Below are 55377 nucleotides of genomic sequence, written 5' to 3'. Positions count from 1 at the left end.
CGCTGATGCCCAGGCCGATGACCTCGGTGATGGCCGGCAGGCCGCCCATCGTGGCCGGGATCTTGATCAGCGTGTTGGGACGGTCGACCAGCCAAGCCAGCTGCTTGGCCTCGGCGACCGTCGGCTTCGTGTGGTGGGCCAGGCGCGGGTCGACCTCGATGGACACCCGGCCGTCCTGGCCGCCGGTGGCGTCGAAGACCGGGCGCAGGATGTCGGCGGCGTCGCGGACGTCCGCCGTCGTGATCATGCGGATGGCCTCTTCGACGGTGACCTTGCGGGCGGCGAGGTCCGACAGCTGCTGGTCGTAGCCGTCGCCCTGAGAGATCGCCTTCTGGAAGATCGAAGGATTGGTGGTGACGCCCACGACGTGCTGCTGGTCGATCAGTTCGGCGAGGTTGCCGGACGTGATCCGCTTGCGCGACAGGTCGTCCAGCCAGATCGCGACGCCTTCTTCGGAGAGGCGCTTGAGTGCGTCTGTCATGGAATTACATCTCCTACGTGTCGTATGTGAGCGTCAGCGCTGGGCGGCGGCGATGGATTCCCGGGCCTTCGCGGCCACGTTCTCGGCAGTGAAGCCGTACTCCTGGAAGAGGACCTTGCCGTCGGCGGAAGCACCGAAGTGCTCCAGGGAAACGATGCGGCCGGCGTCCCCGACGTACTTGTGCCAGGTGAGACCGATACCGGCCTCGACCGAGACCCGGGCCTTGACGGACGGGGGCAGAACGCTGTCCCGGTACCCCTGGTCCTGCTCCTCGAACCACTCCACGGACGGCATGGACACCACACGCGTGGGCACACCGTCGGCTTCCAGTCGCTCGCGCGCCTCGACGGCGACGTGCACCTCGGAGCCGGTCGCGATGAGGAGCACCTCCGGCGTCCCCGTGGAGGCCTCGAACAGCACGTAGCCGCCCTTGGCGGCGTTCTCGTCGGGCTCGTACGTCGGCACGCCCTGGCGGGTGAGGACCAGCCCGTGCGGGGCGCCCTTGCCGAAGACCTTCGTCCAGCGCTTGAGGATCTCGCGCCAGGCGATCGCGGTCTCGTTGGCGTCGGCCGGGCGGACGACGTTCAGGCCCGGGATCGCGCGCAGCGACGCGAGGTGCTCGACCGGCTGGTGCGTCGGGCCGTCCTCGCCGAGGCCGACGGAGTCGTGCGTCCACACGTACGTCACCGGCACGTGCATGAGGGCGGACAGACGTACGGCGTTGCGCATGTAGTCGGAGAACACGAGGAACGTGCCGCCGTAGATGCGCGTGTTGCCGTGCAGGGCGATGCCGTTCATCTCCGCGGCCATGGAGTGCTCGCGGATACCGAAGTGCACGGTGCGGCCGTACGGGCTCGCCTCCGGCAGCGGGTTGTCCGCGGGGAGGAACGACGACGTCTTGTCGATCGTCGTGTTGTTGGAGCCCGCGAGGTCGGCGGAGCCGCCCCACAGCTCGGGGATGACCGAGCCGAGCGCCTGGAGCACCTTGCCGGACGCGGCACGGGTGGCGACACCCTTGCCGGGCTCGAAGACCGGGAGCTTCTCCTCCCAGCCGGTGGGCAGCTCGCCCGCGGCGACGCGCTCGAACTCGGCGGCGCGGTCGGGGTTGTTGTCCCGCCACTGCTGGAAGGACTTCTCCCACACGGCGCGGGCCGCCTGGCCGCGCTCGAGGGCGCCCCGGGTGTGGCCGATGACCTCGTCCGCGACCTCGAAGGACTTCTCCGGGTCGAAGCCGAGGACGCGCTTGGTGGCCGCGACCTCGTCGTCGCCGAGCGCCGAGCCGTGGGCGGCCTCGGTGTTCTGCGCGTTCGGGGCGGGCCAGGCGATGATCGAGCGCATCGCGATGAAGGACGGCTTGTCCGTCACCTGCTTCGCGGCCTCGATCGCGTCGTAGAGGGCGTGCGGGTCCAGGTCGCCGTCCGGCTTGGGGGCGACCCGTTGCACGTGCCAGCCGTACGCCTCGTACCGCTTGACCGTGTCCTCGGAGACGGCCGTCTCGGTGTCGCCCTCGATCGAGATGTGGTTGTCGTCCCACAGCAGGATCAGGTTGCCGAGCTTCTGGTGGCCGGCCAGCGAGGACGCCTCGGCGGAGATGCCCTCCTGGAGGCAGCCGTCACCGGCGATCGCGTAGACGAAGTGGTCGAACGGCGACTCGCCGACCGGGGCGTCCGGGTCGAACAGACCGCGCTCGTAGCGGGCGGCCATGGCCATGCCGACGGCGTTCGCGACGCCCTGACCCAGCGGGCCGGTCGTCGTCTCGACGCCCGTGGTGTGGCCGTACTCCGGGTGACCCGGGGTCTTCGAACCCCACGTACGGAACGACTTCAGGTCGTCCAGCTCCAGGCCGAAGCCGGCCAGGTACAGCTGGGTGTAGAGGGTCAGGGACGAGTGGCCCGCGGACAGCACGAAGCGGTCGCGGCCGACCCAGTCGGCGTCCGCCGGGTCGTGCCGCATCACCTTCTGGAAGAGGGTGTACGCGGCAGGCGCCAGGCTCATCGCCGTACCGGGATGGCCGTTGCCGACCTTCTGTACGGCGTCGGCGGCCAGGACGCGGGCGGTGTCCACCGCCCGCTGGTCCAACTCGGTCCACTCGAGGTCTGTGGTGGTCGGCTTGGTGCTCACCCTGGGTCAGGGCTCCTCTCCACATGTCACGCATGTCGAATGCCGGTGCACGCGGCGCCCACCGGCCGTTGTCGAGCCTACCCCCGTGAGAACGTGCATTTTTTCGAGTCGTTCCAGACTGCCGGGAGTCGTGGTCGTCCGCCTCCCGACCGGTGTGTTCCCTGTTCGGCAAGTGAATACGGAGGCGCTCGTACGAGTGCTCAACAGAGTGCCTTCCGGCTCTTCCGCGGGTGCTGTCCAACACGACCCCACCCCCGCGAATGCCGGGGTCTGGGCAACGTCTACAGTGGCGTGGTACGCGCGAGCCTTTACGGGGAGTTCACACCTGCGGGCTTGCTGGGAGTCTCTGTCAGGGGTGTGCGTGACGGCCGTTGAATCCCGTCCTGGGGGTACCTCCCAGGCCCTTAAGGCTCTGGGGGAGGGGATTATCGGGGCGAGCCAGAGCCGGCGACCGTTCGGCGCCCGGGTCAAGGCGTTCGTGGCGCTGACCAAGCCGCGGATCATCGAGCTGCTGCTGATCACCACCGTCCCGGTGATGTTCCTGGCGCAGCAGGGCGTTCCGGACCTCGGCCTGGTGGTCCTGACCTGCCTCGGCGGATACCTCTCCGCGGGCGGCGCCAACGCGCTGAACATGTACATCGACCGTGACATCGACGCGCTGATGGACCGCACCTCGCAGCGTCCGCTGGTCACCGGGATGGTGAGCCCGCGTGAATGCCTCGCCTTCGGCATCACCCTCGCGGTGGTCTCGACACTCCTGTTCGGTCTGACCGTCAACTGGCTGTCCGCCTGGCTCGCCCTCGGCGCGCTCCTCTTCTACGTCGTCGTCTACACGATGATCCTCAAGCGGCGTACCTCGCAGAACATCGTGTGGGGCGGCATCGCCGGCTGCATGCCGGTCCTGATCGGCTGGTCGGCCGTGACGGACTCGGTGTCCTGGGCGCCGGTCGTCCTCTTCCTCGTCATGTTCTTCTGGACCCCGCCGCACTACTGGCCGCTGTCCATGAAGGTCAAGGACGACTACGCGCGCGTGGGCGTGCCGATGCTGCCGGTCGTCGCCTCCAACAAGACCGTCGCCAGGCAGATCGTCCTGTACAGCTGGGTGATGGTCGCCGTCTCGCTGCTGCTGACCCCGCTGGGCTACACCGGGTGGTTCTACACCTCGGTCGCGCTGGTGGCGGGCGGCTGGTGGCTGTGGGAGGCGCACGCGCTGCAGAGCCGCGCGAAGGCCGAGGCCACGGGCGGGAAGCTGAAGGAGATGCGGCTGTTCCACTGGTCCATCACCTATGTCTCGCTGCTGTTCGTGGCGGTCGCGGTGGACCCCTTCCTGCGCTGAGCCCCGCCGCGTTCCGGCCCCTGCCGGGTTTCGGCCCCCGGCCCCTTCCTCCGCCGGGTCCCCTCAGGACGGCTCGGTACGCCTCATCACGGCTGAACGGCCGGGGTGCGTGGTCAAGGCCACGCACCCCGGCCGTCGCCGTTCGATCTACCCGTCGGTAGCATCCTGGCCATGGCAGACACCAAGCAGGTTGACGAGACCGCCGACGCCAAGCGGGCCGCGAAGGCCGAGCGCAGGGCGGCCCGGCTGGCCAAGCAGATCAGCGCCTTCGCCAAGGAGCACGGCGGGGCCGAGGGCCAGGTCGCGTACCTCGGCGAGCGCGGCGCCCGCATCGTCCTCGTCGGCGAGGACGGCGGCTGGGGCGATCTGGTGGCCCCCTCGGTCGCCATCGCCGAGAACGCGGTCGGGAAGGCCGGCATCACCGTCCACGAGGCCTTCGACGGCGAGTTCGCGGCGAAGGTGAAGACGGGGCCGTACGAGTGGACGCGGATGGCCGGGATCCAGGTCGGCGGACCGAAGAACGGCTGAGCAGCAACAACCTGACACCCCGGTCACCCGTTAGGACCCGTAGAAACGACGTGGTCCATCTCCCGGGGAGTCCGGATGATCGAAACGCCGTCCTTGGTGGACCAGTACTGCCACGGCGTCCTGAGAACGGAGCTGGGTCTCGGCACCTTCGAGGCCCAGCTGGCCCGTACCGAGGGCCCGCCGGCCCCGGGTACGACGCTCTTCGACACCCAGACGGGGTTCGCGGTACGCCGCTGGTGCCCCCCGCTGCTCGGTCTGGAACCGCATGCGCCGCCCGCCCGTTATCTCGCCCGGCGTCGTGAACTCGGCGTACTGGAAACGGGCCGCCGGCTGCTGCGCGGCAGTGGCATCACGATGTATCTGGTCGACACGGGTCTGCCCGGCGACCTCACCGGGCCGGACGAGCTCGCCTCGGCCGCCGCCGCCGAGGCGCGGGAGATCGTGCGCCTGGAACTCCTCGCCGAACAGGTCGCCGACACCTCCGGCACCGTCGAGTCCTTCCTCGCCAACCTCGCCGAGTCGGTCCACGGGGCCGCCGCGAACGCCGTGGCGTTCACCTCCGTCGCGGGGGTCAGGCACGGTCTCGCCCTCGCGCCCGAGCCGCCCGGGCCGGGCGAGGTGCGGGGCGCGGCGAGCCGCTGGCTGGCCACGCGCAGGGTCGGTGGCGAGCTGTTCGACCCGGTGCTGCTGCGGCACCTGCTGTGGATCGCCGTCGCCTCGGGGCTGCCCCTGCAACTGCACGCCGGACTCGGCGAGCCGGGAGCGCGCATCGACCGTACCGATCCGGTCCTGCTGACGGACTTCGTGCGGGCGACGGCCGGCCTCGGCACCGACCTCGTCCTGCTGCACGGCTACCCCTACCACCGCCATGCCGCCCACCTGGCGGGCGTCTTCCCGCACGTGTACGCCGACTCGGGCGCCGCGCTCGTACGGACCGGCGCCCGAGCGGCGACGATCCTCGCGGAGATCCTGGAGCTGGCCCCCTTCGGCAAGATCCTGTTCTCCAGCGGGGCCCGGGGCCTGCCCGAGCTGCACGTGGTCGGGGCACGGCTGTTCCGCGAGGCCCTCGCGCGGGTGCTCGGCGCCTGGGTCGCCGAGGGCGCGTGGTCGGCCGGGGACGCGCAACGGGTGGCGGGACTGATCGCCGCGGGCAACGCGCGCCGGGTGTACGGGCTGGGCTGAGGTGACGAGACTGGGCGCATGACCAGCCCCACGGAACACTTACTGGACCGTTTCCTCGCCGGACTCCCCGCTCTGGAGCCCGTCGCCGTCTGGGCCCACGGCTCGCTCGCCGGGGGCGACTACCAGGAGGGCCGCAGCGACCTGGACCTCATCGCGGTCCTGGCGGGGCCCCTCACACCGCGCGCCGTGTGGGCCCTGGCCCGGCTGCACGCCCGCCTGCGCGGTGAGCCGCTCGCCCCGCTGCTGCACTGCACCTATCTCACCCCCGGCACGGCGGCCGGTCCGGAGCGGCGGCACCTCACCTGGGCGCACAGTCGGCTGTTCCGGCGCACGGTCACCCCGGTGACCCGACGCGAACTGCTCGATTTCGGGCGGGTGCTGCACGGGAAGCCGCCCGGCGCCCTCCTCCCGCCCGTGCCGGACCGCGAGCTCGGCGACTTCGTCGTCCGCGACCAGCGGGACTTCTGGCGGCCGGCCGTCGACAAGGCCCACCTATGGCGCCAGGACGTCTGGGTCGATCTCGGGCTGCTGACCTTCGCCCGGGCGACGGTGACCGTGCGGGACGGCCGTCTGATCTCCAAGCGCCAGGCCCTCGACGAACTGCCCACGCTGGGGGCGCCGAAGGAGGTCGTGGCGGACATCGCGCGGCGCCGCTACGACGAGGGGGGCGGCCCGGCCGACGAACGCTGGCCGACCCGCCGTGCCGAGCTGACCCGGGACTACCTGGGACCCGCGATCGACGGGCTGGTCACCGCGTACGCGTGACCTGTGCGCCTGTACGACTCGCACGTGTGCTCGTACGGGTGTGCTCGTACGGGTGTGCTCGTACGGGTGTCACTCGTCCGCCTGTGACATCCGCGCGTGGGTCACGCGCGGGTGCCGACCGTGGCCTCCGCCGCGGGGCCCGGCAGGTCGATCGTCGTCTCGGGGCGCTCGCGCAGCGCCAGCAGCACGCGCAGCACCGCGATCCACACCAGGCAGGAGCCGAGCATGTGCAGGCCGACGAGGGCCTCGGGAAGGTCCGTGAAGTACTGGACGTAGCCGATGACGCCCTGCCCGAGGAGCACCAGGAACAGGTCGCGGGTACGGTCCAGCGGGTTCTTCGGCGCGTCCACCGCCTTGAGGATGAACCACAGGGCGAAGGTCAGCGTCACCACGATCCAGGCGAGCACGGCGTGCAGCTTGGCGACCGTCTCCCAGTCCAGCGGCATCCGCTCGACCTCGCTGGAGTCGCCGGCGTGCGGGCCCGCGCCGGTCACCACCGTGCCGACCGCGATCAGCAGCGTCGAGGCGGCGACCAGGAACCACACCAGCTGCTGCACGGGCTTGCCCACCAGCGGGCGGGGCTCCCCGTCACCCTCCTCGGCGCGCTGCCACATCACCGCGGCGACCGCGATCAGCGCCGAGGCGGCGAGGAAGTGCGCCGCGACCGTGTACGGGTTGAGGCCGACGAGCACCACGATCCCGCCGAGCACCGCGTTGCTCATGACCAGCCAGAACTGCGCCCAGCCCAGCCGGGTCAGGCTCCGCCGGTACGGCTTCTCGGAACGCGCGGCGATGATCGCCCAGCCGACGGCCGCGCACAGCACGTACGTCAGCATGCGGTTGCCGAACTCGATGGCGCCGTGGAAGCCCATCGCGCCGGTGGCGGTGAGCGAGTCGTCGGTGCACTTGGGCCAGGTCGGGCAGCCCAGACCGGAGCCCGTGAGCCGTACGGCACCACCGGTGACCACGATGACCACCGACATCACGAGCGCGGACAGGGCCGCCCGCCGGACCGTCCGGCGGGTGGGGGTCCAGCGCGCGGCGATGAAGGCGAGGGGGTTGCGCACGGCGGCTACGACGTCGGCGCGAGTCACGTTTGGCACGTGTCCCATCGTAGGCGGCCGCTTGTGCACGCATTCACGAGGGTCCCCCGTGTCCGAGCGTCCGGCTGCTCCCGGTCACTCCCAGCGGAAGAACCGGCCGGCCGCCGCGAGCCCCACCACCGCCCAGACCGCCAGGATCCCCAGGTCGCCCCAGGGCATGCCCGCGCCGTGCTGGAGCACGTCCCGCAGGCCGTCCGAGAGGGCCGAGACGGGCAGCAGGCCGAGGACGTCCTGGGCGCCGGACGGGAACCTGTCGAGCGGCACGATCACCCCGCCGCCCACCAGCAGCAGCAGGAAGACCAGGTTGGCCGCGGCCAGCGTCGCCTCCGCCTTCAGGGTGCCCGCCATCAGCAGGCCGAGGCCCGAGAAGGCGGCCGTGCCCAGGACCAGGAGCAGCAGGACGGCCCCCGGATTGCCGTGCGGGTTCCAGCCCAGGGCGAAGGCGATCGCGGTCAGGAGGAGCACCTGGAGGATCTCCGTGACCAGGACCGACAGCGTCTTCGCCGTCATCAGGCCCCAGCGCGGCAGAGGAGAGGAGGCGAGCCGCTTCAGCACCCCGTAGCGGCGTTCGAAGCCGGTGGCGATGGCCTGGCCGGTGAAGGCCGTCGACATGACGGCGAGCGCGAGGATGCCGGGAGTGAGGAAGTCCACGGCCTCGCCCGCGCCGGTGTCGACGATGTTCACGCTGCTGAACAGCACCAGCAGGAGGGTGGGGATCACGGCGGTGAGCAGCAGTTGCTCGCCGTTGCGCAGGAGCATCTTCGTCTCCAGCGCCGCCTGGGTCCCGATCATGCGGCGGAGCGGGGCCGCGCCGGGCCGGGGGGTGTAGGTACCCGTGGCGGTCATCAGCGCAACTCCTTGCCGGTCATTTCGAGAAAGACGTCCTCCAGGGTGTGCCGTTCGACCGAGATCCGGTCCGGCATCACCCCGTGCTGGGCGCACCACGAGGTGACCGTCGCCAGCAGCTGCGGGTCGACCTTGCCCATCACCCGGTAGGAGCCCGGAGTCAGCTCGGCGGCGGAGCTGTCGGCGGGCAGTGCCTTGAGCAGGGAGCCCACGTCGAGGCCGGGGCGGCCGGTGAACCGCAGGGTGTTCTCCGCGCCGCCGCGGCACAGCTCCTCGGGGGAGCCCTGGGCGATGACCCGGCCCGCGTCGATGATCGCGACGTCGTCGGCGAGCTGCTCGGCCTCGTCCATGTAGTGGGTGGTCAGGATGACCGAGACGCCGTCCGCTCGCAGGTCCCGTACGAGTTCCCAGGTGGCGCGGCGGGCCTGCGGGTCGAGGCCGGCCGTCGGCTCGTCCAGGAAGACCAGCTCGGGCCGGCCGACGACGGCCATGGCGAGCGCGAGGCGCTGCTGCTGGCCGCCGGAGAGGCGGCGGTACGTCGTCCGGCCGCAGGAGCCGAGGCCGAGACGCTCGACGAGGGCGTCGACGTCCAGGGGGTGGGCGTGCAGCCCGGCCATGTGGCGGAGCATCTCGTCGGCCCGCGCACCGGAGTAGACGCCCCCCGACTGGAGCATCACGCCGATCCGGGGGCGCAGGTCGGAGCCCTGTCTCAGCGGGTCGAGGCCGAGGACGCGCACCGTACCGGAGTCCGGCCTGCGGTACCCCTCGCAGGTCTCGACGGTGGTCGTCTTGCCGGCGCCGTTGGGTCCGAGGACGGCGGTGATGCCCGCCCGCGCCGTCAGATGGAGGCCGTCCACCGCGGTCTTCGTCCCGTACCGCTTCACCAGGGCCTCGACCCTGACGACAGGCTCACTTCGCATGGCTCAAGAGTCTAGGTTCGCGGGCCGGGGTTCAGCCGTGGGGGTCCCCGCCGGAGCGGAGCCGGGACTGGGGGAGAGAGCGGGAACGGGCCACGTGCGACGGCTTCCGGGGCCGGCGGAGTCAGATCTCGTCCTCGCGGGACCGGTGCAGCGGCAGCCATCGCTCGGCGTAGGCCACGGCGTCCGCGACCGGGAACAGCCGCACGTCGGCCGCGCCGACCCTGCCCCGTACGACGTCACGGTCGCGTTCGAAGTCGTGGCCCAGCTCGTCGAAGCGGTCGGAGTCGATGGACACCTCGGTCAGGGTCTCCCACGTCCCGCCGTGCCCCGGCCGGCCCACCTCGACGAGCGGCGCCGGGATCCGGTACTCGGCCAGGTGGAAGCTGGTGCAGGTGGCGTAGCCGGCGCCGAGGAGCAGGACCCGGGCCCCCGCCTTCTCCAGCCGGGCCAGCGGGCTGCGTTCGCCGAGCCGGCAGTCGGGTGCGTGGCCCTCGACCAGCTCCGCCGCCCGCGCCCCGAGCGCCGCGAACGAGGTCTGCGGGTGGGCGCTGCGCAGGGTGCCGGGCCAGGTGCGGACCGTCTCCGGGATCACGCCCACGCCCATGGCGGGGGTGATCAGGGGGTCGTAGGCGGGCATGGCCGCCCGGATCCGCTCCCACCACTGCGCGGGGACCGGCGGATTGCTCCACAGGGCGGGGTCGGACAGGTCGCCGGACTGGGTGGGGACGACGAGTGTGCCGTGCGGACCGAGCACGTCGAGCAGTCCCCGCACGACCGTGACGGGACCTCCGCAGACCCAGCCGAGCGAACTGAGCGAGGAGTGGACGAGGAGGATTTCTCCTGGTTCGACACCCAGGGCGCGGAGCTCCGCCGCAAGGGTGTCGCGGGTGACAAGTGGGCCGGTGGGAGCGGGTATGGGCATGGTTCGGCAGTGTCCTGGACGGGGGCTGCGCGGACCAGTCCTTTTCTTGCCGGTCCGCTCCCGCTGATCGATCAAAGATCGTTTCCGCAGGTCATATTAGGTTTACCTAAGTGACACAGGGCACCGCCCGGCGATCCGGGCACGGCTTGCCTGCCTCTGAGGAATTACGCAACAATGGCGTTGTGAAAAACGTCGGCGAGACTCGGGAGGCCCCCACGGGGACCCCCCAGGAGGAGATCGCGACCGGTGAGCGCTCGACGCGCAACCGGGTCGCGCGCTCCATCCTGGACCACGGGCCGTCGACCGTCGCCGAGCTGGCCGGGCGGCTGCGCCTCACCCAGGCCGCCGTGCGCCGCCACCTCGACGCACTGGTCGCCGACGACGTCGTGGAGGCACGCGAGCAGCGGGTGTACGGAGCGCGGACGCGCGGACGCCCCGCGAAGGTCTTCGTCCTCACCGACTGCGGGCGCGACGCCTTCGACCAGTCCTACGACAAGCTCGCCGCGGACGCCCTGCGCTGGATCCAGGAACGCTTCGGCGGGGACGAGGCCGTCGTCGCCTTCGCCCGCGCGCGCATCGTCGAACAGGCCGCCGGGTACCGCCAGGCGATCGAGGCCGCCGCGCCCGAAGAGCGGACGGAAGCCCTGGCCAAGGCCCTGAGCGCGGACGGGTACGCTGCTACGGCGCGCAGCGCACCGGTCGGCGAGCAGCTGTGCCAGCACCACTGCCCCGTCGCTCACGTCGCGGAGAAGTTCCCGCAGCTCTGCGAGGCGGAGACCGAGATCTTCTCCCAGTTGCTCGGAACACACGTCCAGCGACTGGCGACCATCGCCCACGGCGACGGCGTCTGCACGACGTTCATCCCCAGAGTTTCCACAGCCACCCACAACGCATCCACAAGCACGGCCGGGAGGAACCCCGCATGACTCTCCCCACGGAGACTGCCCACCCCGAACTCGAGGGCCTGGGTAAGTACGAATACGGCTGGGCCGACTCCGACACGGCCGGCGCCTCTGCGAAGCGCGGCATCAACGAGGACGTCGTCCGGGACATCTCCGCGAAGAAGTCCGAGCCGGAGTGGATGACGAAGCTCCGCCTCAAGGGCCTCAGGCTCTTCGCGAAGAAGCCCATGCCGAACTGGGGCTCGGACCTGTCGGGCATCGACTTCGACAACATCAAGTACTTCGTGCGCTCCACCGAGAAGCAGGCGGAGTCCTGGGAGGACCTGCCCGAGGACATCAAGAACACGTACGACAGGCTCGGCATCCCGGAGGCGGAGAAGCAGCGCCTCGTCGCGGGTGTCGCGGCCCAGTACGAGTCCGAGGTCGTCTACCACCAGATCCGCGAGGACCTGGAGGAGCAGGGCGTCATCTTCCTCGACACCGACACCGCGCTGAAGGAGCACCCGGAGCTCTTCAAGGAGTACTTCGGCACCGTCATCCCGGTCGGCGACAACAAGTTCGCGTCGCTGAACACCGCGGTGTGGTCCGGCGGCTCCTTCATCTACGTGCCGAAGGGCGTGCACGTGGAGATCCCGCTCCAGGCCTACTTCCGCATCAACACGGAGAACATGGGCCAGTTCGAGCGGACCCTGATCATCGTCGACGAGGGCGCCTACGTGCACTACGTCGAGGGTTGTACGGCCCCGATCTACAAGTCGGACTCGCTGCACAGCGCCGTGGTCGAGATCATCGTCAAGAAGAACGCCCGCTGCCGCTACACGACCATCCAGAACTGGTCGAACAACGTCTACAACCTGGTCACCAAGCGCGCCGTGGCGTACGAGGGCGCGACCATGGAGTGGATCGACGGCAACATCGGCTCCAAGGTGACGATGAAGTACCCGGCCGTCTACCTGATGGGCGAGCACGCCAAGGGCGAGACCCTCTCCATCGCCTTCGCGGGCGAGGGCCAGCACCAGGACGCCGGCTCCAAGATGGTCCACATGGCGCCGAACACCTCGTCCAACATCGTGTCGAAGTCCGTGGCGCGCGGTGGCGGCCGGACGTCCTACCGCGGTCTCGTCGAGATCGGCGAGGGCGCCCACGGCTCCAAGTCCAACGTGCTGTGCGACGCGCTGCTCGTCGACACCATCTCCCGCTCCGACACGTACCCCTACGTGGACGTCCGCGAGGACGACGTGTCCATGGGCCACGAGGCCACCGTTTCCAAGGTCAGCGACGACCAGCTCTTCTACCTGATGAGCCGGGGCATGACCGAGTTCGAGGCCATGGCGATGATCGTGCGCGGCTTCGTCGAGCCGATCGCGAAGGAACTCCCCATGGAGTACGCGCTCGAACTCAACCGGCTGATCGAGCTGCAGATGGAAGGCGCGGTCGGCTGAGCCCCCGCCCCTCCACCACCAGCTAGCGAAATCTGACGCAGGAAAGAGAGCAGACCGACAGCCATGGCTGAGGCTACGAATATCCCGGTGGGGTCCACCACCGCCGGACAGATCGCGGTGGCCGCCGAGTCGACCGTCGCCACGCGCATGAGCGCGCCCGCGTCCTTCGACGTGGCGGACTTCCCGGTCCCGCACGGTCGCGAGGAGGAGTGGCGGTTCACGCCGCTGGAGCGGCTGCGCGGGCTGCACGACGGCACCGCCGTCGCGACCGGTGAGGGCGTGAAGGTCGCCGTCGAGGCGCCCGAGGGCGTCACCGTCGAGCTCGTGGACCGCGACGACCCGCGCCTCGGGAAGGCGGGCACCCCGGTGGACCGGGTCGCCGCCCAGGCGTACTCCGCGTTCGAGAAGGCCGGCGTGGTCACCGTGCCCAAGGAGACGGTGCTCACCGAGCCCATCCGCATCGCGGTGCACGGCGAGGGCGGGGTCTCCTACGGCCACCAGGTCATCGAGCTGGGCGCCTTCGCCGAGGCCGTCGTCGTCATCGACCACACCGGTGACGCCGTGCTGGCCGCCAACGTCGACTACGTCCTCGGGGACGGCGCGAAGCTCACCGTCGTCTCCGTCCAGGACTGGGACGACAAGGCCGTGCACGTGGCCCAGCACAACGCCCTCGTCGGCCGTGACGCGACCTTCAAGTCGGTCGTGGTGACCTTCGGCGGCGACCTGGTCCGCCTGCACCCGCGCGTGGCGTACGCCGGCCCCGGCGCCGAGGCCGAGCTGTTCGGTCTGTACTTCACGGACGCCGGTCAGCACCAGGAGCACCGCCTGCTGGTCGACCACAACGTCCCGCACTGCAAGTCCAACGTCGTCTACAAGGGCGCCCTGCAGGGCGAGGGTGCGCACGCCGTGTGGATCGGTGACGTGCTCATCGAGGCCAAGGCCGAGGGCACGGACACCTACGAGATGAACCGCAACCTGGTCCTCACGGACGGCGCGCGCGTCGACTCGGTGCCGAACCTGGAGATCGAGACCGGCGAGATCGTCGGCGCCGGTCACGCCTCCGCCACCGGCCGCTTCGACGACGAGCAGCTCTTCTACCTGATGGCCCGCGGCATCCCGGCCGACGAGGCCCGTCGCCTGGTGGTCCGCGGCTTCTTCGCCGAGCTGGTCCAGCAGATCGGTGTCGACGACATCGAGGAGCGCCTGCTCGCCCGCATCGAGACCGAGCTGGAGGCCACCGTCTGATGGCCTACGACCGTGCTCGATTCATTCGGGCCTGCGGGCTCAGCGAGCTGGAAGAGGACACCCCGACGCGGGTGGAACTCGACGGCACGCCGGTCTCGGTCGTCCGTACCGAGGGGGAGGTGTTCGCCATCCACGACATCTGTTCCCACGCGAACGTCTCGCTCTCCGAGGGCGAGGTGGAGGACTGTCAGATCGAGTGCTGGCTGCACGGCTCCAGCTTCGACCTCCGCACCGGCAAGCCGTCCGGCCTTCCCGCGACGCGCCCCGTCCCCGTATACCCCGTAAAGATCGAAGGGGACGACGTGCTCGTCTCCCTCACCCAGGAGTCCTGAGGCACCCATGGCAACGCTTGAAATCCGAGACCTGCACGTCACCGTCGAGGCCGACAACGCCACGAAGGAGATCCTCAAGGGCGTCGACCTCACCGTGAAGCAGGGCGAGACGCACGCCATCATGGGCCCGAACGGCTCCGGCAAGTCGACCCTCGCCTACTCGCTCGCGGGCCACCCGAAGTACACGATCACCAGCGGCACCGTGCTGCTCGACGGCGAGGACGTCCTGGAGATGTCCGTCGACGAGCGCGCCCGCGCGGGCCTCTTCCTCGCCATGCAGTACCCGGTCGAGGTTCCCGGCGTGTCCGTGTCGAACTTCCTGCGTACCTCCGCCACCGCCATCCGCGGCGAGGCCCCCAAGCTGCGCACCTGGGTGAAGGAGGTCAAGGAGGCCATGGAGCGTCTCCACATGGACACCTCCTTCGCCGAGCGCAACGTCAACGAGGGCTTCTCCGGCGGTGAGAAGAAGCGCCACGAGATCCTCCAGCTCGAGCTGCTCCGGCCGAAGGTCGCGATCCTCGACGAGACGGACTCCGGTCTGGACGTCGACGCCCTTCGCATCGTCTCCGAGGGCGTCAACCGCGTCCGCGAGACCGGCGAGGTCGGGACTCTGCTGATCACGCACTACACGCGCATCCTGCGCTACATCAAGCCCGACTTCGTCCACGTCTTCTCCGGCGGCCGCATCGTCGAGTCCGGCGGCGCCGAGCTCGCCGACAAGCTGGAGAACGAGGGCTACGAGGCCTATGCGAAGCTCGACGAGGTCGACACGAAGGGTGGCGTATCCGCGTGACGCAGCTGCCGGGCCTCCTCGACACCGAGGCGATCCGCAAGGACTTCCCCATCCTGGACCGACAGGTCCACGACGGCCGGAAGCTCGTGTACCTGGACAACGCGGCGACCTCGCAGAAGCCGCGCCAGGTACTGGATGCCCTGAACGAGTACTACGAGCGCTACAACGCCAACGTCCACCGCGGTGTGCATGTGCTCGCCGAGGAGGCCACGGCGCTGTACGAGGGCGCGCGCGACAAGGTCGCCGCGTTCATCAACGCGCCGAGCCGCGACGAGGTGATCTTCACCAAGAACGCCTCCGAGTCGCTCAACCTCGTGGCGAACATGCTGGGCTGGGCCGACGAGCCCTACCGCGTGGACCATGAGACCGAGATCGTCATCACCGAGATGGAGCACCACTCCAACATCGTCCCGTGGCAGCTGCTGTCGCAGCGCACGGGCGCGAAGCTGAAGTGGTTCGGCCTGACCGACGACGGCCGGCTCGACCTGTCGAACATCGACGAGATCATCACCGAGAAGACGAAGATCGTCTCCTTCGTGCTGGTGTCGAACATCCTCGGCACGGTGAACCCGGTCGAGGCGATAGTGCGCCGCGCGCAGGAGGTCGGCGCGCTGGTGTGCATCGACGCCTCGCAGGCAGCGCCGCACATGCCGATGGACGTGCAGGCCCTCCAGGCCGACTTCGTGGCCTTCACCGGCCACAAGATGTGCGGCCCGACCGGCATCGGCGTCCTCTGGGGCCGCCAGGAGCTGCTCGAGGACCTTCCCCCGTTCCTCGGCGGCGGCGAGATGATCGAGACGGTGTCGATGCACTCGTCGACGTACGCCCCGGCACCCCACAAGTTCGAGGCGGGCACCCCGCCGATCGCGCAGGCGGTCGGTCTGGGCGCGGCCATCGACTACCTGTCCTCGATCGGCATGGACAAGATCCTCGCCCACGAGCACGCGCTCACCGAATACGCGGTGCGCAAGCTCGGCGAGGTCCCCGACCTGCGGATCATCGGCCCGACGACGGCCGAGGACCGGGGCGCGGCGATCTCCTTCACGCTCGGCGACATCCACCCGCACGACGTGGGCCAGGTGCTGGACGAGCAGGGCGTCGCGGTCCGGGTGGGCCACCACTGCGCCCGTCCCGTCTGCCTGCGCTACGGAATTCCCGCGACCACACGAGCGTCGTTCTATCTGTACTCCACGCCGGCCGAGATCGACGCTCTGGTCGACGGTCTGGAGCACGTACGGAACTTCTTCGGCTGAGGGGTTGGCGAGCGAGCGCATGAAGCTGGACTCGATGTACCAGGAAGTCATCCTGGACCACTACAAGCACCCGCACGGGCGTGGTCTGCGCGATGGCGACGCCGAGGTGCACCATGTGAACCCGACCTGCGGCGACGAGATCACCCTCCGCGTGAGGTACGACGGCACGAAGATCGAGGACGTCAGCTACGAGGGCCAGGGCTGCTCCATCAGCCAGGCGAGCGCGTCCGTCCTGAACGACCTCCTGGTCGGCAAGGACCTGGCCGAGGCGCAGAAGATCCAGGAGACGTTCCTGGAGCTGATGCAGTCCAAGGGCCGGATCGAGCCCGACGACGCGATGGAGGAGGTGCTGGAGGACGCCGTCGCGTTCGCCGGTGTCTCCAAGTACCCGGCCCGGGTCAAGTGCGCCCTCCTCAGCTGGATGGCATGGAAGGACGCGACGGCCCAGGCCCTGGGCGGAGCCGACGCCGAAAGGAACACGGCATGACCGAGACCGTTGAGATGAAGCCGGCCTCCGAGGAGGAGGTCCGCGAGGCGCTGTACGACGTCGTCGACCCCGAACTGGGCATCGACGTCGTCAACCTCGGGCTGATCTACGGCATCCACATCGACGACGCGAACATCGCGACGATCGACATGACCCTGACCTCGGCGGCCTGTCCGCTGACGGACGTGATCGAGGACCAGGCGAAGTCCGCCACGGACGGCCTGGTCAACGAGCTGCGCATCAACTGGGTCTGGATGCCGCCGTGGGGCCCCGACAAGATCACGGACGACGGCCGCGAGCAGCTTCGCGCACTCGGCTTCAACGTCTGAGATCGCACCGCGCACCGCGCACCGCGCACGAAAGCGGCGGCACCCCGACCGGGGTGCCGCCGCTTTCGTACGGTCTCAGCCCAGCGGGCTCACCAGGCGGAAGGAGAAGTCCGTCCGGTTGGTCGTGTTGTAGCCGTAGGGGTCCAGGCGCAGCTGGAAGTTCTTGTGGCGCAGCACGTAGTTGGGGTAGTTCGCCGACTGGAGCATCACCGCTCCCGAATACCCCGAGTAGCCGGGGCAGAAGGTGGCGTCCTGCTTGAACAGCGAGGAGCCGTCGTTGCGTTCGGCGCGCAGCACGAAGTCGCGGTGGCGCAGGTACTTGCCGTCGTGCGTCGCGAACGTGTAGCAGGAGCTGTTGGACAGTCCCTTGACCACGGTGAAGGTGGAGTCCTCGCGGGATTCCGAGCCGCCCGGCTGGTCGAGTTTCACCAGGCCGTCGCTCACGTGCCAGTAGCGGTCGGGGTAGTTGACCGCCTGCAGGGACCGCTTGTCACCGGACGGCGCCGGGTCGGACGGTTTCCTGGTCGGGGAGCCCGCCGTGGGCCTGGCCGGGGTGTTCGGGGACGAACTGCCCTGCGCCTCGGGGGAGGAGGAGGCCTTCGGTGACGTGGAGCCGGACGGGGACGCGGACGTGCTCTTGCGACCCGCCGGTGTCGCCGACCCGCTCGCGGAGGGGGTGGCGAAGGAGATCAGGCCGCCTCCCGTTTCGCCGTCCGCGAGCGTCTGTCCCTGACGGTCTTTCGACGTGTCGTCAAGGGGTTGGTCGTTGAGGGCGATTGCGGTCACGCACGCCACGATGGTGGCCACGGCGAGACCGCCGGCCAGCCAGAGGCGCCGTGTTCCGGGTGCCCGGGAGGTGTCCGGTGCCCAGCCGTTCTCCCAGGGTTGCTCCTGGGGCGGCCGGGACTTGTTTTCTGGCATGCGCTGTTCCTCCAGCGGTACCCCTGACGGCTGCCGCAGCTGCGATGGCCCGGTGTGTGAACGGTGAAACAGTAGTGGAACGTGTGGCTCACATTCAGCCGTTTGGGTGAGCGCTTTCCATAACGCTTTCGACTCTGAGGGCACTTGGGGTGCGGCCCCCCGCAGCCGGCACGCGGTGGCGAGGATCGCGGGAGCGCCGGAGGGGCGCCGATATGTACACCTGTACGCATCGTTGTGTACGCTCGTACACATGGGATATCTGACGCTCGCCGGCGCCATCGCCGCCGAGGTGGCCGCGACGACGGCCATGAAGTACAGCGACGGCTTCAGCAGGCTCTGGCCCTCGCTGCTGACGGCCGTCGGCTACGTCGTCTCCTTCCTCCTCCTCGCCCAGACCCTCAAGACCGTCGGCATCGGCACGGCGTACGCGATCTGGGCCGGGGTCGGCACCGCGACCATCGCCGTCATAGGGCTGGCCCTGTTCGGGGAGTCCCTGACGCTCACCAAGGCCGCCGGCATCCTGCTGATCGTCGGGGGAGTGGTCGTGCTGAACCTCGGAGGTGCGCACTGATGCCCCGGCGCCACGACCCCGAGCGGCGGCAGCGGATCATCGACGCGGCGATCCGGGTCGTCGGCGACAAGGGGCTGGCCGGCCTCAGCCACCGGTCGGTCGCCGCCGAGGCCGACGTGCCCCTCGGCTCCACCACCTACCACTTCGCCACCCTCGACGAACTGGTGATCGCCGCCCTGCGACAGGCCAACGAGGGCTTCGCCAAGGTGGTCGCGGCGCACGGCGGGCTGACGGACACCCGTCTCGACCTGCCCGCCGAACTGGCCGGACTGCTCGGCGACTGGCTGGCGGGCGAGCGGACCGGCGTCGAGCTGGAGTACGAGCTCTACCTGGCCGCCCTGCGCAGGCCGGCGCTGCGCCCGGTCGCCGCCGAGTGGGCCGAGGACCTCGCCGCCCTGCTCGCCCGGCGCGTCGACCCCCTCACCGCACGCGCGCTGGTCGCGCTGATGGACGGGATCTGTCTCCAGGTGCTGCTGACGGACGCGCCCTACGACGAGGAGTACGCGCGCGAGGCACTGGCACGGCTCATTCCGCCCGGCCCCGTCACCCCTTCGCGTCGGCCCCCTCGCTCAGGCGCCGGACGGAGCTGAGCGCCTCCTCGACGCTCCCCGCCACGTCCGTCACCGGATACTGCACCTGCCGTACGACCCGCTCCCGGTCCACGACCAGCGTCAGCCGTTTCAGCCGGCTCACCCCCGCAGCCCGGAAGGTCGGCAGCCGCAGCGCCGCGATCAGCGCCGACTCCGCGTCGGACAGCAGCGGCAGGCCCAGCCGCTCCTCCTGCGCGAACGCGCGCTGCTCGTCCGGACGTTGCGTGGAGACGCCGTGCACCGCCGCGCCCGCCGCACGGAACCCGGCGAGCCGGTCGCGGTAGGTGCGGGACTCCAGCGTGCAGCCCGGGGCGCCCGGGATGTCCGCCCACCCCGGGGGGTAGGCGTCAGGACGGGCATAGGCGCCGGGAAAGCAGTAGAGAACGGTGTACGGAGCGTCGTCGGCGACCGGATCGCGCGGCGCGCCCTGATCGTCGACCAGCCGGAGCCCCGGCAGCCGCGTGCCGACCAGCGCGTGCACGCGCCGGGCCTCCGCGGACGTCCGCTCGGCCGTGGCCGTGGTGCTGCCGTCACCCAGGACCCAGGCGTCGCCCCAGTCCTGGAGGGCGACCAGCACGGGCAGCAGGGCCCGGCCGCGCGCCGTGAGGCGGTACTCGTACCGCACCGGGCGCTCCTGGTAGGGCACCCGCGCGAGCACCTCCGCCTCCACGAGGAGCCGCAGCCGTTCGGTCAACACCTTCCGGGACAGGCCGAGTTCGCGCTGCAGCTCGTCGAACCGGTGCACCCCGCGCGCCGTGTCCCGGACGATCAGCAGGGTCCACCAGTCTCCGACGACGTCCAGCGCCTGCGCGATGGCGCAGCCGTAATCCTCCAGGCTCGTCCTGCGGGCCATGAGCCTCCTCCCGTTCCTGACGGCCATGCTGGCACAGTTGGTTCCCAAGGGGAACTCACCTGGTCGGCGGGGTCGCCCGGCCCGCCACCTGAGACACCGCTGTGCGGGTTGGCCTCTGCGGCCCCGTGCCGGTTAGGTTGCCCTCATGACCGACACGACTGCTCCTCGCACCACCGGCGCCGTGGCCGCCGGCCTCGCCACGATCGCCGCCGACGGCACCGTTCTCGACACCTGGTTCCCCGCGCCCGCGCTCGCCGCCGAGCCCGGCCCGTCCGGCACCGAGCGCCTGTCCGCCGGGAAAGCCGTGGAGCTGCTCGGCGAGGGTGCGACGAAGGCCGTCGGCCCGGACGCCCGCCGGGGCGTCGAGGTGGTCGCGGTCCGCACGGTCATCGCCTCGCTCGACGACAAGCCGCTCGACGCGCACGACGTGTACCTGCGCCTGCACCTGCTCTCCCACCGGCTCGTGAAGCCGCACGGGCAGAGCCTGGACGGCATGTTCGGCCACCTCGCCAACGTCGCCTGGACCTCCCTCGGCCCGGTCGCCGTCGACGAGATCGAGAAGGTCCGTCTGAACGCCCGCGCCGAGGGCCTGCACCTCCAGGTCACGTCCATCGACAAGTTCCCGCGCATGACGGACTACGTCGCCCCGAAGGGCGTCCGGATCGCCGACGCCGACCGGGTCCGCCTCGGCGCCCACCTGGCCGAGGGCACCACGGTCATGCACGAGGGCTTCGTCAACTTCAACGCGGGCACGCTCGGCACGTCGATGGTGGAGGGCCGTATCTCCGCCGGCGTCATCGTCGGCGACGGCTCGGACATCGGCGGCGGCGCGTCCACGATGGGCACGCTGTCCGGCGGCGGCAACGTGATCATCTCCATCGGCGAGCGCTGCCTGATCGGCGCCGAGGCGGGCGTCGGCATCGCGCTCGGCGACGAGTGCGTGGTCGAGGCGGGCCTCTACGTCACGGCGGGCACCCGGGTGACCATGCCCGACGGCCAGATCGTCAAGGCCCGCGAACTCTCCGGCGCCTCGAACATCCTCTTCCGCCGCAACTCGGTCACCGGCGCGGTCGAGGCCCGCCCGAACAACGCGGTATGGGGCGGTCTGAACGAGATCCTGCACAGCCACAACTGATCTACGGCGGCCGTGACCCGGCCGCGGATCGCTGAGCGCCCTCCCGCCGTCGGCGGAAGGGCGCTCTGTCACGTGGGCAGTGCTGCCGCGAATTCCGCCAGGGCGGTGAAGTCCTCCTCGCGCAGCCCGAGCCGGGGGTTCACGTGGTGCAGGAGGGCCGGGGCCGGGTGATGGGCGGTGACGTAGGCCGAGTCGGCGGGGGACTGTTCGTCGTCGACCCAGGCGAAGGGACGGCCCGCCGCGTGGGCGACTATCGCCTCCGTCTTCCAGTGGACTCCGTCGTCCCGGTGGGCGAAGAGCGCCGTGCCGAAGTCGACGTATGGGAGTTCGGGCAGCCCCACCACCGGCGCGATCCAGCGGTTGGCCCGGTCCATCCAGGTGGTCGCCCAGCACAGTTCGTAGGGGAGGCGGAGCAGGGCGGCGCCGTGGCCGGGGTGCAGCCAGACCCGCAGCGGCCGTTCCCGGCCCACGGACGCCCTGATGGTCGTATAGCCCACCGGTCGCTTCGTGGGCCTGGCGGCGTACGGGTTGAGGGGCCCGTCGACGTCGAGGTAGAGCAGCGGTCGGCTCATGCGCTCACCGTACGTGAGCGGGGTCGGGTGCCCGCGGGGGTTTTCTGCGGGCCGCGGGCACAGCGGAGGCGGGCCGTGCGCGTCACAAGGGGCACAGGGGTCGGACACCCGGTCCGCTCCGGGGGAAGAGAAGGTGACGATGGATGCCGAAGCGCTGGAGAGCTTCCGGCAATTCGTGGACGGCAGATCGTCGGCCCTGCTGAGGACGGCCGTGCTGCTCAGCGGTGGCGACCGGCACGCGGGTGAGGATCTGCTCCAGAACGCTCTGGCGAAGGCGGCGGGCCGCCGGCACCGCATCGAGGAACCGGAGGCCTACGTACGGCAGGTCCTCTACCGGCAGCAGATCAGCCGCTGGTGCCTGAAGTGGCCCCGGCGCGAGGTCGGCGTCGCCGAGCCGCCGGGCGGCGCGACCGGCCCGGACGCGTCCTCGGCCGCCGGCCCGAGCCGGGGGTTCACGTGGTGCAGGAGGGCCGGGGCCGTGTGATCGGCGGTGATCAGTACTACGACCGGCAGGGCGAGGAGGCCGACCCGCCGGCCGGTCACCGGTACCTGCAGTGGTACGTCGACGCCGGACTCTCGCCCGACGGGAGACTGCTCGCGGCGTCTTCGCGGGTGAGAGGTACAAGTCGTCCTCGTGGATCGTCGACCCCCGCACCGGGAAGAACATCACCGAGACGCGCGGCCGGCGTCTGCTGGCCTGGGCCGACGACTCCTCCCTGGTCGCCTGGGACATCGGAGAGGACGGCGTCGAGTCTCGCCAGCGCCTGGTGCTCGTGAGGATCGGCAGCGAGAAGGGTCGTGCCCCTGAGCGGCTTCCGCGCGGGCGAGGACGGCACCCCGGGACGCTGGGAGGCGATCTTCGCGAACCGCCGACCGGGCCCTGGCCGGGTGCTCAGCGGCCCGGCCGGGTGACGAGCCGCTCGTAGGCCGCGCGCAGCCCGTCGACCGTTGGCCGGTCGGCGGGCCGCAGCGGCGCCCGGACCGGGCCGGCCGGCAGGCCCAGCTCGCCGAGCAGGGCCTTGGCCGTGACGGTTCCGGGCAGGCCCGACGCCATCATCGACTCCACCAGCTCCGTGACCCGTTGCTGTCGCTCGGCGGCTTCGGCGGTGCGGCCCGCGTCGAACGCGTCCAGGACGGCACGGAGTTGGGCCGGAACCACGTTCGCGACCGTGCTGACATAGCCCGCCCCACCCACCGCGTACAGGGCGAGGTTGAGCTCGTCGCTGCCCGCGTAATACGCCAACCCGGTGCGGGAAAGCACCTTCTGGGCGCCGAGGAAGTCGTAGGAGCAGTCCTTGACCGCGACGATCCGGGGGTGTTCGGCGAGCCGGAGCATGGTGTCCGGCTCGATCCGGGTGCCCGTGCGCGCGGGGATGTCGTACAGCATCACCGGCAGTCCCGAAGCGTCCGCGACCTCCCGGAAGTGCGCCTCCAGGGCGTCCTGCGGGGGCCTGCTGTAGTAGGGGCTGACCACCAGGGCCCCGTCCGCGCCCGCCTTCTCGGCGGCCAGGGCGAGTTCGACGGTGTGACGGGTGTCGAAGGTGCCCACTCCTGCCACGATCGACGCCCGGTCGCCCACCGCCTCCCGCACCGCGGCCACCAGCTCCGCCTTCTCGGCGTCCGACGTGGTCGGCGACTCGCCCGTCGTACCGGAGAGCACCAGTCCGTCGCAGCCGGCGGACATCAGCCGGTCGGCGAGCCGCCGCGCGCCGTCGAGGTCGAGTGCGCCGGCCGGGGTGAAGGGCGTGATCATCGCGCAGAGGGCACGGCCGAAGGGGGCTGTCGTCATGGGGATAGTCTCGGCCACACAACAGTGAAGCTCTACTTAATTCTTCTACGGTATACAGGTAAGAATTGCTGTGAAGTGTTCGGTCGTCGGCGGGCCTCGACCGGTCCCGGACCGGATGGGCGGGGGTGTCGGCGTCCCTCCGCCGGGGGTGACGGCGACCGGCCGGGGTACCCGGATGTTCCGGAACCGAGAGAAGACGGCGTGCCGGGCCGGTGGGCGTCTGCCCGGTGCGCCGCCCGCTCCCGAGGAATCCCTGGGAGCGAGCGGGCCGACGTCGAGGACATCAGGGAGAGGGCGCACCGATGAGGGACAGGACACAGGCCGACCTGCGTCGGCAGATCGAGCTGACCCGGCACCGGCTGGGGACCACGGTGGAGGAGTTGGCGATCAGGGCGGACCTCCGCGGCCGGGCCCGGGCCCGTGCCGCCGACCTCATGGACCGCGCCGGCGCGGTGAGCGTGCAACTGCGCAGCACGGCGTCCCAGGCGGGGCACCACCTGCAGGAGCGGGCGAATCGCGCCGGTCACGCGGTGCAGGGACACGCGGGCCGCGCGGGGCACCTGATCGAGGAACGCGCGGGCCGTGCCGGGCAGACGGTGCGAGGCACCGCGGCTCGTGCCGGTCACGGCGTCCACGACCGCGCGGCTCACGCCCGCCAGGCCGGCCACACCTTCCGGGGCGGGGCCTCCGGGGCGGGGCACACCGCGGAGCGGTCCGTGCCGGCTCCGGTCCGGACGCCCGTGCGGTACGCCCTGCGCAATCCGCGGCCGGTGGTGATCGTGGGCGCCGCGGCGGTGGCGCTGGTGGCGGCCGGGGTGATCGGAAGGGGCAGGGTGAGGGCGAGGGAGAAGCGGTGACCGGCGAGGCCGGGAGGGCGGGCGGCAGGCGGCGCGCGACACGCGGAGGACGGCGGGCGGCGAGACGCTGAGACGGTGAGACGGTGAGACGGTGAGACGGCGAGGGTAGGCCCGGCACCCAGGGCATACGGGTGCCGGGCCCACCCGTGTGTCCGGGACCAGGATCGGGACCCGGACACGGCACGTCTTCCGGCGTTTCCAAGCGCTCGGCCCGGCGTTCCGCGTCCCGCACGGCCCGCCACCACCGAAGACTGAATCGTCCTGGACAAAAAAAGTTTTCGGTGAGACGGTGGACGCATGCTGGACGTGACCGTGATCGAGGACCCCGAGGCCGCCGCCGTCTCCCTGGACCCCATACGGGCCGGGCTGCTCGCCGAGCTGACGGCCGGACCCGCGTCGGCGGCGATGCTGGCCGGCAGGGTCGGGCTGCCGAGACAGAAGGTGAACTACCACCTCAAGGCGCTGGAGCGGTACGGCCTGGTCGAGCTGGCCGGTGAGCGCCGCAAGGGCAATGTCACCGAGCGGCTGATGCGGGCGACCGCCGCGTCGTACGTGATCTCGCCGCTCGCGCTCGCCTCCGTGCAGCCGGATCCGGACCGCTTCCGGGACCAGCTGTCCGCGCGCTGGCTGCTCGCGCTCGGCGCCCGGCTGGTGCGTGATGTCGGCTCGCTGATCACCGGCGCCGCGAAGGCCCGCAAGGGCCTGGCGACGTACGCGCTGGACGGCGAGGTGCGCTTCGCCTCGGCCGCCGACCGGGCCGCGTTCATCCAGGAGTTGACGGCGGGGATCGGCGCTCTGATCCACAAGTACGACGCCCCCGACGCCGAGGGCGGCCGCGACCACCGGATCGTCGTGGCCGTCCACCCCACGGTCAAGTCCCCACCCGAGACCCAGACCCAGACCCAGCCCCAGCCCCAGGTCCAGGGTCAGCCCGAGACCCAGCCCCAGACCCAGCCCCAGCCCCAGGTCCAGGGTCAGCCCGAGACCCAGGCCCAGAGTCAGGCCCGAAGTCAGACCCAGAGTCAGACCCGGACACGGAGTCAGACGCTGCCCCAGGGTCAGACCCGGGCGCCGAGTCGGAGCCGAGCCGGGAGCGAAGCCCCCGAACTCGACAGCCAGTAGTCAGGAGAGCCCGCCATGTCCAAGGAATTCGAGATCGCCCGCGAGTTCGAGGTCGACGCCACACCGCAGCAGGTGTGGGACGCCTTCACCGCCGGGACCGGCGGCTGGCTGTGGCCGATGGAGGAGCCGGAGCCGCGTGAGGGCGGCAAGGGACCCTTCGGGTCCACGGTCACCGTCTGGGACCCGCCGCACCGCTACACCAACCGGGTCGAGAACGTCGACGGCATCTCCGAGCAGACCCTGAACCAGCTCGACTACACCGTCGAGCCGCGCGACGAAGGCCGCCGGGCGTGGGTGCGCTATGTGCACAGCGGCATCTTCGTCGACGACTGGGACAACCAGTACGACGCGGCGGGCCGGCACACCGACTTCTATCTGCACACGCTGCGCGAGTACCTGACGCACTTCGACGGCCGCCCGGTCGCCTTCACCACCTTCGACGGCCCCGAGGAGTCCAAGGCGTCCGACGCCCTCACCGCCGTGGCGCGGGCGCTGGGCCTCGCGGACGGCACCGCCGAAGGCGCGCGGGTCCGGGGCGCCGGCCCCGAGGGGCGGACCCTCGACGCGGTGGTCGACTTCCGCAACCCGTACTTCGTCGGGCTGCGCACCGACGGCGCCCTCGTCCGCTTCTTCGGCCGCAACCACTGGGGCTACCCGGTCGGCGTCAGCGTCCACGACTTCGCGCCGGACGCCGACGCCAAGGCGAACGAGGCCGCCTGGCGGGGCTGGCTGGACGCGGTGTTCAGCCGGCCCCGGTGACCGCTGCCGCGGGTGTTACGGCGTGAACCGCAGAACCTGCGGGTCGTGGTCGCTGATCTGGTCGTTGAACTCCGCGTTGATGTGCACGCTGTCGTACTCGAAGTCGCCGTCGTGCTTGATCGAGCGGCTCACCAGGATCTGGTCCAGGACCTGCTGGTTGCCCTGGTAGTCGTAGGTGTAGCGCTCGTTCCTGGACAGCGACTTGATCGCCGACCAGAGCGTGCCGTCGCCCTCGAGGATCTGGGCGGTGCCGGAGAACTCGAAGTCGTTGATGTCGCCGAGGGCGATGACGTCCGCCTTCTTCTGCACGTCGAGGATGTCCTTGACGAAGGCGTTGACCAGCGTCGCCTGCTGGTGGCGCTGGGTCTCCGAGCTGCGCACCACCGGCTGGTACTGCGCGGTCAGGCCCTGGTCGCCGCCCTTGGAGTTGAAGTGGTTGGCGATCACGAAGACCGTGCGGCCGCGGAAGACGAACTCGCCGACCAGCGGCTTGCGGCTGCTCGTCCAGGCCGCGTTCGCCGGGTCGATGCGGCCGGGGGAGGCGGTGAGTCGGGCCTGGCCGTCCACCTCGGTGACGCCGACGGCGGTGGTGGCGTCGCCGCCCGCGCGGTCGGTGAAGGAGACCCGCTCCGGGTTGAACAGGAACACCTGACGGATGTTTCCGCCCGGCTCGCCGCCGTCGGTGTTGTTCGTCGGGTCGATCGAGCGCCAGTCGTACTTCGGGCCGCCCGCGGCCACGATCGCGTCGATCAGCTTGCCGACCGTCACGTCGGCGGCGGTCGTGCCGTCGTTCGTGGCGCCGTTGTTGTCCTGGATCTCCTCCAGGGACACGACGTCCGGCGACTGCAGGTTGTTCACGATCGCGGCGGCGTGTTCCCCGAACGTGGCGTCGGACGGGTCGAGGTTCTCGACGTTGTACGTCGCGACCGCGAGCTCGTCCGTCTTCTGCTTCCGCGTCGTCTCCCGCTCCAGGCCGCCGCTCTTCAGCGTGCCGAGCTGGTTCGCGACGAGCGTGTAGCCGCCGAACTGGTTGTAGTCCAGCGGGCCCGCCGTGTCGCCGACGAGGGTGTCGCCGACGTTCGCGACCGGGAAGGCGGCGGTCGGGCCCAGCGACTGGATCTGGAGCCGGCCCGTGTTCTGCGACGCGTAGGAGTCGTACAGCGTGCCACCACGGCGGGTGTCGTTCTCGTGCGGCTTCACCGTGACCCACAGCTCGCTGTACGGGTCGGTGGCGGTGACCACCCCGGCATCGGCGACCTTGACGTTCATGCCCTCGAGGGACTCGTAGTAGTCCAGGGCGTACGTGGCCGGGCGCAGGGCGAGGCCGTTGATCGAGTTGCCCGCGGCGGCGTCGCCGGCCGGGGTGTACTCGGCGGGGACCGACTTCTTGTTCACGACGGTCGCGGCGGGGACCGCGTTGCCGCTGGAGAGGACCGTCACCGTCGGCTTGGTGATCTCGGTGACCGACTGGTTGCCGGTCGAGACGCCGCCCGGGACGAACTCCGAGACCGTGCCGTTGACCGTGACGGAGTCACCGACGGCGACCTTCGGGGTCGAGCTGGTGAAGACGAAGACGCCCTCACTGGTGGCCGAATCGGCGTCCGGGTTCGGATCCTGGATCCAGAAGCCTCTGGACGAGCCGTAGGTGCGCACGCCGGTGACGATTCCGGCCACACCCGTGACCGCCTTGCCGGCGTACGGCGATATCCGGGTCGTGCCCTGGATGTCGTGAATGGCCACCGTGTCCGCGTGGGCGGGCGTGGTGAGCGCGACGGTGGAGGCCGCGGAACAGACTGCGGCGACGGTGAGTGTGGCGAGACGCGCGGACTTCTTGCTGGGCAACGGAATCCCTCCGGGGACGTACAGGAGCGCCGGGACGAGGGTGGAGCGTAAAACCGGGGGCCGCGACCGGCGGAGCGGAGGCGACGCGCGTAGAAACTACAGTGAACAGATGTCCATCGGATTTCTACGCGCGTCAATCTCCTGCCTGGTCACGCCACTTGTCAAGGTTTCAGCCATGTACGCGGCCCGACGGGGAGATGAACCGGGCGGCATGGGTCCATACCCGTCTAGGCTGAGTGGCCCAGTGCCCCCAGCTGGCCGGTGGCACCACGCGCCCTAGGAGAACCAGCCGATGTCAGACAGCTCCCCCCTCCCGCCGGTGCGGCTGCACCCCGAAGCGGAGCTGGCGCGCGACGCGCTGTCCACGCCCTTGCTCTCCCGGGCCGCCCTGCTCGCCCGGTGGGCCGGTCCCGGCACCCGGGTCGACGCCGGGGGCGGGCTCGTCGAGGAGCAACTGGCGCCCGCCGCCGAAGCGCTGGGGCTGAGCGGGGACGACGCGGCCGCCTACGCGAGCGAGGCCTGGCGGGTCGCCCTGGACGCCGGGCTCGTGGAGGTCGTCGACGAGGAGGCCGGCACCGTCACGGCCGGCGAGGACCTGGCCCTGCTGACCTCCGGTTCCCCGCACGACATCCTCGCCGTCTGGCTCGGCGCCCTGGAGACCGTGCTCGCCGACGCCGCCGTCCCCGACCTGGACGAACTGATGGAGGCGATGGACGAGGGCGGCGAGATCGACTTCTCCCGGCTCGACTGGAACCCGGAGGCCGAGGCCGAGTTCCTCGACGGTGTGCTCGGCAACCTCTACCTGCTCACCGCCAGCGAGGACGGCCCCGGCGACGCCCCCGTCCCGCTCCCCGCGCTCGCCGCGTCGATGATCATCCCCGGTGACATGGACGAGCCCACCAACGACGTCCTGGAGCAGGTCTCCGACGCGATGATGCGGCTCGACGACCAGTTCCGGCTCCTGGAGCCGATCGGTATCGTCGCCTACCGGCCCGTCGACGAGGACCTGATGGCGGACCCCGAGGAGGAGCCCGCCGCCGCGGTCGACGAGACCGACGTCTCCCGCTACGGCATGGTCCGCCTCACCCCCCTCGGCGTGTACGGGCTGCGGGCCCGGCTGCTGGAGGCCGGCTTCCGGGCCCCGGCCGTCGGCGACCTCGCCGACAAGGGCGCCGACGCCCTCCTCGACGGCAGCGCCGGCTACGGCTCGAGCGCCGCCCTCGCCGAGACCGAGCAGTGGCTGGTGCGTCGAGAACCCCTCGACGCGGCACGGGAGTTGCTGGCCGCCGCTCGCGGCTCCGACCCCGGCGCGCCGCTGCGCCGACTGCGCTGCCAGCAGGCCCTCTCGCTCGTCGGAGGCCAGGCCGAACCCGCCGTCCGCGAAGTCCTCGACGACGCCGAACTCGGCGGCCTCGCGCGCGTCTGGCTCAGCGAGCTCGGCGCGACGGACGTCCCGGCGCCCTCCGAGGACCTGGTTTTCTGGCTCACCATCGACACCCTCGCCGCGCAGCTCGCCGCCGAGGGCAACTCCGAGGAACTCCAGGCCCTCGTCGAGGGGCTGGCGCAGCAGCACGGCGGTTTCTTCTCGGCGGCCTGGCGCGTCGACCACCCGGCGACCCCGGACGTCCTGGAGGCGATGGGACGGCTGCACCCGGACAAGCGCATCGCGAAGGAGGCGCGCAAGGCGGCGTTCAAGGCGCGGTCCCAGCAGGGCGGATGAGACTTCCGGGCCGCGGGGCTCGTCCGCCGCGCTGAGGGGCCTTCTTTGGCCTCCCGTGGCCTGATCCGTACGGATTCATGGAACGGGGTCCCCTGAAGTCGTCCCCTGTTCAACTCCCGTTCAGGCATGGGCGGGACGGTGTCGCCGAACCGAGGTCCGCCACCCTCCACGGCACTACAACCGTCTCAGGAGACATCATGTCGCTCACCCGCAGGGACTTCGCCAGACGATCCGCGATCACCGGTGCCGGGGTCGCGCTGGCGGGCAGCGTAGGCGCCCTCGCCACCGCACCGAACGCCCTGGCGTCCACGGAGACCGAGTCCGCGGCGGACACCGCGGACGCGGGACAGGCGTCGGCGGCCGGGCACCACGGGGTCGGCTACGGCCCGCTGCTGCCCGACCCCGACGGCATCCTCGCGCTGCCCGCCGGGTTCAAGTACCGCGTCATCACCTACAGCGGCAGGACCAGGCTGGAGTCCGGCGAGATCACCCCGTCCAACCACGACGGCACCGCCACCTTCTGCGGCCCGCGCGGCGCGACCCTGCTCGTCAACAACCACGAGCTGAAGGGCCCGCGTTCGAGCTGGCAGTACCCGGTCCCGCTCACCGAGGGCCTCGTCTACGACCCGGCCGCCGCCGGGGGCTGCACGGTCGTCGAGGTACGCCCCGGCGGCCATGTCGCCGAGTGGGTCGGCATCGCCGGCACCTCCACCAACTGCGCCGGCGGCACCACCCCCTGGGACACCTGGCTCACCGGCGAGGAGACCGAGGACAAGGCCGGCCAGAACGGCATGACCAAGGACCACGGCTACATCTTCGAGGTGGACCCCGAGGACCGCCGCGCCAACCGCGCCCCCAAGCCGGTCAAGGCGTTCGGCCGGTACGCCCACGAGGCGGTCGTCATCGACCCCAGGCACGGCCACGCGTACCTCACCGAGGACGCCTCCGGCCCCAACGGCCTGCTCTTCCGCTGGACCCCGCCGGCGGGCTTCCGGCACGGCCGCGGCAAGCTGCGCACCCTCGCCGACGACGCCGGCGTCCTGCAAGCCTTCAAGTGCTTCGACTCCGGCGGCAAGTTCGTCGACGACCTCTCCCGCGCCACGAAGATCGGCACGGTGTACGGCGTGGACTGGGTCGACGTCCCCGACCGCGACGCCAAGACCGTGTCCGTCCGCAAGCAGTTCACCGACGGCCAGGTCACCCGCGCCCGCAAGCTGGAGGGCATGTGGTGGGGCGACGGCGGCACCTACATCGTCTCCTCGTACGCCCGGGACGAGAGCCCCGTCCAGCACGACGGCGCCGTCTGGTTCTACGATCCGAAGCGCCGCACCCTGACGCTGAAGGTCCTGCTCGGCGTGAACCCCGACCCGTCCGTCGACGGCGCCTTCGACGGACCCGACAACATCACCGTCTCCCCGTACGGCGGCCTCGTCATCGCCGAGGACGGCGAGGGTGTCCAGCACCTGTTCGGCGCGACCGACAGCGGCCGCACCTACCCCATCGCCCGCAACGAACTGAACATCGGCACCGAGGAAAAGCCGGAGTACAGCGAGTTCACCGGTGTCACCTTCTCGCCCGACGGCCACACCCTTTTCGCCAACATCCAGACCCCGGGCATCATGCTGGCGATCACGGGGCCGTGGAAGCGGCAGAAGCGGTGAGCACCGAGCCGTAGTTAATTCACTCGCTCGATCCGCGGCCGCCCTCCTAAAGTGGTGCACGTCCAGGTGCGAAGGCAGGACCTACTTCCACTGATAATGGGGCGGCCGCGGGTTCGAGTCCCGCCACCGGCACAACGCGCCGGTGTAGCTCAGGGGTTAGAGCACCTTGTCGGTTCCGCCGGCTTCGATCTCTGGACACCACAATTTCACAGCACCTCCCGGTGCGCAGGCTGCGGCTACTTCTTTGCAACAGAAATCCAGGCCGCCGCCGACTTTATCTCGGGAGGTGCAGCATGTGGTGGGTGCCCGGTGCGCAGGCAACGGTTACTTCATTGGATCGGACGGTCGCGGGTTCGAGTCCCGTCATCGGCTTCAGGTCGGTGTAGCTCAGTCGGTAGAGCATCTGGCTAAGTCCGTCGCCGACCCCTGATCTCGGGCACCTTCCTTTTGCTGCGCCTCTCCCGTGGACGACTGAATGAACAATGAATTCGGGGGAATTCACCATGGCGCGCTTCAATGTCCGTGCCCGTAAGCCGCAGCCCGTCTCGCCCGTGACCACCACGGGCCGGGTGCTCCGTACCCATCAGGGCGGCCGGGGCCATGAGCGGGACGCCCGCTCCGAGCTCTTCCTGCTGGCGATCGCCAACTTCGTCTCCCAGCAGACCTTCTACGAGTCCGGCGCCGCCCGTGACGACCGTTTCGCCGAGCTGGTGCGTGCGCTCGCCGTCAGCGACCCGGCCTGGACCGCCGGCCTGCTCGGCTGGCTGCGCGGCGAGGGCAACCTCCGCACCGTCGCCATCGTGGGCGCCGCCGAGTACGTGCACGCGCGTCTGACGGCGGGCGCCACCGACGGTCCCTCGAACCGGCAGGTCGTGGACTCCGTGCTGCGGCGTCCCGACGAGCCCGGCGAGCTGCTCGCGTACTGGACGGCGACGTACGGCCGCAACCTTCCCAAGCCCGTCAAGCGCGGCGTCGCCGACGCCGTACGGCGGCTCTACAACGGCAAGTCGCTGCTGAAGTACGACACGGCCTCGAAGGGCTACCGCTTCGGTGACATCCTGAACCTGGTGCACGCCGCGCCGGACCCGGCCAAGCCGTGGCAGGGCGAGCTGTTCCAGTACGCCCTCGACCGCCGGCACAACCCCGACACGGCCGTGGTGCCCAGGTCGCTGCCCGTGCTGGTGGCACACCGCGACCTGATGGCGCTGCGGCCCGCCAAGCGGCGCAGGGTCGTGACCGGAGCGGGCGGCGCGCGGCGCCTTGCCGAGGCGGGCATGACCTGGGAGGCGCTGGCGGGCTGGCTCCAGGGGCCGATGGACAAGGCGGCCTGGGAGGCGGTCATTCCGACGATGGGGGCGATGGCTCTGACGCGGAACCTGCGCAACTTCGACGAGGCCGGTGTCTCCGACGAGGTCGCCGCGCAGGTGGCGGCGAAGATCAGCGACCCGGCGGAGGTGGCGCGCTCGCGGCAGTTCCCCTTCCGGTACCTCGCCGCGTACCAGCACGCGCCCTCGCTGCGCTGGGCGTACCCGCTGGAGCGGGCGCTCGGCCACTCGCTGGCCAACGTGCCCGCGCTGCCCGGCCGGACGCTGGTGCTCGTGGACCGCTCGGGCTCGATGTTCTACGCGCGGTTGTCGGACCGCTCCGAGCTCAACCGGGCCGATGCGGCGGCGATCTTCGGCACGGCGCTCGCGCTGCGGGCGGCGGACGCGGACCTCGTCGAGTTCGGCACCAGCAGTGAAGCGATCAAGTTCCGTAAGGGGGAGTCCATGTTGAAGATTCTGGAGCGTTTCGGTGACCTCGGTGGTACGGACACCACCGAGGCCGTACGCCGGCACTACCGCGGGCACGACCGGGTGCTGATCGTCACCGACGAGCAGTTCGCCGCGAGCCGCCACGGCGACCCGACCGAGCAGGTCCCGGCGAACGTGCCGGTCTACACCTGGAACCTGGCCGGCTACCGGGCGGGCCACGGCCCGTCGGGGAAGGCGAACCGGCACACCTTCGGCGGGCTCTCGGACGCGGCCTTCCGGATGGTGCCCCTGCTGGAGGCCGCCGACGACACGCGGTGGCCGTGGGCGGCCGCGGCCTGAGAGCCCGCGAAAGCCGGCCGAGGCGCGAGACCCGGTAGTGGCCGAAGCGCCGGTCGTCCTCCTCGCGCCTCACCAGAACGCCGAGACGCACGGCGATCGTGGGCCGGTCGGTGAACGAGAACCCGACGTTCAGGTGATCGAGGAGGAGGTCTTCGGCGAGGCGTCCGGTCTCGAGGAGCCGGTAGCCGGTAGCCGCTAGCCGGCGGTCGGCCGTGACGCCGAGGGGCCGGGAGTCGTGGTGGGCCGCGACTCCCGGCCTTCCACGCAGGTGGAGGTCACCGCCGCCGTCGCCGAGGGCATCAGTCAGGACGAGGCCGACGAACGGCGCGCCGCCGAGGCCGTCCGAGCCCGCGAACCGCCCTCCGGCCATCCGGCCCGGCTGTGGCGGCCGGTCGGTGAACTGCGCGGTGTCGGTGTCCGGTGCGCCGCCGACGAGGCGGAACTCCACGAGAAGATGCTCGCCACACCACCGGGGCGCACCTGGACGACGTATGACCGGTCGTCGTCTCCTTACGGATGCCGTTCCGCCCTTGTGCACGCACCGGACTGATATCTAACATTTCAGCCCATGGAGACCGTGCCGCGCACTCTGCTCAGGGACCGTGCCTACGAGGCGATCCGGGACGCCATCGTCGCAGGGGACATCGCCCCCGGCGCGGTGGTGCGCGACGCCGATCTCGCCGAGCGGCTGGGGCTGTCGCGGGCGCCGGTGCGGGAGGCGTTCGCCCGGCTCGTCGACGAGGGGCTGCTGGAGAGCAAGCCGCAGAGCTACACGCGGGTCACCCCGGTCGTGGCCGCCGACGTACGGGACGCGGCGGCCGTGGTGGGCGCGATGCACGAGCTGGCCACCCGAGTGGCGGTGCCCCGGCTGTTCGCGGCGGACGTCGAGCGGATGCGCGCGGCCAACGAACGGTTCGCCGCCGCCGTACGGGCCGGGGACGTGGACGCAGCCCTGCGGGCCGACGACGCACTGCACGACATCCTCGTCCGGGCCGCCGGCAACCGCGCGGCCGCCGCCACCATCGCCCGCTACACCCCTCTCATCCGGCGGTTGGAGCGAAGGCGCTTCGGCGAGGGCGGCACGTGCCGTTCGGCCGGGCTGCACGGCCGGCTGATCGAGGCCTGCGCCGACGGCGGCGTGGACGAGGCGGTCCGCGTCACGGCGGAGATCTGGCGCACCCTCGCGGATCTCGGCGATACCGATGCCGACTCCGACTCCGACTCCGACTCCGACGACTGAGTGACCCGGTGAACGGGTGACTCGGACACGTGGCCGAGCGACTGGGACCACGAGTGACTCGATGACCGGGCGACTTGGAGAACGAGTGACTCGGTGAACGAGTGACCGAGTGCTGAGAGACCCACCGACCCACTGCTCCAGGAGGCCTCATGTCCCTCTCCTCGTACGAGCGTTACCCCCTTCTCTTCGGCCCGTCCCCGGTCCACCCGCTGGAACGGCTCACCGCCCACCTCGGCGGAGCCGCCCTCTGGGCGAAGCGGGAGGACTGCAATTCCGGCATCGCGTACGGCGGGAACAAGACCCGCAAACTGGAGTACCTGGTCGCCGACGCGCTCGCACAGGGCTGCGACACCCTCGTGTCGATCGGCGGGGTGCAGTCCAACCACACCCGTCAGGTCGCGGCCGTCGCCGCCCGCGCCGGACTCAGGTGCGTGCTGGTGCAGGAGAGCTGGGTGGAGTGGCCCGACCCGGTGTACGACAAGGTCGGCAACATCCTGATCAGCCGACTGGCGGGGGCCGATGTGCGACTGGTCCGGGCCGGGTTCGGGATCGGCTTCAAGGAGAGCTGGGAGCTGGCGCTCAGGGAGGTCGAGGAGTCGGGCGGGAAGCCGTACGCCATCCCGGCCGGGGCCTCCGACCATCCGCTCGGCGGACTCGGCTTCGCCGGCTGGGCGTACGAGGTCGCCGAGCAGGAGCGGGAGTCGGGCGTGTTCTTCGACACCGTGATCGTCTGCTCCGTGACCGGGTCGACCCAGGCCGGCATGGTCGCGGGGTTCGCCGCGCTGGAGGAGGCGGGCGGGCGGCCCCGGCGCGTCATCGGGATCGACGCCTCGGCCAAGCCCACCGAGACCCGCGAGCAGATCGCCCGCATCGCCGACGGGACGGGTCGACTGATCGGGGTACGGCGGGAGCTGACCCTCGAGGACGTCGAACTCGACGAGCGCTATCACGGGGGTGTCTACGGCGTCCCGGACGCGGCGACCCTGGAGGCGATGCGGCTCGCCGCGCGGACCGAGGGCATGGTCACCGACCCCGTCTACGAGGGGAAGTCGATGGCCGGGCTCGTCGACCTGGTCGCGCGCGGCGAGGTCGGCCGCGACTCCACCGTGCTGTATGCCCACCTGGGCGGGCAGCCCGCCCTGAACGCGTACAGCGCGCTGTTCTAGACCCGGTCGCCGGCCGGTCACTGCTCCACGACCAGTCGTGGCCGGCCAGGACCAGTCGCGGCCAGGATCAGGCCTCGCCGGGGCCTGACCTGGTCCGGCTGGGACCTGATCTGGTCTGACTGGGCCTGACCAGGACTGGGATCTGGCCAGGGCCAGGGCCAGGGCCAGGACCTGGATCTGGCTCCGGCTCCAGTTCTGGCTCTGGCTAGGGCCTGTCCTGACCGCCGAGGGTCGGGATCCTCCGCTTGCCCCTGATCGTGAGGGCCGCCGTCAGGAGGGCTGTCAGCGCGATCAGGCCGGCCGCGCCGAACGCCCGGGCCGCGCCGTGCGTGAGGATCTCGGCCGGGCTGCCGGTCGTGTGCCGGGTGGCCGTGCCGTACACCGTGACCAGCACGGACAGCCCGAGCGTGCCGCCGAGCCACTGCAAGGTCTGGAGCAGCCCCGAGGCGGCGCCCGCCTCCTCGGGCCGGACCTTCGCGAGGATCGTGGCGTTCAGCGGCATCAGGGCCAGGCCGACTCCGACGCCCAGCAGCAGGAGCGGGCCGAGCAGACCCGTCGCATAGCCGTCGTCGGGGCCGAGCCGCCACAGCCAGGCCGCCGAGCCGGCGAGCAGCGTCATACCGGTCAGGATCAGCGGCTTGGCGCCGAGGCGGGCCAGCAGTCGCGGCACGAACCGTACGGTCGTGAACATCACCACCGTCATCGGCAGGAAGGCGAGACCGGCGCGCAGCGGGCTGTAGCGCAGTACCTCCTGGCTGATGAGGGTGAGGAAGTAGAAGGCGCCGAACATGCCCGCGGGCAGCATCAGGACGCCGACGTAGGCGCCCGCCCGGTCCCGGTCGGCGAGCAGCCTCAGCGGCATGACCGGCTGCTCGGCGCGGGCCTCGATCCGGGTGAACCCGACGAGCAGGGCGGCCGCGCCGGTGAAGCCGAGCAGCGCCAGGGTGTCGCCCCACCCCTCCTCGGAGACCCGGATGAACGCGTACACCAGTGAGGTGGTCCCGGCGGTGCCGGTCAGGGCGCCCGCCCCGTCGAACCGGCCCGCGTGGCGCGGGGTCTCGGTGACGAAGCGGGGCAGGGCGAGGGCGACGCCGATGCCGATGGGCACGTTGATCAGCAGCGCCCAGCGCCAGGAGGCCCAGGCGGTGAGCATCCCGCCGAGGACCAGGCCGACGGAGGCGCCGATCCCGGCCATGGAGGAGTAGACGCCGAGGGCGTGGTGGCGGCGGGGGCCCTCGGGGAAGTTGGTGGTGATCAGGGCCAGGGTGCTGGGTGCGGTGAGGGCCGCGCCGGCCCCCTGGAGGGCGCGGGCGGCGAGCAGCCAGCCGCCGTCGCCGGCCAGGCCGCCGAGCAGCGAGGAGCCGGCGAACAGCAGCACGCCGAGGGCGAGCGTGCGACGGCGGCCGAGGATGTCGCCGACGCGCCCGCCGAGCAGCAGCAGTCCGCCGAACGCGAGGGTGTAGGCGTTCAGCACCCAGGACAGCCCGGTGGGTGAGAAGCCGAGGTCGTGCTGCATGTCGGGGAGGGCGACATTGACGACCGTGGAGTCGACTCCGACCATGAGATACGCGGTGACGATCACGAGCAGGACGGCGCGCGGCCGGGCGGTCGGCCCCGGCCGCCCCGAGGAGGGCCCGGTCCTCCCGGACGGCGAGGCAGGGGACGGCGAAGCGGAGGACGGCGAGGCCGACGGGGGCGAGGCCGAAGGGGGCGAGGAGGAAGAGGAGGCGGCGGAAGGGGACGGCGTGGACATGGGGTACTCCCTGTCTGGTGTCCCCGCGTGATGTGGTGGAACATGCGGGCAGCACGAAGAGACCCTGGTCGTGAGCCCGCAGAGGCAAGCGGAGTAAGCGGGGACTGTCTCCGTTTAGTGCTCGCTAAAATACGGAGAGAGTCCCCGGTTCGCAAGGAGTAACTGGATGGCGCAGGTCAGACCCATGCGTGCGGACGCTCGCCGCAACTACGAGCGCTTGCTGAAGGTGGCGGCGGAGGCCTTCGCCGAGCATGGGGAGGGCGCCTCCCTGGATGACATCGCCAAGCGGGCGGGCGTCGGATCCGGCACGCTGTACCGGCACTTCCCGACCCGGCAGGCGCTGCTCGAGGCGGCGTACGTCGACCGGATCGAGGCGCTCGCCGTGCGGGCGGACGAACTCGGCGGGGAACTCCCGCCGGGCGAGGCGCTGTCGGAGTGGCTCAACGAGCTGTGCGTCGGCACGATCCAGGTCCGCGGGATGAAGTCCCTGCTGGGCTCCGCGGTCACGGACGGCAGCGCGGCCGCGGTCACCGCCTGCGGTACGAACATGAAGGGAGCGGCCGCCCGGCTGGTCGAGGCGGCGCAGCGGGAGGGGACCCTGCGGGCGGACATCGAGCCGATCGACGTCCTGCGCCTCGCGCACGGGGTGGCGACGGCGTCGGAGCTGGCGAAGGGGGACAGCAACGCCATCCGCCGGTATGTGTCGCTGCTGACGGAGGGACTGCGGCCCGCGCGGTGAAGCCGGCGGGGCGCCCCCGTGTCGGCGGGCGCCCCTGCTGAACGACTGCGGGTGAGTGACCACGGCTGAGCGACGGCCGATGTGGACGACCGCGGTTGCCGACAACCGCGGCTGAGCGACTGCCGGGTGCGGACGATCGCGGCGGAGCAACCGTCGCTGCGGACGGCTGCGTGGACGGCTACGGCCGATCGACCGCCGTGGTGAACGGCCGTGGGCGGACCGGAGCGCGGGCTACAGGGTCTGGGCGCCCGGCTTCACCATGTTCCGTACGGTGCGGGCCTTCACGAAGTCGCCCACGGCCGTCATCTCCCACTCGCCGGAGAACTGCTTGATCAACTTGGCCATCAGCACGCCCGTCTGCGGTTCGGCGCCGGTGAGGTCGAAGCGGACGAGCTCCTCGCCCGTCGAGGCGTCCAGCAGACGGCAGTAGGCCTTGGCGACCTCGGTGAACTTCTGGCCGGAGAAGGAGTTCACGGTGAAGACCAGCCCGGTCACCTCCTGCGGGAGACGGCCGAGGTCGACGACGATCACCTCGTCGTCACCGCCGCCCTCGCCGGTGAGGTTGTCGCCGGAGTGCTTGATCGCGCCGTTCACGATGGAGAGCTTGCCGAAGTAGCAGCTGTCGATGTGGTTGCGCTGGGGGCCGTAGGCGATGACCGAGGCGTCCAGGTCGATGTCCTTGCCGCGGAACGCGGGCTCCCAGCCCAGGCCCATCTTGACCTGCGAGAGCAGCGGTCGGCCGCCCTTGACGAGGGAGACGGTCTGGTTCTTCTGGAGGCTGACCCGGCCCTTGTCCAGGTTGATCTTCCCCGTGGCGGCGGGGGCGGCCGGAGCGGGCGGTGCCGGGGGCATCGGCGGGGCGGCCTGCGTCACCGGCGACTGCGGCACGGGCGGCGGGGCGACCTGCCGCGGCGGAGCGGCCGGTGCCGGTTCCTCCACCGTCACGCCGAAGTCGGTGGCGATGCCGGCCAGGCCGTTGGAGTATCCCTGGCCGACCGCGCGGGCCTTCCAGGCGCCGTTGCGCAGATAGATCTCGACGACGACCAGTGCCGTCTCCGAGCCGAGTTGCGGGGGCGTGAAGGTGGCCAGCACGCCGTTGTCGTCCGCGCTGCGGATCGTGGCCGTCGGTTCGACGCCCTGGAACGTCTGCCCAGCGGCGTCCGGGCTGGCGGTGACGACGATCTTCTCGATGCCCGGCGGGACCGCGGACGTGTCGACGGTGATCGCGTCGGGGGCCGTACCGCCGCCGGAACGGTAGGTCACCCCGGGGCCGCTCGGCTGGTTGTAGAAGATGAAGTCGTCGTCGGAGCGCACCTTGCCGTCGGCGGTGAGCAGCAGGCCCGAAACGTCGAGCCGCACCGGTGCGGCGACGTCCACCGTCACGCGCGCGGTGGAGAGAGGGATGTTCGAGCCGGGGGTCATAGCTGTCATGCCGGGTGAACGAGCGAGACCACTTTGCCGTTCCCTTACCCGGACCCGAACGGGCCCGGGCAGGGACATGGCAGGGCCACGGGGGCTACGGCACCACCACGATCTTGCGGCCCACCCCCGCCGCGAACTGTTCCAGCGCTCGCGGATACTCCTCCAGGGGCATCCGGTCGCTGATGAAGACCTCCGGGTCCAGCACCCCGTTCGCGAAGAGCTCGGCGGCCCGCTCGAAGCTGTGCAGGACGGCCATCGAGCCGGTGATGGTGATCTCCTGGTTGTAGATCCGGTACGGGTCGACGGTGACCCGGGTCGCGTAGTCGGCGACGCCGAACTGGAGGAACGTCCCCGCCTTCGCCACCCGCCCCAGACCGTCCTGGATCGCCGCCGCGTTGCCCGTCGCGTCCACGACCAGGTCCCAGCCCCGCTCACGTTCCAGCTCGTCCGCGTTGGCCGCCGCCCCGGAGACGCCCAGTCGGCGGGCGGTCTCCAGCCGCGCCGGATTGAGGTCCACCACGTCCACGCTCGCCGCTCCCGTGCGCTTCGCCAGTTCCAGCATCATCAGCCCCATCGTCCCGGAGCCGTAGATCAGCACATGCGCTCCCAGCCGTGACCGGAGCACGTCGTAGCCGCGCACCGCGCAGGACAGCGGCTCGATCAGGGCCGCGTCCTCGGTGCGGATGTGCTCGGGCAGCCGTACGCAGTTCGCCACCGGCGCCACCGCGTACTGCGCCGCGCCGCCCGCCGTGGTGACGCCGATCGCGGCCCACCGTTCGCACAGGTTGTTGTGGCCGGTACGGCAGTAGCGGCACTCGTGGCAGTACAGGGACGGGTCCACCGCCACCCGGTCGCCCACCGACACCTCCGTGACCTGCGTGCCGACCCCCACCACCGCGCCCGCGAACTCGTGCCCGGGCACGATGGGCAGCTTCGGCGCGAACTCGCCCTGGAGGATGTGCAGATCGGTGCCGCACAGACCGCAGGCGGCGACCTCGACGACCACCTCGCGCGGCCCTGGGGTCGGGTCGGGGACCTCGGTGACGACGGCGCGGCCCACGGACTCGATGACGGCGGCCTTCATTTCACGGCTCCCAAGGACAGGCCCTGGACCAGTTTGTCCTGGGCGGCGAACCCCGCGGCGAGCACCGGCAGGGAGATGGCGAGCGACGCGGCGCACACCTTCGCCAGGAACAGTCCCTGGCTGGTGATGAAGCCGGTCAGGAAGACGGGGGCGGTCTCCGCGACCACGCCCGTGAGCACCCGGGCGAACAGCATTTCGTTCCAGCTGAAGATGAAGCAGATCAGGGCCGTCGCCGCGATGCCGGGCAGGGCGATCGGGGCGACCACGCGCGCGAGGATCGTCGGCAGCCGTGCCCCGTCCACGCGCGCGGCCTCGATGATCGCCACCGGGACCTCGGCCAGGAACGACTGCATCATCCACACCGCGATCGGCAGGTTCATGGAGGTGTAGAGGATGACCAGCAGCCAGATGTTGTCGAGCATCCCCGCGTTCTTCGCGAAGAGGTAGATCGGCAGCAGGCCCGCCACCACCGGCAGCATCTTGGTCGACAGGAAGAAGAACAGGACGTCCGTCCACTTCTTCACCGGACGGATCGACAGCGCGTAGGCCGCCGGGAGGGCGAGGAGCAGGACGAACAGGGTCGACGCGACCGACGCCACCGCCGAGTTGATCAGCGCCGGCCAGGGGCTCGCCCCGCCGCCGGCGCCGAAGAACTCGCGGTAGCCGTCGAGGGTGAGCGACGCGGTGAAGGACGGCGGGTTGGTCGCCGCGTCCTGCTCCGAGTGGAAGGACGTCAGGGCCATCCAGGCGACGGGCAGGAAGAACACGATCCCGGTCACCCAGGCCAACAGCCCCAGGCCGCCTCTGCGTACGACGTTCATGCGCGGGACACCTCCTCGCGGAACAGGGACGAGACGACCCGCAGGGCGAAGGTCGCGATGACGATCGAGCCGATGACCACCAGGACGCCCGCGGCCGAGGCGAGGCCGTTCTCATGGGCCTGGTAGAAGCTCTGGTAGACGGTGTAGGGGAGGTTGGCCGTGCCGAGTCCTCCCGAGGTGATGGTGAAGACCGCGTCGAAGTTCTGCACGATGTAGATCGAGCCGAGCAGGGCGCCCAGCTCCAGATAGCGGCGCAGGTGCGGGAGCGTGAGGTGGCGGAAGATCTGCCAGTCGCTCGCGCCGTCCACCCGGGCCGCCTCGATCTGCTGCTGGTCGCGGCTCTGCAGACCGGCCAGCAGGATGAGCATCATGAACGGCGTCCACTGCCAGACCAGGGAGGCCTCCACGGCGAGCAGCGGGGTGTCCGAGATCCAGTCCGGCTGGGGCCCGCCCACGTAGTGCAACAGGCCGTTGAACAGGCCGTACTCGGGGTTGTAGAGCACGTGTTTCCAGAGCAGGGCGGCCGCCACCGGTACCACCAGGAAGGGGGCGATCAGCAGCGTGCGCACCACGCCCCGGCCCCGGAACCGACGGTCCAGGAGCAGTGCCAGGCCCAGCCCCAGCACCAGGCTGACCAACACCACGGTCGCCGTCAGCAGGACGGTGGTCCACACCGAGTGGCGCAGGTCCGCGTCGGTCAGGACCTGGTGGTAGTTGTCGAACCCGGTGAAGCGGCGGGCGTCGGGGTAGAGGGCGTTCCAGTCGAAGAAGGAGATCACCACCGTGGCCACGAACGGGAGTTGGGTGACCACGATCATGAAGACCAGGGCGGGGAGCAGCGGGGCCCTGGTCGCCCAGGCGCGCAGGCGGGGGGACGGACCGCGCAGGGTGGGTGCGGAGGGTGCGGCCACGGGGGCCGTAGTCGTCGCGGTCATCGTCCCTCGTACTCCTCGGAGATCCGCTCGGCGAGCTGCTGGGACTTCTTCAGGGCCGATGCGACGGACTGGCGTCCGGCGATGGCCGCGCTGATCTCCTGGGAGACCTTGGTGCCGAGGTCGGTGAACTCGGGGATGCCGACGAACTGGATGCCGGGCGCGGGCCGCGGCTGGACTCCCGGGTCGTTGGGTTTCGCCGCCTCGATGGCCTGCTTCGTCATGTCCTGGAACGCGGCCGCTTCTTCGCGGTAGGCCGCGTTCTCGTAGGTGGACGCCCGCTTGCCGGCCGGCACGTTCGACCAGCCGATCTTCTCGCCGACCAGTTGCTCGTACTGCTTGCCCGAGGCCCAGGAGACGAACTTCCAGGCCTTGTCGGCGTTGCGGGAGGCCTTCTGGATGCCCCAGGCCCAGGTGTAGAGCCAGCCGGAGGCGCCGGTGCGCTCCACGGGGGCCGGGGCGTAGCCCATCTTGCCCTTGACCGGGGACTTCGCCGCCTCCAGGGAGCCGGCCGCGGAGGTGGCGTCGTACCACATGGCGACCTTGCCCTGGGTCATGTTGTTCAGACACTCGGCGAAGCCGGACTGGGCGGCACCGGACTCGCCGTGGTCGCGGACGAGGTCGACGTAGAACTTCGTCGCCTTCTCGAAGGCCGGCGAATCGAGCCGGGCCTTCCAGTCCTTGTCGAACCAGGTGCCGCCGAAGGTGTTCACGACGGTCGTCAGGGGCGCCATCACCTCGCCCCAGCCGGGCAGCCCGCGCAGGCAGATGCCCTTCATCCCGGGCTCGGCGCCGTCCGTCTTCGCCGCCAGGTCGGCCACCTGCTGCCAGGTGGGGTGTGCGGGCATCGTCAGGCCCTTCGCGGCGAACACGTCCTTGCGGTACATCAGGAAGGACGACTCGCCGTAGAAGGGCTGGCCGTAGAGCTTTCCGTCGTCCCCGGTGAGGGACTCGCGCATCGGTTTCAGGACGTCCCGCTCGTCGTAGGCGGCGTCGTTCGCCACGTACGAGTCCATCGGGTGCAGCCAGCCGTTGCGGGCGTAGATCGGTATCTCGTAGTTCGACAGGGTCGCCACGTCGTACTGGCCCGCCTGGTTGGCGAAGTCCTGGCTGATCTTGTCGCGGACGTCGTTCTCCGGCAGCAGGGTGAAGCTGACCTTGATGCCGGTCTCCTTGGTGAAGTGGTCGGCGGTGAGCTTCTGCAACTCCGCCATCTGCGGGTTGTTGACCATCAGGACGTTGAGGGAGTCGCCGCCGGAACCCGCCCCGCCGGCTCCGGCCCAGCAGCCGGAGAGCAACGGGGCGAGCAGCGTCCCTGCGGCGACCGCGGCGAGCGTGACTCGCGGCCTCCGTCGGCTCTGGGTGCGCATGGATCGCTCCTGGGCATAGTGGGATGTATCGGGCACTTCGAGGCGTGGAGGTGCCCGCGGGGGTGGTTGGTTCCGGGTCTCAGACCCGGATGACCTGAGGCCCCAGCAGTGAGTAGCGGTGTGCCTCGGCCGTCGGGAGCAGCGTGCTCGTCACGATCGCCTCCAGCGCGCCCACCTCGGCGAACCGGCTGAAGCTGACCGCCCCGAACTTGGTGTGCACGCCCACGAAGGCCACCCGGCGGGCCGCTCGCACGGCTTGTGCCTTGACCTCGCCGACGGCCGGGTCCGGGGTGGTCAGACCGTGTTCGCGGGAGATGCCGTTGGCGCCGATGTAGGCGAGGTCGACGACGAAGCCGGCCAGCATCTTCGTCGTCCAGTGGTCGACCGTGGCCAGCGTGCCGGAGCGGACCCGGCCGCCGAGCAGCAGCACGGACATGTTCTCGGTCTCGGCGAGCGCGCCCGCGACCGGCAGGGACGCGGTGACCACGGTCAGCGGCCGGTCCCTGGGCAGCGCCTCGGCGATGAGCTGCGGGGTGAAGCCCTCGTCGACGAAGACCGTCTCGGCGTCCCCGAGCAGCCCGGCCGCCGCGGCGGCGATCCGGCGCTTCTCGGGCACGTGGCTGGTGGCGCGGAAGGCCAGCGTGGTCTCGAAGCCGGCGCTCTCCACGGGATAGGCGCCGCCGTGCGTACGGCGCACCAGACCGTGGTCCTCCAGCGCGCGCAGATCCCGCCGTACGGTCTCCCTGGCCACGCCCAGTTCGGCGGCGAGCGCGGCGACGTCGACCGAGCCGGTGGCCCGCGCGGCGCGCACGATCTCGCGCTGGCGCTCCTCCGCCGTCCTCGGGGTCATGCCGTCACCTCGCTCTCCCGCCGTCCTGCCCGTTCGGGCCCGGTGGGGCCCATGGGGGAAGTTCTACAGCGGGTGCGCGGCACTGACCAGGTCTGTTGCGGGCCCGATACTGCCCGGGTCCGCCCGTTTGCGGCGCGGCCTGACCGGCTCGGACCTGCGGACCGGCCGGGCGGCGGGTGGGATCGGGCAGGGCGCGTGCCCGGATACGGCGGCGGGCGGGCCCGTTCGGTGCCCGCCCGCCCTCCGGGAGGTCCGCCTCCCGGTCAGTACGGCCAGATCGGCGGGTCGCTGACGAAGTGGCCGCCGAGGTAGGCGTGGGCGATGTTCTCCGGGTCCAGTTCGCCCTGCTCGGCGATCAGCTTCTCGGCGTACGGCTCGGAGTCGTCCTGCGGCTCGTAGCCGAGCGCCCGCGCGGTGCTCAGGTCCCACCACAGCCGGGTGTTGGCGGAGGAGCCGTAGACGACGGTGTGGCCGACGTTCTCGGCGGTCAGGGCCGCGTGGAGGAGACGGGCGCCGTCGGCCGGGCTCATCCACACCGACAGCATGCGCACACTGGTCGGCTCGCCGAAGCAGGAGCCGATGCGCACCGACACGCTCTCCAGGCCGTGCTTGTCCCAGTAGAGCTGGGCGAGATCCTCGCCGAAGGACTTGGACAGGCCGTAGAAGGTGTCCGGGCGGCGCGGGGTGTCGATCGGGATCAGGTCGCCCGCGTCGAGCGGCGCGTCGCCCCGGGGGCGGGGGGTGAAGCCGACCGCGTGGTTGGAGGAGGCGAAGACGATGCGCTGCACACCCTCCTCGCGGGCCGCCTCGTACAGGTTGTACGTGCCCGCGATGTTCGCGCTCAGGATCTTCTCGAAGGGGGCTTCCAGGGAGATCCCCGCGAGGTGGACGATCGCGTCCACGCCCCGCACGGCCTCCCGGACCGCGGCCCGGTCGGCCAGGTCCGCGACGATCGCCTCCGGCGCGCCCTCGACCGGACGCAGGTCGAGCAGCCGCAGCTCATAGCCGTAGGCGGGCAGCAGGTCCCGCATCAGGGTGCCGAGGCCGCCGGCGGCGCCGGTGAGCAGGACGGTGCGCGGAGCGGGCATCCTCGGGTCTCCTTGGTTCGCGTGAGGTTGGTTCGGGTGAGGCGGGACTGCCGGTGAGGCGGACGCATGTATGGCCGGGGTTCACATGCATGGACACGCTAAAGAGCGGCGGCCGCACCCGTCAAGTGTCCTACGCGCGTGGCAAAACTGCTGGTGTCTCGGGGGTTTGCCCGCTTGACCCGGCTCGATCGGGCACCCTAGCGTGAGCTTGTTCAGGAATATGGACGCTGCTCAAGAATATGGACCCGTTATGGACCCGGGAGAGCCCGTGACGTCAGCCCCGCTCGCCGACCGCCTCCGCGTCCCCAGCGGACCGCTGTTCTTCCCCGTCACCGCCTACGGCCCCGACGGCTCCCTCGACCTCGACGCCTACCGCGCGCATGTCCGCCGCGGCGTCGAAGCGGGTGCCGCCGCCGTCTTCGCGGCCTGCGGGACCGGGGAGTTCCACGCGCTCGCCCCCGAGGAGTTCGAGGCCTGTGTACGGGCGGCCGTGGGGGAGACCGCCGGGCGCGTGCCGGTCGTCGCGGGCGCCGGCTACGGAACCGCGCTCGCCGTGCGCTACGCGCGGCTGGCCGAGTCGGCCGGGGCGGACGGCCTGCTCGCCATGCCGCCCTACCTCGTCGTCGCCGCCCAGGAGGGCCTGCTGCGGCACTACCGGTCGGTGGCGGCCGCGACCTCCCTGCCCGTCGTCGTCTACCAGCGCGACAACGCCGTCTTCACCCCGGAGACAGTCGTCGAACTCGCCCGGACCGAGGGGATCATCGGCCTCAAGGACGGCCTCGGCGACCTCGACCTGATGCAGCGGATCGTCAGCGCCGTCCGTACCGAGGTCCCCGGCGACTTCCTCTACTTCAACGGCCTGCCGACCGCCGAACAGACCCAGCTCGCCTACCGGGCCCTCGGCGTCACCCTCTACTCCTCGGCCGTGTTCTGCTTCGCCCCCGAGATCGCCCTCGCCTTCCACCGGGCGCTGGCCGCCGGCGACGACAACACCGCCCACCGCCTCCTCGACGGTTTCTACCGGCCGTTCGTCGAACTGCGCGCCCAGGGCCGCGGTTACGCCGTCTCGCTCGTCAAGGCCGGGGTCCGGCTGCGCGGCCTCGACGTGGGCGAAGTGCGCCCGCCGCTGCACGAACCGAGCGAGGATCATGTCAAGCAGCTCGCCCAGGTGATCGAGCGCGGCTACGCGCTGCTGGAGGAGGACCACTAAGTGAAGGCGTCGACATTCGTCTATCCCTGGGACGTCGTGGGCGACCCCGGGGCGCCGGCCCGGATCGCCGCGCTCGGCGTGGAACAGGTGACGCTCGCCGCCGCCTACCACTCCACCCGCGCACTCACCCCCCGCCACCCGCGCCACCGCATCGTCACCGCCGAGCACGCGGCCGTGCTGTACCCGACGGATCCGGCCGGCGACCGCTGGAAGGGCCGCGCCCTGCGCCCGTACCCGGCGGGCGACTGGGCTCCCGGCGACGCCTACGGAGAGGCCGCCGAAGCGCTCGCGGCGGCCGGTGTCGCCGTGCACACCTGGGTGGTCCTCGCGCACAACTCCCGCCTGGGAGCCGAGCATCCGGACACCTCGGTGGTCAACGCCTACGGCGACCGCTACCCGTGGGCCCCCTGCATCGCCCAGCCCGCCACGCGCGCGTACCTCGTCGACCTCGCCGCCGAGGCCGCCGTACGCCCCGGCGCGGGCGGCACCGAACTGGAGTCTCTGGGCTGGTACGGGCTCCAGCACCTGCACGCCCACGACAAGACCGGCGGCGTCGGCCTCGGGGACGCCGGCCAGTACCTGATGGCGCTCTGCTTCTGCCCCGCCTGCCGGGCCGGCTACGGCGAGCAGGGCCTGGACGCCGACGCGCTCGCCGCCGCCGTACGGGACGCGCTGGAGCCGCTGTGGCAGGGGGCGCCGGACGACGGGGGCTGGACCGGCGTGGAGAAGCTGCTCGGGCAGGACACCGCGGCGGCCACGCGCGCGTGGCGCGACGAGAGGGCCCGCACGCTCCAGGAGACGGCGGTGCGGGCGGTACGGGACGCCGCGCCCGAAGGCTTCCAGGTCCTGCTGCACGCCGACCCCGTGACGTACCACGTCGGCGCCAATCCGGGCGTCGACCCCGCGCACATCCTGTCCGTCACGGACGGGGTCGTCGTGCCCTGCGCGGGCGGCCCCGGCCTGCTGACCCCCTTCGCCGCGCAGGGCCGCGGGGGCGCGGTCGTCGCCGCCAACCTCGGCGTCGTCTCCGGCATGGGCGGCAGCCCGGGAACGCTGACCGCCGACATGGCACGGGCACGCGAGCTCGGCGCGACCGAAGTCCGCCTGTATCACGCGGGATTGGCGTCGGACGGGGACCTGGACGCAGTACGCGTGGCACTGTCCTCGCGCTGAGAGCCGTGCGGGGGCGGTGCCGGGGGCCGGGGGTGGGCGCGCGTCGGACGGGGGCCTGGAGGCCGTGCGCGTGGTCCTGTCCTCGCGCTGAGAGTCGCGTGGCGCCGGGGATGGCCGGCCGCGCGTCGGACGGGATCTGGAGGCCGTAGGCGTGGCACTGTCCTCGCGCTGAGAGCCGTGCGGCGGCGGTGCCGGGGGCGGCCGTGAGCGTCCGGGCAGGGGCGCGGCAGCCGCCGGTTTCGCGGACGGAATTGCGCCGTGCGGCACCGATGAGATCGCGCGGCGCGGCCGGTCTACCCCGTATGACCAACACGACGACGACTCTCGACCTCGGGCCCCAGGCCCGGATCATCGCGCGCCTCGCGGAGGGTGTCCGCGACGAGCAGCTCGCGGACGGGACACCCTGCCCGGGCTGTGCCGTCCGCAATCTGCTCGGGCACCTCATCGGGCTCTCCGTCGCCTTCCGGGACGCCGGCCGCAAGGATCTGGGGGCCCATACCGACACCGCTCCGGACGCCGCCGAGCCGGACATCGGCCCCGGCTGGCGCGAGGAGCTGCCCACGGCGCTCGACGCGCTCGCCGAGGCCTGGCGGGACCCGGCCGCCTGGACCGGCATGACCCGCGCCGGCGGCATCGACCTGCCCGGCGCGGTCGCGGCCGCCGTCGCGGCCGACGAACTGGTGATCCATGGCTGGGACCTGGCCCGTGCCACCGGGCAGGAGTACGAGCCCGACCCGGACGCGCTGCGGGTCTCGCACGACTTCCTGCGGGCGGCCGCCGAGGAATCGGACCGCGGGGACGGCATCTTCGGCCCCGTGGTGCCCGTGGCGGACGACGCCCCACTGCTCGACCGGGCGGTCGGACTGAGCGGCCGTGACCCGGCGTGGACGCGGTGACCGACGCCCCGACGCCTCACCGCCGGGCACCTGGCGAGGCGTAGACGGTCGCCGCGGCTGCCGTAGCCGCATGGGAAACACGGCCCGCCCGGCGGGACCGAAACGTACGCTCCCCACCATGCCCCTGAGCCTCACCGTCCTCGGTACCGCCTCTCCGTACCCGCGGCCGGGCCGCCCCTGCTCCGGCTACCTGCTGCGCGGCGCGGGGGCGGAGGTGTGGGTGGACGCCGGACCCGGGACGTTCGCGGAGTTGCAGCGGCACACGGACCCGGACCGGCTCACGGCGATCTGGATCTCCCATCTGCACGCCGACCACAGCGCCGATCTCCTCGCCGCCGCCTACGCCCTCGTGTACGGCGGGATGACCCCGCCGGCCCCGATCCCGGTCTACGCGCCGCTCGACTGCGCCCGGCGCCTGGCGGGCTTCTTCGGCCGGCCGGACGTACGGTTCCTGAGCGGGGTCTTCGACTTCAGGGCCCTGTTCGACGGGCACACCGTGCGGCACTGGAACCTGCGCCTCACCTCGCGGGCGGTGGTGCACGACACCGAGGCGTACGGGCTGCGGGCCGAGTGCCAGGGGAGCGTCCTCGCCTACTCGGGGGACAGCGGGCCGTGCGACGCCCTCACCGAACTCGCCTCCGGGGCGGACCTGTTCCTGTGTGAGGCGGACATCGACCGGCATCACGAAGGCGAACGGGAGACGCAGGTGCATCTCACGCCCGAGGAGGCCGGCGACGCCGCCCGCCGGGCGGGAGTGCGCGAGCTGTACATCACGCATGTCGGACCCACGCTGACCCGGGAGGCCGCGACCGCCCGGGCCGCCGTCGCCTTCGGCGGACCCGCCCGCACCGCTCGCGAGGGCGAGACCATCCCCTTCTGACCCCACTTGGGGCCCTTGCGCCCCGGCAACCTCAACTTCCTTTGTCAGAAGCATTGACGAAACACGGGGCCACTCCTACCTTCAACGCGTCGTACTTCGTACCTCATATATGAGACGCGATACGCCAGATCCGAGATCAGATACGCGACATCCGAGAGGCGCGCATGACCTCTGTGCCCACGCCGATCCCGTCCCGCACGCAGTACGTGCTGGAGGAGATCAAACGCCGTATCCTCACCGGGCGGCTGACGCCCGGTCAGGCCTTGGTCGAGACCGAGCTCGCCGCACAGTTCGGGGTCTCCAAGACCCCGGTGCGCGAGGCGCTCAAGACCCTGGCCGGCACCGGACTGGTCGTCATGAGCCAGTACAAGGGCGTCACGGTGCGCATGGTGGACGCGGACATGGCGCGTGAGGTCTACGACGTACGCCTGCTCCTCGAACCCGAGGCGCTCAAGCGGGCCGTGCGGCGAGGCGCCTCCCTGGACGCCGCACGCGAGGCGCTGACCAGGGCGGACGAGGCCACCGACACCGCCGAACGGTCCCTGGCCAACCGGGAGTTCCACCGCTCCCTGTACCTGCCGTGCGGCAACCCGCTGCTCGGCCGGATGCTCGACGAGGTACGCGACCAGGCCGCCCTGGTCTCCGCCGTCGCCTGGGCCGCCTCGCCCTCCTGGGAACGGGAGGCGGGCGAGCACCGCGAGATCCTGCGGCTCGCCCTGGCCGGCGACGCCGACGGAGCGGGCCGCGCCCTGCACGCCCACATCGCGTCCTTCGTGCACCGGGCGTTCCCCGAGACCGCCCAAGAGGCCCATGGGGCCCAGGCAGAGAAAGGTCAGGAATGAGCAGCGTGGCGTTCGAGACCCAGCGTGCGGCCCTGGCCGACGTGGTGGCCATCCCGGTGACCCCGTTCGCCGAGGACGGCTCCGTCGACGGCGAAGCCCACCGGGCCCTGCTGCGCCGACTGCTCGACGGCGGGATCACCACCCTCACCCCCAACGGCAACACCGGCGAGTTCTACGCCCTCACCCCCGAAGAGCGCCGCCTGGTCACGGAGCTGACCATCGAGGTGGCCGGTGAGCGGGCGGCGATCCTGGTCGGCGTCGGACACGACGTGCCGACCGCCGTCGCCTCCGCCCGGCACGCCCGTGAGCTGGGCGCGCAGATGGTGATGGTCCACCAGCCGGTCCACCCCTACGTCTCGCAGGGCGGCTGGGTCGACTACCACCGGGAGATCGCGGAGGCGGTGCCCGAGCTGGGCGTCGTCCCGTACATCCGCAACGCGCAACTGCACGGCGAACGGCTCGCCGACCTGGCCGACGCCTGTCCGAACGTGATCGGCGTCAAGTACGCCGTCCCGGACGCCTCCCGCTTCGCCGCCTTCGCACGGGACGCCGGTCTGGAGCGCTTCGTCTGGGTCGCCGGGCTCGCCGAGCCGTACGCCCCGTCCTACTTCTCCGCCGGAGCCACGGGCTTCACCTCCGGGCTCGTGAACGTCGCCCCGGCCGTCTCGCTGAACATGATCGAAGCGCTTCGATCAGGGGATTACCCGGCCGCGATGAAGGTGTGGGAACAGATCAGACGCTTCGAGGAACTGCGCGCCGCCAACGGCTCCGCCAACAACGTCGTCGTCGTCAAGGAAGCCCTTGCCTCCCTTGGCCTGTGCCGCCGCGAGGTGCGCCCGCCGAGCCGGTCGCTGCCGGAGCACGAGCGGGCCGAGGTCGCCGCCATAGCGGCGGGGTGGTCCATATGAAGCGCTTCGACGAACGGGACAGAAAGCGCCCGGAGGACCTCAGAAGCCACCAGTGGTACGGCGCCGAGGGCCTGCGCTCCTTCAGTCACCGCGCCCGCACCCGCCAGCTCGGCTACCTCCCCGAGGAGCACCTCGGCAAGCCGGTCATCGCCGTCCTCAACACCTGGTCGGACATCAACCCCTGTCACGTCCACCTGCGCGACCGCGCCCAGGCCGTGAAGAGGGGGGTATGGCAGGCGGGCGGTTTCCCGCTGGAGTTCCCGGTCTCCACGCTCAGCGAGACCTTCCAGAAGCCGACGCCGATGCTCTACCGCAACCTGCTCGCGATGGAGACCGAGGAGCTGCTGCGCTCCTACCCCGTCGACGGGGCCGTGCTGATGGGTGGCTGCGACAAGACGACTCCCGCGCTGCTCATGGGCGCTGCCAGCGTCGACCTGCCGACGGTCTTCGTCCCGGCCGGGCCCATGCTGCCGGGCCACTGGCGCAATGAGGTCCTCGGCTCGGGCACCGACATGTGGAAGTACTGGGACGACAAGCGGGCCGGCCTCATCGGCGACTGCGAGCTGGCCGAGCTGGAGAACGGCCTCGCGCGCTCGCCGGGGCACTGCATGACGATGGGCACGGCGTCCACGCTGACGGCCGCCGCGGAGGCGCTGGGCGTGACGGTGCCGGGCGCGTCGAGCATCCCGGCCGTCGACTCGGGACACGACCGGATGGCGGCACAAGCCGGCATGAGGATCGTCGAACAGGTCCACAAGGGGCGCGTACTCTCCGAGATCCTGACCCGGGACGCCTTCGAGGACGCCGTGACGACCGTCCTCGGCCTCGGCGGTTCGACCAACGCCGTGATCCACCTGATCGCCATGGCGGGCCGCGCGGGCGTCACGCTCACCCTCGACGACTTCGACCGCGTCGCCCGGACCGTCCCGGTGCTCGCCAACGTGCGTCCCGGCGGCCAGAAATACCTCATGGAGGACTTCCACTTCGCGGGCGGACTCCCCGGCTTCCTCTCCCGGATCCCGGACCTGCTCCACCTGGACCGACCGACCGTCTCGCACGACACCCTGCGCGAGCAGCTCGCCGGCGCCCAGGTGCACAACGACGACGTCATCCGGCACCGGGACGACCCGGTCGCGAGCGAGGGCGGGGTCGCCGTCCTGCGCGGCAACCTCTGCCCGGACGGCGCCGTCATCAAGCACATCGCCGCCGAGCCGCATCTGCTCGAGCACACCGGCCCCGCGGTCGTCTTCGACGACTACCGGACCATGCAACGCACCATCAACGACCCGGGGTTGGGGATCACCGCCGACACCGTCCTGGTCCTGCGGGGCTCCGGCCCCAAGGGCGGCCCGGGCATGCCCGAATACGGCATGCTGCCCATCCCCGACCACCTGCTCAAGCAGGGCGTGCGGGACATGGTGCGGATCTCCGACGCCCGGATGAGCGGGACGAGTTACGGCACGTGCGTCCTGCACGTGGCGCCCGAGTCGTACGTCGGCGGGCCCCTCGCCCTGGTGCGCACGGGTGACTCCATCACCCTCGACGTCGAGGCGCGCACCCTGCAACTCAACGTCGAGGATGAGGAGTTGGAGCGTCGCAGGGCGGAGTGGACGCCCCCTCCCGCCCGGTACGAGCGCGGCTACGGCGCGCTCTACAACGAACAGATCACCCAGGCCGACACCGGCTGCGACTTCGAGTTCCTGGCCCGCCCGGGCAAGGTCGCGGACCCGTACGCGGGCTGAACCGCAGCAGCACGGCCCCGGCCGACCCCTGTCCGGAGAGAAAGCGCTTCACCTGTCCGAAAGCGCGATGCGCGCGAACGCACCCGAACGCACGACGCACCGAGAGACGTACTGAGAACGGAGAACAGTCATGGCCCAAGCCGCAGCCGTGGCGAAACCGCCCGCGCCACCCCGGCGGCGCCGTGCCTCCGCCACGCCACGCAGACTGCCGTACCTGCTGATCGCGCCGGCGGCCCTGCTGATGCTGGGCTTCATCGCCTACCCGGTCATCAGCGTCTTCTACTACAGCCTGCAGAACTACAACCCCACCAAACCGTGGCGCAACGGCTTCGCGGGCTTCGACAACTTCGTCCACGCCTTCACCGACGACCCGCAGTTCTGGGACACGCTGACCTTCAGCGCCCAGTGGGTCTTCGTCGAGGTCGGACTCCAGCTGCTGTTCGGCCTGGCCCTGGCGCTGATCGTCAACCAGACCTTCGTCGGGCGCTCGCTCGGCCGGGCGCTGGTGTTCTCCCCGTGGGCCGTCTCCGGAGTGCTGACCTCCGCGATCTGGGTGCTGCTCTACAACTCCCAGACCGGCATCACCCGTTACCTCGCGGACATGGGGATCGGCGAGTACGGCACCAGCTGGCTGTCGGACACCTCCACCGTCTTCCCGGCGGCGATCATCGCCGACCTGTGGCGCGGTGTCCCCTTCTTCGCGATCCTCATCCTCGCCGACCTCCAGTCCGTCTCCAAGGACCTGTACGAGGCCGCCGAGGTCGACGGCGCGAGCCGGGTCAAGCAGTTCTGGCACATCACCCTGCCCCACCTGAAGGACGCCATCGTCCTGTCCACGCTGCTGCGCGCGGTGTGGGAGTTCAACAACGTCGACCTGCTCTACACGCTCACCGGCGGCGGTCCGGCGGGGGAGACCACCACCCTCCCGCTCTACATCGCCAACACCAGCGTCGACGCCCACAACTTCGGCTACGCGTCCGCCCTCACCACGGTCGCGTTCGTGATCCTGCTCTTCTGCTCGATGGTCTATCTGCGGCTGAGCAAGTTCGGAGGAGGCGACAAGTGATCACCAAGGAGGCCACCGAGGTCACACCCGTCCCCGTGCGCGTCCCCGGCGTGGCCGACCGGCGCCCGCCCAGGCAGAAGCGGGCCTGGGACGAGGCCCCGCGCTGGCAGATCTACCTCCCCCTGGGGATCTACCTGGTCTTCACCCTGGTCCCCTTCTACTGGATCCTCCTGTTCGCGCTCCGCCCGGCCGGTTCGACCTCGCTCGTGCCCTGGCCGATGACCTTCGACCACTTCGAGAAGGTCTGGAACGAGCGGGACTTCGCCGTCTACTTCCAGAACAGCGTGATCACGGGCGTGGCGACCCTGCTGCTCACCACCGGCGTCGCCCTGGCCGGCGGCTACGCCCTCGCCCGCTTCGACTTCAAGATCAAGCGCGGCTTCATGCTCGCCCTGCTGTGCACCCAGTTCGTGCCGGGCGCGCTGCTCCTCGTACCGCTCTTCCAGATCTTCGCCGAACTCAAGATGATCAACTCGCTGGGCAGTGTGATCATCGCCGAGACGGTCTTCCAGCTGCCCCTGTCGATGATCCTGATCAGCGGTTTCATCCGGAACGTGCCGTACTCCCTGGAGGAGGCCGCCTGGGTCGACGGCTGCAACCGGCTCACCGCCTTCCGGATCGTCGTCCTGCCCCTGCTGAGGCCCGGACTGATCGCCGTCGGCTCCTTCGCCTTCGTGCACGCCTGGAACCACTTCCTGTTCGCCCTGATGTTCCTGTCCGACC

Annotated in this window: 53 protein-coding genes, 1 tRNA gene and 2 pseudogenes (2 of these 56 cut by a window edge); 37 read left to right on the top strand and 19 right to left on the bottom strand. The window is 71.0% G+C overall.

From position 1 onward, the window contains the following. On the bottom strand, positions 1 to 481 hold the start of the coding sequence (gene tal / locus ACIPFH_RS32800) for a transaldolase (protein WP_401832218.1). It extends 638 nt beyond the left edge of the window; only the first 481 of its 1119 coding nucleotides appear in the window; it begins with the start codon at positions 479 to 481; its stop codon lies beyond the left edge, outside the window. A gap of 33 nt (positions 482 to 514) precedes the next feature. Then, on the bottom strand, positions 515 to 2602 hold the full coding sequence (gene tkt, locus ACIPFH_RS32795; protein ID WP_401832216.1) for a transketolase: 2088 nt from the start codon (positions 2600 to 2602) through the stop codon (positions 515 to 517). A 355-nt stretch (positions 2603 to 2957) separates the two neighbouring features. Between tkt and ACIPFH_RS32790 the strand changes: the two genes are divergently transcribed. From ACIPFH_RS32790 to ACIPFH_RS32775, 4 genes are all read left to right on the top strand, one after another. Beyond that, positions 2958 to 3938: a heme o synthase gene (locus ACIPFH_RS32790; RefSeq protein WP_401832214.1), complete on the top strand. Its 981-nt coding sequence runs from the start codon at positions 2958 to 2960 to the stop codon at positions 3936 to 3938. A gap of 171 nt (positions 3939 to 4109) precedes the next feature. Then, positions 4110 to 4466 carry a hypothetical protein gene (locus ACIPFH_RS32785; protein ID WP_401832213.1) on the top strand — a complete coding sequence of 119 codons (357 nt, stop codon included), beginning with the start codon at positions 4110 to 4112 and terminating at the stop codon, positions 4464 to 4466. Between the two features lie 75 nt (positions 4467 to 4541). Beyond that, positions 4542 to 5648 carry an amidohydrolase family protein gene (locus ACIPFH_RS32780; protein WP_401832212.1) on the top strand — a complete coding sequence of 369 codons (1107 nt, stop codon included), beginning with the start codon at positions 4542 to 4544 and terminating at the stop codon, positions 5646 to 5648. Positions 5649 to 5666: 18 nt separating this feature from the next. After that, positions 5667 to 6413 (top strand): nucleotidyltransferase, encoded by a 747-nt coding sequence (locus tag ACIPFH_RS32775; protein WP_401832210.1) that lies wholly within the window; start codon positions 5667 to 5669, stop codon positions 6411 to 6413. A gap of 101 nt (positions 6414 to 6514) precedes the next feature. Here the strand turns inward: ACIPFH_RS32775 and ACIPFH_RS32770 are convergent, their stop codons facing one another. From ACIPFH_RS32770 to ACIPFH_RS32755, 4 genes are all read right to left on the bottom strand, one after another. Beyond that, a complete protein-coding gene (locus tag ACIPFH_RS32770) occupies positions 6515 to 7525 on the bottom strand; it encodes a COX15/CtaA family protein (RefSeq protein WP_356250727.1) in 1011 nt (336 codons plus the stop codon). A 66-nt stretch (positions 7526 to 7591) separates the two neighbouring features. Beyond that, complete coding sequence (locus ACIPFH_RS32765; RefSeq protein WP_401832208.1) at positions 7592 to 8362, bottom strand: ABC transporter permease; 771 nt, start codon at positions 8360 to 8362, stop codon at positions 7592 to 7594. Further along, positions 8362 to 9282 (bottom strand): ABC transporter ATP-binding protein, encoded by a 921-nt coding sequence (locus ACIPFH_RS32760; RefSeq protein WP_401832205.1) that lies wholly within the window; start codon positions 9280 to 9282, stop codon positions 8362 to 8364. The genes ACIPFH_RS32765 and ACIPFH_RS32760 overlap by 1 nt, the downstream gene beginning before the upstream one ends. A 121-nt stretch (positions 9283 to 9403) precedes the next feature. After that, complete coding sequence (locus ACIPFH_RS32755; protein ID WP_401832204.1) at positions 9404 to 10204, bottom strand: aminoglycoside N(3)-acetyltransferase; 801 nt, start codon at positions 10202 to 10204, stop codon at positions 9404 to 9406. A 182-nt stretch (positions 10205 to 10386) separates the two neighbouring features. On the opposite strand from ACIPFH_RS32755, the gene ACIPFH_RS32750 reads away from it, so the two are divergent. The 8 genes from ACIPFH_RS32750 (at position 10387) to ACIPFH_RS32715 (ending at position 16987) form a co-directional block, all read left to right on the top strand. Continuing rightward, positions 10387 to 11130, top strand: coding sequence for a helix-turn-helix transcriptional regulator (locus ACIPFH_RS32750; RefSeq protein WP_401832201.1), 744 nt, complete (start codon positions 10387 to 10389; stop codon positions 11128 to 11130). Then, positions 11127 to 12548: a Fe-S cluster assembly protein SufB gene (gene sufB, locus ACIPFH_RS32745; protein WP_356250718.1), complete on the top strand. Its 1422-nt coding sequence runs from the start codon at positions 11127 to 11129 to the stop codon at positions 12546 to 12548. The genes ACIPFH_RS32750 and sufB overlap by 4 nt, the downstream gene beginning before the upstream one ends. A 63-nt stretch (positions 12549 to 12611) precedes the next feature. Continuing rightward, complete coding sequence (gene sufD / locus ACIPFH_RS32740; protein WP_401832198.1) at positions 12612 to 13793, top strand: Fe-S cluster assembly protein SufD; 1182 nt, start codon at positions 12612 to 12614, stop codon at positions 13791 to 13793. After that, positions 13793 to 14125, top strand: a complete 333-nt coding sequence (locus ACIPFH_RS32735) for a non-heme iron oxygenase ferredoxin subunit (protein ID WP_314222399.1) — start codon at positions 13793 to 13795, stop codon at positions 14123 to 14125. Before sufD ends, ACIPFH_RS32735 begins: the two co-directional genes overlap by 1 nt. A gap of 7 nt (positions 14126 to 14132) precedes the next feature. After that, positions 14133 to 14918, top strand: a complete 786-nt coding sequence (gene sufC, locus ACIPFH_RS32730) for a Fe-S cluster assembly ATPase SufC (protein ID WP_401832196.1) — start codon at positions 14133 to 14135, stop codon at positions 14916 to 14918. Next, positions 14915 to 16171 (top strand): cysteine desulfurase, encoded by a 1257-nt coding sequence (locus ACIPFH_RS32725; RefSeq protein ID WP_356250711.1) that lies wholly within the window; start codon positions 14915 to 14917, stop codon positions 16169 to 16171. The genes sufC and ACIPFH_RS32725 overlap by 4 nt, the downstream gene beginning before the upstream one ends. 19 nt (positions 16172 to 16190) lie before the next feature. Continuing rightward, positions 16191 to 16658, top strand: coding sequence for a Fe-S cluster assembly sulfur transfer protein SufU (gene sufU / locus ACIPFH_RS32720; protein ID WP_356250709.1), 468 nt, complete (start codon positions 16191 to 16193; stop codon positions 16656 to 16658). Further along, positions 16655 to 16987 (top strand): metal-sulfur cluster assembly factor, encoded by a 333-nt coding sequence (locus ACIPFH_RS32715; RefSeq protein ID WP_062649699.1) that lies wholly within the window; start codon positions 16655 to 16657, stop codon positions 16985 to 16987. The genes sufU and ACIPFH_RS32715 overlap by 4 nt, the downstream gene beginning before the upstream one ends. 75 nt (positions 16988 to 17062) lie before the next feature. Here ACIPFH_RS32715 and ACIPFH_RS32710 read toward each other — a convergent pair whose 3' ends face one another. Further along, positions 17063 to 17908, bottom strand: coding sequence for an AbfB domain-containing protein (locus tag ACIPFH_RS32710; RefSeq protein WP_401832193.1), 846 nt, complete (start codon positions 17906 to 17908; stop codon positions 17063 to 17065). A gap of 250 nt (positions 17909 to 18158) precedes the next feature. Here ACIPFH_RS32710 and ACIPFH_RS32705 point away from each other — a divergent pair, with 250 nt between their 5' ends. Together ACIPFH_RS32705 and ACIPFH_RS32700 are read left to right on the top strand one after the other, a co-directional pair. Beyond that, positions 18159 to 18479, top strand: a complete 321-nt coding sequence (locus ACIPFH_RS32705) for a DMT family transporter (protein WP_401832190.1) — start codon at positions 18159 to 18161, stop codon at positions 18477 to 18479. Beyond that, the gene (locus ACIPFH_RS32700; RefSeq protein WP_356250702.1) at positions 18479 to 19069 is read left to right on the top strand and encodes a TetR family transcriptional regulator; all 591 of its coding nucleotides are present in this window, start codon (positions 18479 to 18481) and stop codon (positions 19067 to 19069) included. Before ACIPFH_RS32705 ends, ACIPFH_RS32700 begins: the two co-directional genes overlap by 1 nt. Here ACIPFH_RS32700 and ACIPFH_RS32695 read toward each other — a convergent pair. Then, positions 19023 to 19922 carry a winged helix-turn-helix transcriptional regulator gene (locus ACIPFH_RS32695; protein ID WP_401832189.1) on the bottom strand — a complete coding sequence of 300 codons (900 nt, stop codon included), beginning with the start codon at positions 19920 to 19922 and terminating at the stop codon, positions 19023 to 19025. The genes ACIPFH_RS32700 and ACIPFH_RS32695 overlap by 47 nt on opposite strands. A gap of 145 nt (positions 19923 to 20067) precedes the next feature. Between ACIPFH_RS32695 and dapD the strand changes: the two genes are divergently transcribed. Beyond that, a complete protein-coding gene (gene dapD, locus ACIPFH_RS32690) occupies positions 20068 to 21057 on the top strand; it encodes a 2,3,4,5-tetrahydropyridine-2,6-dicarboxylate N-succinyltransferase (protein WP_356250698.1) in 990 nt (329 codons plus the stop codon). Between the two features lie 68 nt (positions 21058 to 21125). On the opposite strand, the gene ACIPFH_RS32685 is transcribed toward dapD, so the two are convergent. Next, the gene (locus ACIPFH_RS32685; RefSeq protein ID WP_401832187.1) at positions 21126 to 21629 is read right to left on the bottom strand and encodes a hypothetical protein; all 504 of its coding nucleotides are present in this window, start codon (positions 21627 to 21629) and stop codon (positions 21126 to 21128) included. A gap of 139 nt (positions 21630 to 21768) precedes the next feature. Here ACIPFH_RS32685 and ACIPFH_RS32680 point away from each other — a divergent pair. Beyond that, positions 21769 to 22065 (top strand): annotated as a pseudogene (locus ACIPFH_RS32680) (SigE family RNA polymerase sigma factor); the annotation flags it as partial. Positions 22066 to 22521: 456 nt separating this feature from the next. Here ACIPFH_RS32680 and dapA read toward each other — a convergent pair. Next, complete coding sequence (gene dapA, locus ACIPFH_RS32675; protein ID WP_401832186.1) at positions 22522 to 23418, bottom strand: 4-hydroxy-tetrahydrodipicolinate synthase; 897 nt, start codon at positions 23416 to 23418, stop codon at positions 22522 to 22524. A 302-nt stretch (positions 23419 to 23720) separates the two neighbouring features. Between dapA and ACIPFH_RS32670 the strand changes: the two genes are divergently transcribed. The 3 genes and pseudogenes from ACIPFH_RS32670 (at position 23721) to ACIPFH_RS32660 (ending at position 26156) form a co-directional block, all read left to right on the top strand. Then, on the top strand, positions 23721 to 24275 hold the full coding sequence (locus tag ACIPFH_RS32670) for a DUF3618 domain-containing protein (RefSeq protein WP_401832184.1): 555 nt from the start codon (positions 23721 to 23723) through the stop codon (positions 24273 to 24275). Positions 24276 to 24572: 297 nt separating this feature from the next. Then, positions 24573 to 25181, top strand: a pseudogene (locus ACIPFH_RS32665) (ArsR/SmtB family transcription factor); the annotation flags it as partial. Positions 25182 to 25412: 231 nt separating this feature from the next. Continuing rightward, positions 25413 to 26156 (top strand): SRPBCC domain-containing protein, encoded by a 744-nt coding sequence (locus tag ACIPFH_RS32660; RefSeq protein ID WP_401832182.1) that lies wholly within the window; start codon positions 25413 to 25415, stop codon positions 26154 to 26156. 15 nt (positions 26157 to 26171) lie between these two features. On the opposite strand, the gene ACIPFH_RS32655 is transcribed toward ACIPFH_RS32660, so the two are convergent. Continuing rightward, the gene (locus ACIPFH_RS32655; protein WP_401832181.1) at positions 26172 to 27998 is read right to left on the bottom strand and encodes an endonuclease/exonuclease/phosphatase family protein; all 1827 of its coding nucleotides are present in this window, start codon (positions 27996 to 27998) and stop codon (positions 26172 to 26174) included. 292 nt (positions 27999 to 28290) lie between these two features. On the opposite strand from ACIPFH_RS32655, the gene ACIPFH_RS32650 reads away from it, so the two are divergent. The 7 genes from ACIPFH_RS32650 (at position 28291) to ACIPFH_RS32620 (ending at position 35878) form a co-directional block, all read left to right on the top strand. Continuing rightward, positions 28291 to 29718, top strand: coding sequence for a hypothetical protein (locus tag ACIPFH_RS32650; RefSeq protein ID WP_401832179.1), 1428 nt, complete (start codon positions 28291 to 28293; stop codon positions 29716 to 29718). A gap of 197 nt (positions 29719 to 29915) precedes the next feature. Further along, positions 29916 to 31379 carry an alkaline phosphatase PhoX gene (locus ACIPFH_RS32645; RefSeq protein ID WP_401832176.1) on the top strand — a complete coding sequence of 488 codons (1464 nt, stop codon included), beginning with the start codon at positions 29916 to 29918 and terminating at the stop codon, positions 31377 to 31379. 59 nt (positions 31380 to 31438) lie between these two features. Continuing rightward, positions 31439 to 31508 (top strand) — tRNA-Ile (locus ACIPFH_RS32640). A gap of 374 nt (positions 31509 to 31882) precedes the next feature. Continuing rightward, the gene (locus ACIPFH_RS32635; RefSeq protein ID WP_356250680.1) at positions 31883 to 33472 is read left to right on the top strand and encodes a TROVE domain-containing protein; all 1590 of its coding nucleotides are present in this window, start codon (positions 31883 to 31885) and stop codon (positions 33470 to 33472) included. A gap of 238 nt (positions 33473 to 33710) precedes the next feature. Then, entirely contained in the window at positions 33711 to 34022 is a 312-nt protein-coding gene (locus ACIPFH_RS32630; protein WP_401832173.1) for a muconolactone Delta-isomerase family protein, read from the top strand. Between the two features lie 18 nt (positions 34023 to 34040). Then, complete coding sequence (locus ACIPFH_RS32625) at positions 34041 to 34712, top strand: GntR family transcriptional regulator (protein WP_401832170.1); 672 nt, start codon at positions 34041 to 34043, stop codon at positions 34710 to 34712. A gap of 149 nt (positions 34713 to 34861) precedes the next feature. Then, positions 34862 to 35878, top strand: a complete 1017-nt coding sequence (locus tag ACIPFH_RS32620) for a 1-aminocyclopropane-1-carboxylate deaminase (RefSeq protein ID WP_401832168.1) — start codon at positions 34862 to 34864, stop codon at positions 35876 to 35878. Positions 35879 to 36083: 205 nt separating this feature from the next. On the opposite strand, the gene ACIPFH_RS32615 is transcribed toward ACIPFH_RS32620, so the two are convergent. Beyond that, entirely contained in the window at positions 36084 to 37439 is a 1356-nt protein-coding gene (locus tag ACIPFH_RS32615; protein WP_401832165.1) for an MFS transporter, read from the bottom strand. On the opposite strand from ACIPFH_RS32615, the gene ACIPFH_RS32610 reads away from it, so the two are divergent. Continuing rightward, positions 37438 to 37662: a hypothetical protein gene (locus ACIPFH_RS32610; protein WP_401832164.1), complete on the top strand. Its 225-nt coding sequence runs from the start codon at positions 37438 to 37440 to the stop codon at positions 37660 to 37662. The genes ACIPFH_RS32615 and ACIPFH_RS32610 overlap by 2 nt on opposite strands. 135 nt (positions 37663 to 37797) lie before the next feature. Continuing rightward, positions 37798 to 38370, top strand: a complete 573-nt coding sequence (locus tag ACIPFH_RS32605; protein ID WP_401832161.1) for a TetR/AcrR family transcriptional regulator — start codon at positions 37798 to 37800, stop codon at positions 38368 to 38370. 231 nt (positions 38371 to 38601) lie between these two features. Here ACIPFH_RS32605 and ACIPFH_RS32600 read toward each other — a convergent pair whose 3' ends face one another. From ACIPFH_RS32600 to ACIPFH_RS32570, 7 genes are all read right to left on the bottom strand, one after another. Beyond that, positions 38602 to 39792 carry a TerD family protein gene (locus ACIPFH_RS32600; RefSeq protein WP_401832632.1) on the bottom strand — a complete coding sequence of 397 codons (1191 nt, stop codon included), beginning with the start codon at positions 39790 to 39792 and terminating at the stop codon, positions 38602 to 38604. Between the two features lie 94 nt (positions 39793 to 39886). Then, entirely contained in the window at positions 39887 to 40876 is a 990-nt protein-coding gene (locus ACIPFH_RS32595; RefSeq protein ID WP_401832160.1) for a zinc-dependent alcohol dehydrogenase family protein, read from the bottom strand. Continuing rightward, entirely contained in the window at positions 40873 to 41697 is an 825-nt protein-coding gene (locus tag ACIPFH_RS32590) for a carbohydrate ABC transporter permease (RefSeq protein WP_356250665.1), read from the bottom strand. Before ACIPFH_RS32590 ends, ACIPFH_RS32595 begins: the two co-directional genes overlap by 4 nt. Beyond that, a complete protein-coding gene (locus ACIPFH_RS32585) occupies positions 41694 to 42632 on the bottom strand; it encodes a carbohydrate ABC transporter permease (protein ID WP_401832158.1) in 939 nt (312 codons plus the stop codon). Before ACIPFH_RS32585 ends, ACIPFH_RS32590 begins: the two co-directional genes overlap by 4 nt. After that, positions 42629 to 43999, bottom strand: a complete 1371-nt coding sequence (locus ACIPFH_RS32580; protein ID WP_356250661.1) for a sugar ABC transporter substrate-binding protein — start codon at positions 43997 to 43999, stop codon at positions 42629 to 42631. Before ACIPFH_RS32580 ends, ACIPFH_RS32585 begins: the two co-directional genes overlap by 4 nt. Before the next feature lie 79 nt (positions 44000 to 44078). Beyond that, the gene (locus ACIPFH_RS32575) at positions 44079 to 44849 is read right to left on the bottom strand and encodes a DeoR/GlpR family DNA-binding transcription regulator (RefSeq protein WP_356250659.1); all 771 of its coding nucleotides are present in this window, start codon (positions 44847 to 44849) and stop codon (positions 44079 to 44081) included. A 263-nt stretch (positions 44850 to 45112) separates the two neighbouring features. Then, on the bottom strand, positions 45113 to 45937 hold the full coding sequence (locus tag ACIPFH_RS32570) for an NAD-dependent epimerase/dehydratase family protein (protein WP_401832154.1): 825 nt from the start codon (positions 45935 to 45937) through the stop codon (positions 45113 to 45115). Between the two features lie 268 nt (positions 45938 to 46205). Between ACIPFH_RS32570 and ACIPFH_RS32565 the strand changes: the two genes are divergently transcribed. The 9 genes from ACIPFH_RS32565 to ACIPFH_RS32525 all read left to right on the top strand — a co-directional run. Then, positions 46206 to 47147, top strand: coding sequence for a 5-dehydro-4-deoxyglucarate dehydratase (locus ACIPFH_RS32565; RefSeq protein WP_401832152.1), 942 nt, complete (start codon positions 46206 to 46208; stop codon positions 47145 to 47147). Then, a complete protein-coding gene (locus ACIPFH_RS32560; RefSeq protein WP_401832149.1) occupies positions 47148 to 48320 on the top strand; it encodes a hypothetical protein in 1173 nt (390 codons plus the stop codon). 302 nt (positions 48321 to 48622) lie between these two features. Beyond that, positions 48623 to 49216, top strand: a complete 594-nt coding sequence (locus tag ACIPFH_RS32555; RefSeq protein ID WP_401832146.1) for a TIGR03086 family metal-binding protein — start codon at positions 48623 to 48625, stop codon at positions 49214 to 49216. A gap of 118 nt (positions 49217 to 49334) precedes the next feature. Beyond that, complete coding sequence (locus tag ACIPFH_RS32550) at positions 49335 to 50096, top strand: MBL fold metallo-hydrolase (protein ID WP_401832144.1); 762 nt, start codon at positions 49335 to 49337, stop codon at positions 50094 to 50096. A 164-nt stretch (positions 50097 to 50260) separates the two neighbouring features. Continuing rightward, positions 50261 to 50938: a GntR family transcriptional regulator gene (locus tag ACIPFH_RS32545; protein WP_356264087.1), complete on the top strand. Its 678-nt coding sequence runs from the start codon at positions 50261 to 50263 to the stop codon at positions 50936 to 50938. Further along, a complete protein-coding gene (locus tag ACIPFH_RS32540; RefSeq protein ID WP_401832142.1) occupies positions 50935 to 51846 on the top strand; it encodes a dihydrodipicolinate synthase family protein in 912 nt (303 codons plus the stop codon). Before ACIPFH_RS32545 ends, ACIPFH_RS32540 begins: the two co-directional genes overlap by 4 nt. After that, the gene (araD, locus tag ACIPFH_RS32535; RefSeq protein WP_401832141.1) at positions 51843 to 53588 is read left to right on the top strand and encodes an L-arabinonate dehydratase; all 1746 of its coding nucleotides are present in this window, start codon (positions 51843 to 51845) and stop codon (positions 53586 to 53588) included. The genes ACIPFH_RS32540 and araD overlap by 4 nt, the downstream gene beginning before the upstream one ends. Positions 53589 to 53718: 130 nt before the next feature. Then, the gene (locus ACIPFH_RS32530; RefSeq protein WP_401832138.1) at positions 53719 to 54654 is read left to right on the top strand and encodes a carbohydrate ABC transporter permease; all 936 of its coding nucleotides are present in this window, start codon (positions 53719 to 53721) and stop codon (positions 54652 to 54654) included. Beyond that, positions 54651 to 55377 carry the 5' portion of a carbohydrate ABC transporter permease gene (locus ACIPFH_RS32525; RefSeq protein ID WP_401832135.1) on the top strand. The gene runs 173 nt beyond the window's last position, so only the first 727 of its 900 coding nucleotides appear in the window; its start codon is at positions 54651 to 54653; its stop codon lies beyond the right edge, outside the window. The genes ACIPFH_RS32530 and ACIPFH_RS32525 overlap by 4 nt, the downstream gene beginning before the upstream one ends.

The sequence above is a fragment of the Streptomyces sp. NPDC088157 genome (assembly GCF_044741545.1).
GTDB lineage: Bacteria > Actinomycetota > Actinomycetes > Streptomycetales > Streptomycetaceae > Streptomyces.
Note: the sequence above shows the minus strand (reverse complement) of the source record. Positions and strands in the feature narration are given on the sequence as shown.

What these genes read in the sequence shown, in the direction of transcription:
- ACIPFH_RS32615 (WP_401832165.1), bottom strand. Translation starts at nt 37,439, where the DNA reads ATGGTCGGAGTCGACTCCACGGTCGTCAATGTCGCCCTCCCCGACATG.
- ACIPFH_RS32670 (WP_401832184.1), top strand. Translation starts at nt 23,721, where the DNA reads ATGAGGGACAGGACACAGGCCGACCTGCGTCGGCAGATCGAGCTGACC.
- ACIPFH_RS32620 (WP_401832168.1), top strand. Translation starts at nt 34,862, where the DNA reads ATGTCCCTCTCCTCGTACGAGCGTTACCCCCTTCTCTTCGGCCCGTCC.
- ACIPFH_RS32760 (WP_401832205.1), bottom strand. Translation starts at nt 9,282, where the DNA reads ATGCGAAGTGAGCCTGTCGTCAGGGTCGAGGCCCTGGTGAAGCGGTAC.
- ACIPFH_RS32635 (WP_356250680.1), top strand. Translation starts at nt 31,883, where the DNA reads ATGGCGCGCTTCAATGTCCGTGCCCGTAAGCCGCAGCCCGTCTCGCCC.
- ACIPFH_RS32735 (WP_314222399.1), top strand. Translation starts at nt 13,793, where the DNA reads ATGGCCTACGACCGTGCTCGATTCATTCGGGCCTGCGGGCTCAGCGAG.
- ACIPFH_RS32710 (WP_401832193.1), bottom strand. Translation starts at nt 17,908, where the DNA reads ATGCCAGAAAACAAGTCCCGGCCGCCCCAGGAGCAACCCTGGGAGAAC.
- ACIPFH_RS32755 (WP_401832204.1), bottom strand. Translation starts at nt 10,204, where the DNA reads ATGCCCATACCCGCTCCCACCGGCCCACTTGTCACCCGCGACACCCTT.
- ACIPFH_RS32685 (WP_401832187.1), bottom strand. Translation starts at nt 21,629, where the DNA reads ATGAGCCGACCGCTGCTCTACCTCGACGTCGACGGGCCCCTCAACCCG.
- ACIPFH_RS32770 (WP_356250727.1), bottom strand. Translation starts at nt 7,525, where the DNA reads ATGGGACACGTGCCAAACGTGACTCGCGCCGACGTCGTAGCCGCCGTG.
- ACIPFH_RS32765 (WP_401832208.1), bottom strand. Translation starts at nt 8,362, where the DNA reads ATGACCGCCACGGGTACCTACACCCCCCGGCCCGGCGCGGCCCCGCTC.
- ACIPFH_RS32625 (WP_401832170.1), top strand. Translation starts at nt 34,041, where the DNA reads ATGGAGACCGTGCCGCGCACTCTGCTCAGGGACCGTGCCTACGAGGCG.
- ACIPFH_RS32585 (WP_401832158.1), bottom strand. Translation starts at nt 42,632, where the DNA reads ATGACCGCGACGACTACGGCCCCCGTGGCCGCACCCTCCGCACCCACC.
- ACIPFH_RS32610 (WP_401832164.1), top strand. Translation starts at nt 37,438, where the DNA reads ATGAGATACGCGGTGACGATCACGAGCAGGACGGCGCGCGGCCGGGCG.
- araD (WP_401832141.1), top strand. Translation starts at nt 51,843, where the DNA reads ATGAAGCGCTTCGACGAACGGGACAGAAAGCGCCCGGAGGACCTCAGA.
- ACIPFH_RS32575 (WP_356250659.1), bottom strand. Translation starts at nt 44,849, where the DNA reads ATGACCCCGAGGACGGCGGAGGAGCGCCAGCGCGAGATCGTGCGCGCC.
- ACIPFH_RS32590 (WP_356250665.1), bottom strand. Translation starts at nt 41,697, where the DNA reads ATGAACGTCGTACGCAGAGGCGGCCTGGGGCTGTTGGCCTGGGTGACC.
- ACIPFH_RS32545 (WP_356264087.1), top strand. Translation starts at nt 50,261, where the DNA reads ATGACCTCTGTGCCCACGCCGATCCCGTCCCGCACGCAGTACGTGCTG.
- ACIPFH_RS32550 (WP_401832144.1), top strand. Translation starts at nt 49,335, where the DNA reads ATGCCCCTGAGCCTCACCGTCCTCGGTACCGCCTCTCCGTACCCGCGG.
- ACIPFH_RS32580 (WP_356250661.1), bottom strand. Translation starts at nt 43,999, where the DNA reads ATGCGCACCCAGAGCCGACGGAGGCCGCGAGTCACGCTCGCCGCGGTC.
- ACIPFH_RS32595 (WP_401832160.1), bottom strand. Translation starts at nt 40,876, where the DNA reads ATGAAGGCCGCCGTCATCGAGTCCGTGGGCCGCGCCGTCGTCACCGAG.
- ACIPFH_RS32530 (WP_401832138.1), top strand. Translation starts at nt 53,719, where the DNA reads ATGGCCCAAGCCGCAGCCGTGGCGAAACCGCCCGCGCCACCCCGGCGG.
- ACIPFH_RS32645 (WP_401832176.1), top strand. Translation starts at nt 29,916, where the DNA reads ATGTCGCTCACCCGCAGGGACTTCGCCAGACGATCCGCGATCACCGGT.
- ACIPFH_RS32775 (WP_401832210.1), top strand. Translation starts at nt 5,667, where the DNA reads ATGACCAGCCCCACGGAACACTTACTGGACCGTTTCCTCGCCGGACTC.
- ACIPFH_RS32715 (WP_062649699.1), top strand. Translation starts at nt 16,655, where the DNA reads ATGACCGAGACCGTTGAGATGAAGCCGGCCTCCGAGGAGGAGGTCCGC.
- ACIPFH_RS32570 (WP_401832154.1), bottom strand. Translation starts at nt 45,937, where the DNA reads ATGCCCGCTCCGCGCACCGTCCTGCTCACCGGCGCCGCCGGCGGCCTC.
- sufD (WP_401832198.1), top strand. Translation starts at nt 12,612, where the DNA reads ATGGCTGAGGCTACGAATATCCCGGTGGGGTCCACCACCGCCGGACAG.
- ACIPFH_RS32785 (WP_401832213.1), top strand. Translation starts at nt 4,110, where the DNA reads ATGGCAGACACCAAGCAGGTTGACGAGACCGCCGACGCCAAGCGGGCC.
- ACIPFH_RS32695 (WP_401832189.1), bottom strand. Translation starts at nt 19,922, where the DNA reads ATGGCCCGCAGGACGAGCCTGGAGGATTACGGCTGCGCCATCGCGCAG.
- ACIPFH_RS32650 (WP_401832179.1), top strand. Translation starts at nt 28,291, where the DNA reads ATGTCAGACAGCTCCCCCCTCCCGCCGGTGCGGCTGCACCCCGAAGCG.
- sufC (WP_401832196.1), top strand. Translation starts at nt 14,133, where the DNA reads ATGGCAACGCTTGAAATCCGAGACCTGCACGTCACCGTCGAGGCCGAC.
- ACIPFH_RS32780 (WP_401832212.1), top strand. Translation starts at nt 4,542, where the DNA reads ATGATCGAAACGCCGTCCTTGGTGGACCAGTACTGCCACGGCGTCCTG.
- ACIPFH_RS32555 (WP_401832146.1), top strand. Translation starts at nt 48,623, where the DNA reads ATGACCAACACGACGACGACTCTCGACCTCGGGCCCCAGGCCCGGATC.
- ACIPFH_RS32705 (WP_401832190.1), top strand. Translation starts at nt 18,159, where the DNA reads ATGGGATATCTGACGCTCGCCGGCGCCATCGCCGCCGAGGTGGCCGCG.
- ACIPFH_RS32700 (WP_356250702.1), top strand. Translation starts at nt 18,479, where the DNA reads ATGCCCCGGCGCCACGACCCCGAGCGGCGGCAGCGGATCATCGACGCG.
- ACIPFH_RS32605 (WP_401832161.1), top strand. Translation starts at nt 37,798, where the DNA reads ATGGCGCAGGTCAGACCCATGCGTGCGGACGCTCGCCGCAACTACGAG.
- ACIPFH_RS32660 (WP_401832182.1), top strand. Translation starts at nt 25,413, where the DNA reads ATGTCCAAGGAATTCGAGATCGCCCGCGAGTTCGAGGTCGACGCCACA.
- sufU (WP_356250709.1), top strand. Translation starts at nt 16,191, where the DNA reads ATGAAGCTGGACTCGATGTACCAGGAAGTCATCCTGGACCACTACAAG.
- ACIPFH_RS32540 (WP_401832142.1), top strand. Translation starts at nt 50,935, where the DNA reads ATGAGCAGCGTGGCGTTCGAGACCCAGCGTGCGGCCCTGGCCGACGTG.
- dapD (WP_356250698.1), top strand. Translation starts at nt 20,068, where the DNA reads ATGACCGACACGACTGCTCCTCGCACCACCGGCGCCGTGGCCGCCGGC.
- ACIPFH_RS32600 (WP_401832632.1), bottom strand. Translation starts at nt 39,792, where the DNA reads ATGACCCCCGGCTCGAACATCCCTCTCTCCACCGCGCGCGTGACGGTG.
- sufB (WP_356250718.1), top strand. Translation starts at nt 11,127, where the DNA reads ATGACTCTCCCCACGGAGACTGCCCACCCCGAACTCGAGGGCCTGGGT.
- dapA (WP_401832186.1), bottom strand. Translation starts at nt 23,418, where the DNA reads ATGACGACAGCCCCCTTCGGCCGTGCCCTCTGCGCGATGATCACGCCC.